Origin of the sequence: Streptomyces sp. NPDC007896 (assembly GCF_042959425.1) — a bacterium.
In the GTDB taxonomy this organism is placed as follows: Bacteria; Actinomycetota; Actinomycetes; order Streptomycetales; family Streptomycetaceae; genus Streptomyces.
In genome coordinates this window covers 57,672-112,002 of the sequence record NZ_JBIBKX010000002.1, presented here as the reverse complement: position 1 = coordinate 112,002, position 54,331 = coordinate 57,672, and the positions used below count along the sequence as shown (strand labels likewise).

Here is a 54,331-nt window from a genome sequence, read left to right as displayed (position 1 = left end):
GGGCGTGGCGGCCCGGGCGGCCCCCCCCCCCCCCCCCCCCCCACCCAGCAAAACCCCCCGCCCCACCCCAAACACCCGGGGGGGGGGGCCGCCCCCCCCCCCCCCCCCCCCCCCACGGCGATGTTTCACGTGGAACCGGCGGAACCGGCGGAACCGGCGGAACCGGCGGAACCGGCGGAACCGAACGACGGGACGTGGGCGCGCGGCGCGGAAACAAGCCGATTTACGCCTTCCGCCGCGATGACGTTTGCAACGACCGATGCTCACAACATCCGCACAGACCCTCTTCACCGTGCGCATTGCAATGATTACGCATATCTGCTTATAGCAGCTCACGCGAGGCTCCGGTGTCGGCTCGGACCGCCCCGAGCCACATCTGCCACCGGTGGGGCGACATCGACATCCACGCGCAAGCCGACCATTTGCGCAAACAACTGCAACGACTGCGAAGCCTGATACGTGACCCAGGTCACCGAAAAACAAGAACCGGCCAGCCGCCCCGAAGGGCGTCTGACCGGTCCGTGATGTGGAGCCTAGGGGAGTCGAACCCCTGACATCTGCCATGCAAAGACAGCGCTCTACCAACTGAGCTAAGGCCCCGGAAGACAGGCGTCCGGCCGGTGGAATCGGGTACCGGAGGGCGCCGCAGACCAGAGTACCGGGTCACCCCCGGGATCTCGCAAAAAGATTGGGGGTCCCCGTGGGCGACCACTCTCCGTAAGATGCTCGACGTGGTTCGCTACAGCGAACCGCGGTATTTGGGGAAGCGATGGGGAGACGCAATGGACGCCGCACAGCAGGAAGCAACCGCGAGAGCTCAAGAGCTGCAGCGGAACTGGTACGGAGAGCCGTTGGGGGCGCTCTTCCGTAGGCTCATCGAGGATCTGGGCCTCAACCAGGCGCGTCTTGCCGGGGTGCTGGGACTTTCCGCGCCCATGCTGTCGCAGCTGATGAGCGGTCAGCGTGCCAAGATCGGCAATCCCGCGGTGGTCCAGCGCGTGCAGCTGTTGCAGGACCTGGCGGGGCAGGTCGCGGACGGCAGCGTCAGCGCCGCCGAGGCGACCGAGCGCATGGACGAGATCAAGAAGTCGCAAGGGGGCTCGGTGCTCAGCAACACCACGCAGTCGACGAGCAGTTCAGGTGCGCCCACGGTCAAGCGGGTGGTCCGCGAGATCCAGTCGCTGCTGCGCTCCGTTGCGGCCGCGGGAGACATCATCGACGCGGCCGACACCCTCGCCCCGACCCACCCGGAACTGGCAGAGTTCCTCCGGGTGTACGGCGCCGGCCGCACCTCCGACGCGGTCGCGCACTACCAGTCGCACCAGAGCTGAGCCGGCGGCCCGGCCGCCGCACACCCGGCGCCGGGGGCTCAGGACGCCGTCCGGCTCCGTACCTCGGGCCGCCGGGCGTCTCAACGGGGGGCCTGCGCCGGACCGACCGCCGAAGGGGAGCAACGCACGACCATGGGTGAGGTCTTCGCCGGACGCTACGAACTGGTCGACCCGATCGGCCACGGGGGAGTCGGTGCGGTCTGGCGCGCCTGGGACCAGCGGCGGCGCCGTTATGTGGCCGCCAAGGTGCTCCAGCAGAGCGACGCGCACGCGCTGCTGCGCTTCGTGCGGGAGCAGGCGCTGCGGATCGATCACCCCCATGTCCTCGCGCCCGCCAGCTGGGCCGCCGACGACGACAAGGTGCTGTTCACCATGGACCTGGTGGCCGGGGGCTCCCTGGTCCACCTGGTCAACGACTACGGCCCGCTGCCGCCCGCGTTCGTCTGCACGCTGCTCGACCAGCTCCTCTCGGGAGTTGCCGCGGTGCACGCGGAGGGGGTCGTGCACCGTGACATCAAGCCCGCCAACATCCTGCTCGAAGCGACCGGTACGGCCCGGCCACGGCTGCGGCTGTCCGACTTCGGCATCGCGATGCGACTGGGCGAGCCGCGGCTGACCGAGACCAACTACGTGGTCGGAACGCCCGGTTACTTCGCTCCCGAGCAGATGATGGGCGCCGAGCCGGACTTCCCCGCCGATCTGTTCGCCGTCGGGCTGGTCGCCCTCTACCTGCTCGAAGGGGCCAGACCCGATGCCAAGGCCCTGATCGAGTACTTCGCGGAGAACGGCACACCGGCCGCGCCCCAGAGCATCCCCGAGCCGCTGTGGCAGGTCGTGGCCACGCTGCTGCAGCCGGACCCCCGGGCACGGTTCCGCACCGCGACCGGGGCACGCAAGGCGCTGGCCTCGGCCACCGAGCTGCTGCCCGAGCCCGGCCCCGACGACGAGTTGGTCGAGGTCTTCGACCAACTCGGTCCGCTTCCCCCGGGGTTCGGGCCGCAAGGGCCACTCAGGGCGACCACGCCACGCGCCGCGGGGAACCCGGCTTCATGGTCCGGTTCTGCCCTCGACACCGACTCCGGCACCGGCACCGAGTCCGCGACCGGCTCCGGCACCGCCTCCGGCACCGGTTCCGGCCCGCACGACTCGGGGCCGTGGCGGCACGATTCCGGGGCGCTGCCCCGGGAGCCCGTCTCCGGGGCCGCGTGGGCGGATCGTTCCTCCGGGGGCGTATGGCCTGCGTCCGACTCGGGTGGCGTACGACCAGAGCCTGCCCCCGGCGCCGTACGACACGAGCCCGCTGCCGGGGCCGTACCGCCGCACCTCGCGCCCGACGCCACACCCCCGCAGCCGTCCACGATGTCGGACACCGGCAGCTTCCACCTGCCGCCACCGCAGCCACGGCCCCAGTCCGTGTGGCAGCACGATCAGCCCCCCACTCCCCCCACCTCGGTCGTGCTGCCGGTGCCGACCCCCACGCCTGCCCTGCCGTTCGACCACACGCCCGTGCAGCCGCCCTCCCCCGTGCGGCCCGCGGATCCGAGCGCCGCGACGCGTCAGCACGCGCAGCGCCGCCCCGGACCGCCCGCGAAGGTGGCCGTCCCGGTGCTGCTCCTCGCGCTGGCCTGTCTCGCGGTGGGCTTCTGGGCGCTGACCCAGATCTGACCTCCGGTGCCCGTAAGCCCTGCCCCTCCTTGGTGGGTCTACCAGCCGCGCGGCGTCGCCCGCCGTCGTGCGGCCACCGTCCACACCCCGAGCGCCAGCACCAGGACGGTCCCGGTGCCGATACCGCCCACGGCGACCAGCTTCATCGTGGTGCCGTCGTCGCTCCCGCCGCTTGCGGCAGCCACCATCCCACCGGTGGACGGCACGGAGTCACCGGTCGCGGAGTCGAACACGCCACGTGGTACGGCCCGCCCCGCGTACGCCGGGCCGGCCTGCGCGGCGCCGTACACCCGTACGCGCAGGGTCAGTCCGAACGGCCCGTCGCCGAACTTGTCGGCGACCTGCGCCGCGAGATGTACGACGAGGTAGTACGAACCGGCGAACCGCATGCCGCCGGTCCGGTCGTTGAAGGCATAGCGGTTGTCGTACGCGACGGGCGGCAGCGGATCCAGAGCCGCTGACCGCTGGCTGCCGTCGTATCCAGCGCCCGCGTCGGTGACGAGTCCGCGCACGGGGTTGTAGAGGGACATGACGAGAGCCGTGCCCATGAATCCCTCACCGCCGCTCGAACTGCCGAGTTCGGCGGTGGCGGAGAACTGCTGTCCCCAGTCGACCGGCACCTTGTAGAAGAGCGTCTGCCCGGGGCTGATCCCGTCCTTCCAGACTCCCTGTGCGAGGGCGCCGGCCGTGGTGAACCCCGCGCCGCCCCGGCGTGGCCGTGCGTCCCCTTGGAGGGCCTCGGGCGAGGCGGAGTTCCAGGTCTCGGGGGCACTGGTCGAACCCGCCTTCTTCAAGCGGGGTTCGGACACATAGCTCAGTTCGAGGTCCCAGGCGTCGGGGGAGGAGGGCGGGGAGGCCGAGGAGGCGGGTGCCGCGGTGCGCTCGACGACCACGTAGTACGTTCCGGCCGTCTGGCAGGCGTACTTGCCGGGGCCGATCTCGCGCGACGCCCAGGCGGCGATGGGGTGGGGGCTCTGGGAGGGGCCGAAGTGGGCGGTCGTGGAGGAGGAGCAACTGCCGCTGTTGCCGTCCTGTACGGAGACCTTGACACCGTCGGAGTAGGCGACCGTGGCACCGGGCCTGGGGACGGCGGTGGCGGCGATGTACGCGTTGGAGGTGGCGTCGAGCTCCAGGCGGTAGTAGAGCTTGCCGTCCTTGCCGAGGGAACTGCGGTACGTCCGGCCGGGCTCCAGCCGTACGGCGTCCGTGGTGCCCGTGGCGCCCGGCACCGTCGTGGCGTCCTGGGCGAAGGCGTACGGCTTCGGTGTACCGGTCTCGGCTGCCGCGGCGGGCCACCCGGGCAGGGCCACCGTCGCGCACAGGACGGTCGCCAAGATCGCGAGCGGCCGACCGCCGTGCCACCATGCCGTGCGCCGCCCCATCACGCGCCACCCCTCGTCGTAGCCCCGGACCGTGGCCCATCCTGCCCCGCCGGTCACGGAGACACCCCCGCTATCCGCACAAGCGGCCGAAACCGCCTGCCCAGGGGCCGATATCTTCACTTACGCAATCAATTCATTTGCTGAAGCGAATCCAGGGCGGGTCGAGGCAATACAAAACCCCGACCGCGAGGGCGGCCGGGGTCTGATCTGAGACTGGTGTCGATTCTCACGAACCCGTGGGCACGGAGTCAGTCGCCTCCGTCCACAGATCCTGCTCGGCGCGATCCGCCTGGATCTGGCGGTACACGAGGAGCCCGCCGATGGCGGCCAGTGCGACCAGGAGAAGCTTCTTCACCGCGCGACCTCGTCTTTCGTTGACGTAGGGGACCTCTGGCGCCCGACTATACACACCGACCGATATCGATCGGTGACCTGCATCGACCCCCAACTGCCGCCCACCGGAGAGCAGTAGGAGCGGATCCGGCCGCTCCGGCCACGGTCGTATCGCAGGGTGATCACATCTCGCACACAGTGACTTTCGGCACCCTCTCGCACCTTTCAGGCACTTTTCCGACCTCTTGCGTCCATCCGAGTGGTGTTGATCTGAACATCGACGCGCCATGGGCGTCGGTCCACCACTTCGCGGCCCACATACACATCATGAGGAAAGTACGCAAATCGCCTGACCCGAAAGTGAGGGGCCATGACCCAGAACAAGGTCATGAAGCTGTGGACCGCCATCGTCACCGCCTTCGTCGCGCTGTGCACGGCGCTCGGTTTCATCACGACCACCGCGGCCGCGGCCGTACCGCAGGCCGAAGCGACGCGCAACAGCACGGTCGCCGCGACAGTGCCGACGATCTCTCCCTGGGCCAGTCCATACAGCCGGGCCCTGCCCCCCACGATGAAGCAACGCATCCGCGCGGAGGCCCACGGCTCCTCACCGAGCTGCCGGCACCGCCCGCCGACCGAGGCCAGCGAGGCCGACCTGGCCGACCTCGCGTCGCTCTGCGCCCCTGAGGCCCACACCGAGCCCGAGACCCGCCTCCAGCGCTGACCGGCGCGGCTCCGCCCCATCCCCCAGCCCCTCTCCCCTGACGTAGCGGCGAACTTGCGTACACCGCCACCCACAGATCCGAAGACCCGGCACTCGAAAGAGCTGCCGGGCCTTCGCCATGTCCGGCACCTTGCCATGTCCGGCACCTCGCCGTGTCCGGCACCTCGCCGTGTCCGGCACACCAGCGCCGCTCGACAATCGTCAGGAGAGCCTCCCGGTGGCCTCAGGTCTGGGCCCCTCCGGTAGCGTCCCGTGTCGTCCTCACGGGACCACCAGGTCAGGAGGCAGTGCATGGCGCCAGTGATCTCGAACCGCGGGCCGGCGCGGTCGGTGAACCCGGCCCAGCGGCTGGCGTTCTCCGTCCTGTTCGCGCTGATCGGGGCCGGGCTGACTACGTTCGGGCTCTACCAGGCAGGCCACGCCGTTGGCCTGCTGGGCGAGCCCGGCACGCTCACGGTCGCGTCCTGCGCACGGGTCGGTCAGCCGAAGCCCGAGATCCGGTGCACCGGCACCTTCCGGTCGGACGACGGCCGCTCCACAGACCCAGCGGCACGCTTCACCGTCAACCCGTCCTTGGCCTCGGGGCAGACCACCCGCCTGGACCGGGTCGACGCCGGCTCCTACGTACGGATCAGCCCGGCCCGCACCGAGAAGTACGCGGCATTGACGCTGTTCGGCATGGCGCTGTTCGTCTTTGCGGGGGCCGGATTCGCCTCCCGGGCGAACTCCACCGGCCGACCCGAACTCCGCGCGGGACTCGTCGGCCGCGTAGGGCTCCGACTCGGTCAGGCGGGGATCGTCCTGCTGCTGGGTGCGGCGCTCTGCGCAGTCATCGCTTTCCTGAGCCCACATTGATGTCGGCCACAGATACCAAAAACCCCCGGGTGTGATCACCCGGGGGTCCTTTGGTTGGTGGGGCTAACAGGATTTGAACCTGTGGCCTCATCCTTATCAGGGATGCGCTCTAACCAACTGAGCTATAGCCCCGCCGCGCTTTGCGGTGTGTGTCCCGCGCGCTGACCTCTGAAGATTAGCGCACGACGCGGCCAGTCCCAAAATCGGTATCCCAGGCCTCCTGGCCGGGCCCGACGAGCTGCTGTTACTCGTCCTCGGCGAGGGTCAGCTCGATACCGCCGACGAAGCCCGCGGAGAGGTTGTAGATGAACGAGCCGAGCGTCGCGAGCGCCGTGGCGAGCACGACGTCGATGACCGCGATGATCGACGTGAACATCAGGACGTGCGGCAGGGAGAGGAACGACTGCAGGTCGAAGCCGTTCGACTCGTTCGAACCCGTCGCCTCGGAAATCGTGCCGCCGACCGTCGAGAAGACGCCCATCGCGTCCAGGACCATCCACAGCACCGCCGCCGCCACGATCGTGCAGATGCCGAGCGCGATGGAGAGCAGGAAGCTGACCTTCATCACCGACCAGGGGTCGGTCTTGGCCACCCGCAGCCGCGCCTTGCGGGTGCGGGGCGCGGTGCGCGCTCCGGTCCGCGGCCGGCGTACGGCGCCGGACGGCGTCTGAGCCGGGTACGCCTGCGGCGGGTGGTACGGCTGCGCGGGCTGCTGCGGCTGCCGTTCCCCCGGCAACGCGGAGCCGGCCTCGGGAGCGGCCCCGGCAGGGGCCCCCGAGGCGGCTGAAGCGGCCGAAGGAGCCCCCGGTGGGGGCGTCGAAGCAGGCGCCGCACCGGGCGCCGGCTTGGTCTTCGCCGAACCGGCCGCCGCCGGGCCCGCTCCGGCCGCGTACTGCTGGGCCTGCGGGCCTCGGGTGTCCGTCACAGTTCCCCCCTGGGATCCATGAGAGTCATGGGAGTCAGCCGCCTCCGCGGCGGAGCCACGGCCGCCGTCCGTATCCGTACCGGTCGATCCGGCGCCCGTGGCTCCGCTCACGATGACTCACTCCTCGCGCTACTCGGGCGAGGACTGCTCGCCCTCGTCCGTACCGACGGCCTCGATGCCCTCGGCGGTCTCGTCCTCGGCGATCTCGCCGTCGACTTCCTCCGCCTCGCGACCGGCCTCGGCGTTACGAGCGATGCCGACCACGGCATCGCGCTTGCCCAGGTTGATCAGTTGGACGCCCATGGTGTCACGGCCCGTCTCCCTGACCTCGTTGACTCGCGTACGAATCACACCGCCGGACAGGGTGATGGCGAGGATCTCGTCCGTCTCCTCGACCACCAGCGCGCCGACGAGGGACCCGCGGTCCTCGACGATCTTGGCGGCCTTGATACCGAGGCCACCACGACCCTGAACGCGGTACTCGTCAACGGCGGTCCGCTTCGCGTACCCACCGTCCGTAGCAGTGAACACGAACGTACCGGGTCGAACAACATTCATCGAGAGCAGCTCGTCGCCCTCGCGGAAACTCATCCCCTTGACGCCCGAGGTCGCACGGCCCATCGGCCGCAGGGCGTCATCCGTCGCCGTGAACCTGATCGACTGCGCCTTCTTGCTGATCAGCAGCAGATCGTCCTCGGCCGAGACGAGCTCGGCTCCGATCAGTTCGTCGTCGGAACCGTCCTCCGTCTCGCGGAGGTTGATCGCGATGACACCGCCTGAGCGCGGGGAATCGTAATCCTTCAGAGGCGTCTTCTTCACGAGACCGCCCTTGGTGGCCAGCACCAGATAAGGCACCGCGTCGTAATCACGGATCGCGAGGATCTCGGCGATCGCCTCGTCCGGCTGGAAGGCCAGCAGGTTCGCGACGTGCTGTCCACGCGCGTCACGCCCGGCGTCAGGGAGCTCGTACGCCTTCGCGCGGTAGACGCGGCCCTTGTTGGTGAAGAACAGCAGCCAGTGGTGCGTCGTCGACACGAAGAAGTGGTCGACGATGTCGTCCTGCTTCAGCTTCGCGCCGCGTACGCCCTTGCCGCCCCGCTTCTGCGAGCGGTAGTCCTCGGTCTTGGTCCGCTTGATGTAGCCGCCACGCGTGATGGTGACGACGATGTCCTCTTCGGCGATCAGGTCCTCGATGGACATGTCACCGTCGAAGGGCACCAGCTTGGAGCGACGGTCCTCGCCGAACTTGTCGACGATCGCCGCGAGTTCCTCGCTGATGATGGAGCGCTGGCGCTCCGGCGAGGCGAGGATCGCGTTGTACTCGGTGATCTTCGCCTGGAGCTCGTCGTGCTCCTGGATGATCTTCTGACGCTCCAGGGCGGCCAGCCGGCGCAGCTGCATCTCGAGGATGGCGTTCGCCTGGATCTCGTCGATCTCCAGGAGGCCCATCAGGCCCTCGCGCGCGATCTCGACGGTGTCACTGCGCCGGATCAGCGCGATGACCTCGTCGATGGCGTCCAGGGCCTTCAGGAGGCCACGCAGGATGTGCGCGCGCTCCTCGGCCTTGCGCAGCCTGAAGCGCGTACGCCGGACGATGACCTCGATCTGGTGCGTCACCCAGTGGCGGATGAACGCGTCGAGCGACAGCGTGCGCGGGACGCCGTCCACCAGCGCCAGCATGTTGGCGCCGAAGTTCGACTGCAGATCGGTGTGCTTGTAGAGGTTGTTCAGGACGACCTTGGCGACCGCGTCGCGCTTCAGGACGATGACCAGCCGCTGGCCCGTACGGGACGAGGTCTCGTCGCGGACGTCGGCGATGCCCCCGACCTTGCCGTCCTTGACCAGGTCGGCGATCTTCTGCGCGAGGTTGTCGGGGTTGGTCTGGTAGGGGAGTTCGGTGACCACCAGGCACTGGCGGTTCTGGATCTCCTCGACCTCGACGACCGCGCGCATCGTGATGGAGCCACGGCCCGTGCGGTACGCCTCCTCGATGCCCTTTCGGCCCACTACCAGGGCGCCGGTCGGGAAATCGGGGCCCTTGATGCGCTCGATCAGGGCGTCGAGCAGCTCCTCATGGCTGGCCTCGGGGTTCTCGAGGTACCACTGGGCGCCGGCCGCGACCTCACGGAGGTTGTGCGGCGGGATGTTGGTGGCCATGCCGACCGCGATGCCCGCCGAACCGTTGATCAGCAGGTTCGGGAACCGGGCCGGCAGAACCGTCGGCTCCTGGTTGCGTCCGTCGTAGTTGTCCGTGAAGTCGACGGTCTCCTCGTCGATGTCACGGACCATCTCCATGGACAGCGGCGCCATCTTGCACTCGGTGTAGCGCATGGCGGCCGCGGGGTCGTTGCCCGGAGAGCCGAAGTTGCCGTTGGAGTCCACCAGCGGCATCCGCATCGACCACGGCTGCGCGAGGCGGACCAGCGCGTCGTAGATCGAGGAGTCGCCGTGCGGGTGGTAGGTGCCCATGACGTCGCCGACGACACGGGCGCACTTGTAGAAGCCCTTCTCGGGCCGGTAGCCGCCGTCGTACATGGCGTACAGGACGCGGCGGTGGACGGGCTTGAGGCCGTCCCGGACATCGGGCAGCGCACGCGACACGATGACGGACATCGCGTAGTCGAGATACGAGCGCTGCATCTCCGTCTCGAGCCCGACGGGCTCGACGCGCAGGGTGATCTCGCCGCCTTCTTCAGGCGTGCTCGGAGTGTTCTCGTCGGCCATTGCTGGTGAAGATCCTTTCTGCTGCGGTCAGCTGAGACCGACTCAGATGTCGAGGAAGCGGACGTCCTTGGCATTGCGCTGGATGAACGCGCGGCGAGCCTCGACGTCCTCGCCCATGAGGACCGAGAACAGGTCGTCGGCCTGGGCGGCGTCGTCGAGCGTGACCTGACCGAGGACCCGGTGCTCCTGGTCCATGGTCGTGATGCGCAGCTCCTCGGCGTTCATCTCGCCGAGGCCCTTGAAGCGCTGGACCGAGTCGTCGCGGATACGCTTGCCGGCCTGCTTGCCCAGCTCGATCAGCGCGTCGCGCTCACGGTCCGAGTACGCGTACTCGAAGTCGTCCCGGCCCCACTTGATCTTGTACAGCGGGGGGCGCGACAGGAACACGTGCCCGGCCTCGACCAGCGGCCGCATGAAGCGGAACAGGAAGGTCAGCAGCAGGGTGTTGATGTGCTGGCCGTCGACGTCGGCGTCCGCCATCAGGATGATCTTGTGATAGCGGAGCTTCTCGATGTCGAAGTCCTCGTGGACCCCGGTGCCGAAGGCCGAGATCAGCGCCTGGATCTCCTGGTTCTGCAGGATCTTGTCGATCCGCGCCTTCTCGACGTTGAGGATCTTGCCTCGGATCGGGAGGATCGCCTGGTACTGCGGGTTGCGGCCGGACTTGGCCGAGCCACCGGCGGAGTCACCCTCGACGATGAAGATCTCGCACTTGGTGGGGTCGTTCGACTGGCAATCGGACAGCTTGCCCGGCAGGGACGCCGTCTCCAGGAGGCCCTTGCGGCGGGTGAGGTCGCGGGCCTTGCGGGCCGCCACGCGCGCGGTGGCCGCCTGGATGGACTTGCGGACGATGTCCGCGGCCTCGTTCGGGTTGCGGTCCAGCCAGTCGTTGAGGTGCTCGTAGACGGCCTTCTGGACGAAGGTCTTCGCCTCCGTGTTGCCCAGCTTGGTCTTGGTCTGGCCCTCGAACTGGGGCTCGCTCAGCTTGACCGAGATGATCGCGGTCAGACCCTCTCGGATGTCGTCACCGGTGAGGTTGTCGTCCTTCTCACGCAGCAGCTTCTTGTCGCGCGCGTACTTGTTGATCAGCGAGGTCAGCGCCGCACGGAAGCCCTCCTCGTGCGTACCGCCCTCGTGGGTGTGGATGATGTTGGCGAAGGAGTACACGCCCTCGCTGTAGCCGCTGTTCCACTGCATCGCGACCTCGAGGGACAGGCTCTTGTCCTTGTCCTCGGCCTCGAGATCGATGACGGTGGGGTGCACCGCGTCTCCCTTGCGGGAGTTCAGGTACTTCACGAAGTCGACGATGCCGCCCTCGTAGTGGTACGTGACGGTCTTGACCTCGGCCTTCTCGTCCGCACCCGCCTCGTCCGCACCGGCAGTGGCCTTCGCCGACTCGCGCTCATCAGTGAGTTTGATCGTCAAACCCTTGTTGAGGAACGCCATCTCCTGGAAGCGCCGCGAGAGCGTCTCGAAGGAGTACTCGGTCGTCTCGAAGATGTCACTGTCGGCCCAGAAGGTGACCGAGGTGCCGGTCTCGTCCGTGGCCTCGTGCTCGACGAGAGGGGCGGTCGGGACGCCCATCTTGTAGTCCTGCGTCCAGCGGCGTCCGTCGGTCTTGACCTCGACGGAGACCTTGCTCGACAGGGCGTTCACGACGGAGACGCCGACGCCGTGCAGACCACCGGAGACCGCGTAGCCGCCGCCGCCGAACTTACCGCCCGCGTGCAGGACCGTCAGCACGACCTCGAGGGCCGGCTTCCCTTCGGAGGGAACGATGCCCACGGGGATGCCGCGGCCGTTGTCCACGACACGCACGCCGCCGTCGGCGAGGATCGTGATGTCGATCGTGTCCGCGTGGCCGGCCAGCGCCTCGTCGACGGAGTTGTCGACGACCTCGTACACGAGGTGGTGCAGTCCGCGCTCGCCGGTCGAGCCGATGTACATACCGGGTCGCTTGCGAACCGCGTCCAGACCCTCGAGGACGGTGATGGCGCTGGCGTCGTACGAGGCTGTGACCTCGCCGTTCGAGGTCGTGGCCTCGGCGTTGTCGCCGGCGTCGGTGGACGGGGTGTTCTCGTTGGGGTTGCCGGAATCGGCCACGAAGCGCCCTTTCTGGCACAGCACAAGCCAAGCTCGTCGGCGGGTTGCCGGAGCGGCTGCGGCACGTTGCGTTGGTAAGCCTTGATCAGCGTTGCTCAGCTTTTCCCGGACGGTCCCCGCAAGCGGGGCGGGATTAGCTTCCAGTCTACCGGTAGCGCCGACAGTGATGGGGGTTTGCCGGTACCTGAGTCCGCATGTGCCGCCCTGAACCGGTCTCTCCCGACTCCCCATATGTGGACCCGGGCTCAAAGAGGCTTACAGCGGCACTCAGCGCTTCCGGGTGTCAACCCTTGGCTACCGCGGAGTCAGGTCGGTGTTCGCAACCGCGTGCACTCCCGCGCAGCGGCCACTCGATGTGGCCTCTGTCACCCGTAGGTGTCGCCGGGACCCGTGCTTCCAGGGGCGCGCAGGGGGCCGAAGCGGCGCGCGGGACCGCCGGGGCCCTGCACCTTGATCAGCCGCACCGTGCCGTGCCCGAGGTCCTGGTTCAACCGCGCGACCACCTGCGGAGCGAGCAGCCGCAACTGGGTGGCCCAGGCGGTCGAGTCGCACTGCACGGTCAGCACCCGCTCGTCCTCGTCGTACTTCTGCGGGACGCAGTGCTTGGCCAGATCCTCGCCGACGATCTGCGGCCAGCGGCCCATCACACCGCCCACCGCGGCCGGGGTCTCCCAGCCGCGCTCGGTGAGCAGCCGGTTGATCGCGGCGCCGAGCGCCATCGGATCACGCCCGTCGGCGCGCGCGCCGGAGCGCAGACCGCCGCGCCGCGCCTGCTTCTTCTGCTGTGCCGCGTCCCCCCGCGCGCGTGCCTGCTCCTTCGCGGCGCGCAACGCCACGCGCGCGAGGTCGACGCCGGAGTGCTCGGGGGTCTTCTTGGAGGCCGTCTCCGGGCCCTTCTCCGGGGCTCCCTCGGAGGCGGCCGATTCACCGGATGTGTTCTCCGTCATACCCGCTCCACCGTGCCCTCGGAGACGGCGTACCGCGTCCCCGTCAGTACGTCCGGTACGTCGTCGTCGACCGCGGCCGTCACGAGGACCTGCTCGCCGGGAGCGACGAGTTCCGCGAGGCGCTCTCTTCTGCGGCTGTCCAGTTCGGCGAAGACGTCGTCGAGGACCAGCACCGGTTCATTGCCCTCGGCCCTCAGGAGGTCGTACGAGGCCAGGCGCAGCGCCAGCGCGTACGACCAGGACTCGCCGTGGGAGGCGTATCCCTTGGCGGGCAGCTGACCGAGTTTGAGGACCACGTCGTCCCGATGGGGTCCTACGAGGGTCACGCCCCGCTCGATCTCCTGCTTGCGGACCTCGGCGAGCGCCGCCATCACCTGCTCGTACAGGTCCTCGCGGGTGTGCGCCTCGCCGGGCGCGGACGGCTTGTACTCCAGGGCGACGGGTCCGCCGCCGGGGGCCAACTGCTCGTACGCCTTGTCGGCCAACGGCTGGATCGCGGCGACCAGGTCGAGCCGCTGGGCGAGCAGTTCGGCGCCCACGCGCGCGAGGTGCTGGTCCCACACGTCGAGCGTGGAGAGGTCCATGGTGCGGCCGCCGTGACGGCGGGCCAGCGCGGCCGACTTCAGGAGAGTGTTGCGCTGCTTGAGGACCCGCTCGTAGTCGGAGCGGACGCCCGCCATCCGCGGGGAGCGGGCGGTGATCAGTTCGTCGAGGAAGCGGCGCCGCTCACCGGGGTCGCCCTTGATCAGCGCGAGATCCTCGGGCGCGAACAGCACGGTCCGCACGATGCCGAGCACATCACGGGGTCTGACCTGCGAGGACCTGTTGATGCGGGCACGGTTGGCCTTGCCGGGGTTCAGCTCCAGCTCGACGAGCTGCTGGCGCTCGCCCTGGCGGACATTGGCCCGGATGATCGCCCGGTCGGCGCCCATGCGCACCAGCGGCGCGTCGGAGGAGACGCGGTGGCTGCCGAGGGTCGCGAGATAGCCGACCGCCTCGACCAGATTCGTCTTGCCCTGTCCGTTGGGGCCCACGAACGCGGTGACGCCCGGGTCGAGCGGGACCTCGACCCGGGCGTACGAGCGGAAGTCGGCCAGCGACAGATGCGTGACGTGCATGGTCGTTCGCCGACCTCCCCCAGGGTTGTGGATCCACCGCCGCACGGCCTGTGGATCTGTGGATTACTTCGTCTCGACCGCGTGGCCGCCGAACTGGTTGCGCAGCGCCGCGACCATCTTCATCTGCGGCGAGTCCTCCTGCCGCGAGGCGAACCGCGCGAACAGCGACGCGGTGATCGCGGGCAGCGGCACCGCGTGGTCGATGGCGGCTTCCACGGTCCAGCGGCCCTCGCCGGAGTCCTGTGCGTAACCGCGCAGCTTCTCCAGGTGCTCGTCCTCGTCCAGGGCGTTCACCGCCAGGTCCAGCAGCCAGGAACGGATGACCGTACCTTCCTGCCAGGAGCGGAAGACCTCACGCACGTCGGTGACGGAGTGGACCTTCTCCAGGAGCTCCCAGCCCTCGGCGTAGGCCTGCATCATGGCGTACTCGATGCCGTTGTGGACCATCTTGGAGAAGTGGCCCGCGCCGACCTTGCCGGCGTGCACCGCTCCGAAGTCGCCCTCCGGCTTGAGTGCCTCGAAGATCGGCTGCACCTTGGCGATGTTCTCGGCGTCGCCGCCGTACATCAGCGCATAGCCGTTCTCCAGGCCCCAGACGCCGCCGGAGACGCCGCAGTCGACGAAACCGATGCCCTTGGCGGCCAGTTCCTCCGCGTGCTTCTCGTCGTCCGTCCAGCGGGAGTTGCCGCCGTCCACGACGACGTCACCGGGTTCCAGGAGCTCGCCGAGCTGGTCGACGGTGGACTGCGTGGCGGCACCGGCCGGGACCATCACCCACACCACGCGCGGACCCTTGAGCTTGCCCACAAGCTCTTCCAGGCTGTGGACATCGGCGAGGTCCGGGTTGCGGTCGTATCCGATGACGGTGTGGCCTGCGCGGCGGATCCGCTCGCGCATGTTGCCGCCCATCTTGCCGAGGCCGACGAGACCGAGCTCCATCAGGTTGTTCCTTAGGTTTGCGACGTGGCGTGAGGGCACTTTCGTACCTGTGTCTGAGCCTAAACCCGGACGCTCACGCACACCTGTGGGCATAGCCGCTCAGGCGTACACCCCACCTGTGGATGCGCCCGCCGGACGACCGGGCCGATCAGACCGACCGTCCGGCGGGCCCGGTGGGCTCACATCGCTCAGCCGCTCAGACGCACCGGCATGATCAGGTACTTGTAGGCCTCGTCCGCCTCGGCGTCCAGGGCGGGCCTGCCGCTCAGCAGCGCGGGCTTCGTGGACGTCGTGAAGGAGAGCTGCGCCACCGGCGAGTCGATGGCGCTCAGGCCGTCGAGCAGGAACGTCGGGTTGAAGGCGATCGAGACGTCGTCGCCCTCCAGCTGCGCGTCGACCCTTTCCACAGCCTGTGCGTCGTCGCTGGAGCCCGCCTCCAGGATCAGCACGCCCTGCTCGAAGCTCAGACGCACCGGGGTGTTGCGCTCGGCGACCAGGGCCACACGCTTGACGGCCTCCACGAAGGGGGCGGTCTCGATCACGGCGATGGAGTTGAACTCCGTCGGGAACAGCGAGCGGTACTTCGGCAGGTCGCCCTCCAGCAGGCGGGTGGTCGTACGCCGACCCGCGCCCTCGAAGCCGATCAGGCCCTCGCCGGCGCCCGAGCCGGACAGCGCCAGGATCACGCTGTCGCCGCTCGTGAGGGCCTTGGCGGTGTCCAGGAGCGTCTTGGCGGGCACCAGGGCCACCGCGGACGCCTCGGGGTTCTCCGGCTTCCACAGGAACTCACGGACCGCGAAGCGGTAGCGGTCGGTGGAGGCCAGGGTGACCGTGTCGCCCTCGATCTCGATGCGCACACCGGTGAGCACGGGCAGCGTGTCGTCACGGCCCGCCGCGATGGCCACCTGGGCGGCCGCCGAGGCGAAGACCTCACCAGGGACGGTGCCGGTCGCCGACGGCATCTGCGGCAGTGCCGGGTACTCCTCCACAGGCAGGGTGTGGAGTGTGAATCGCGAGGAGCCACAGACCACGGTCGCCCGTACACCGTCTGTGGAAATCTCCACCGGCCTGTTGGGGAGGGCGCGGCAGATGTCCGCGAGCAGGCGGCCGGAGACGAGGACCGTGCCTTCCTCGTCGACCTCCGCGTCCACGGAGACGCGTGCCGAGACCTCGTAGTCGAAGCTGGAGAGGCTCAGGGAGCCCTCCTCGGCCTTCAGAAGGAGGCCGGCGAGCACAGGCGCCGGCGGACGGGCCGGGAGGCTGCGTGCCGCCCAGGCCACTGCCTCCGCGAGTACGTCGCGTTCCACCCGGATCTTCACCGTTGCCGCCTCCGTCTGTTGCCGGCGCTCTCGCCCTGCTGGCCTTCGTCGTCTGACTCGGTGTCGTTCAGCCCTGTGGCGGGAAGGACACCGGGGACCAGTCTGACGCACCGCACTGACAGTCGGTGCCCCTCGGGGTCAAGTCGTGCCGAGCGGCACCTGAGCCTCCGAGAGCGAGTTGTGCACAGCCCCGTCTTCGAAACGATTCCCAGCCTCTATCTAGTTGGTCTTAGTAGTAGGGCCTGTGGAAACCGTGGATAACCGCGTTGTCGCAGGTCAGCCGGGATTTTTTGTCCACTGACCCTGTGGGCGGAGGCGGTGGACAACCGGGGGTATCTGTGGACGACGAAAAGTTCTGCACACTCGATGCACAGCCTCGGGCCACTTCTCCCCAGATCCGTCCCCAGCTTTACCCACGTTCCCCACAGGCCAATCCGGCACCTTGGTGTGACGCCTTTCACTCGACACGGTGATCGGGCGCGTCACGTTGCCGAACAGTGGACAGGGGTGTGGAGAAGCTGGGGACGGCTGGGGACAACCGGCTCCAGCCTGTGGGTCGTCGGTGGACAACTTCGTGCACACCCTGTGGATCTTTTCTTCGTCCACAGTCTGTGGAGAGTCTTCGTCCACGAATCCACAGGGGGCTGACCTGGTCTGATGGTCTTTCAACAGCGGCCCCTGTGGACACGATCGGGAAAACTTCGCGGTCCCCAGGGTGTGGACGCCAGAAAGTCACCGAATCTGTGGAGAGTGGCCGTAACCCGGCCCGTATTCGAACAGCTGATGTCGTTCCGGTAGCGGTGAAACGAGAGCCGACGGCCTCGGAACGGGCCTCAGAAGCTCTCGGAGCCCCCTTGGGACGGGTCTCAGAAGCTCGCTGACGCCCCTCGGAGCGAGGTCCAGAACCTTCCGGGGCCCTCTCGGAGCGGGTGCCGGGGGCTCTGGGACGGCGTCCGGAATCCCTCTCGGCGCGTATGCGGGTTCCGTGGGCCAGCTCGGCGCGCATGAGGGCTCCGCGGGCCAGAACTGCGAAAGGCGCCCTCGGGAACGTGTCCCGGGGCGCCCTCGGCGGCGTACCGCCGCGCCTGTCAGCCGTTCTTGATGCGGTTGGTGAGCTCGGTGACCTGGTTGTAGATGGAGCGGCGCTCGGCCATCAGCGCGCGGATCTTGCGGTCGGCGTGCATGACGGTCGTGTGGTCGCGGCCGCCGAACTGCGCGCCGATCTTCGGCAGCGAGAGATCGGTGAGCTCGCGGCACAGGTACATGGCGATCTGCCGCGCGGTCACCAGGACGCGACTGCGTGAGGACCCGCACAGGTCGTCCACCGTGAGGCCGAAGTAGTCCGCGGTGGCCGCCATGATCGCGGTCGCGGTGATCTCCGGCGCGGAGTCCTCGCCGCCCGGGATCAGGTCTTTCAGGACGATCTCCGTCAGCCCGAGATCCACCGGCTGCCGGTTGAGCGACGCGAACGCCGTCACCCGGATCAGCGCGCCCTCCAGCTCACGGATGTTGCGCGAGATCCGGGACGCGATGAACTCGAGCACCTCCGGCGGAGCGTTGAGCTGCTCCTGCACCGCCTTCTTACGAAGGATCGCGATACGCGTCTCCAGCTCGGGCGGCTGGACGTCCGTGATCAGACCCCACTCGAAACGGTTCCGCAGACGGTCCTCCAGGGTCACCAGTTGCTTGGGCGGCCGGTCGCTGGAGAGCACGATCTGTTTGTTCGCGTTGTGGAGCGTGTTGAAGGTGTGGAAGAACTCCTCCTGCGTCGACTCCTTGTCCGCCAGGAACTGGATGTCGTCGACCAGCAGGATGTCCATCTCGCGGTACCGCTTGCGGAAGCTGTCGCCCTTGCCGTCGCGGATGGAGTTGATGAACTCGTTGGTGAACTCCTCGGAGCTCACGTACCGCACACGCGTGCCCGGGTAGAGGCTGCGCGCGTAGTGCCCGATCGCGTGCAGCAAGTGCGTCTTGCCGAGACCCGACTCCCCATAGATGAAGAGGGGGTTGTACGCCTTCGCCGGCGCCTCGGCGACAGCGACCGCGGCGGCGTGCGCGAAGCGGTTCGAGGCGCCGATGACGAAGGTGTCGAAGAGGTACTTCGGGTTGAGGCGCGCGGTGGGCTCGCCCGGACCGGACGCAGGCGCGGGCTTCGCGCCCAGTGGGCCGGGTGCGCCGCTGGAGGACGGCAGCGAGGAGCTGCCGCGATGCAACGGCGCACCGCCCGAGGACGGCTCCTGGAGGTCGCGGCGGTCGGGGCGCTCGTATTCGGAGCGCGGCTGCTCGTAGTCCTGACGCTGCTGCTCGTAGGGCGGCCGCTCCATCGACTGCGGCCGGTAGTCCTGCGAGGGCGAGGCATACGGGTCGCGGTCGGGGAAGCCGAGGCGCTGCTGCTGCCAGCCGTAGTCGTCCTGGGCGTGCCGCGGCCAGGCGCCGGGCTCGGGGCGCTGGTAGTCCGGGTAGGCGGGGCGGGCGGTCGGCAGGTGGTCCGCGCGGGACGAGGGCAGCTGGTCGGAGCGGCCGGACGGCAGCTGGTCCCCGGGGGCGCCCGGGAGCTGGTCGGAGCGACCGCCTCGGTGATCACCCCGGTGGTCTTCGGCGCGGTGGCGGCCGTACCCCTCGTATCCGTCGCGGCGCTGTGCGTCATAGGGGTTGCGCTCGTCACGGCCCGGGGAGTCGTAGCCGCCCCGGTCTTCGCGGCTCTGGGAGTCGTAACCGTGGCGCTCGTCACGGCTCTGGCCGCCGTAGCTGTTGCGCTCCTCACCGCCCTGGCCGCCGCCGTAGGGGCTCCGGTCCTCGCCGCCCTGGCCGCCGTAGGGGTTTCGCTCGTCGCCGCCGACCTGACCGTCGTACGCGTCACGGCCCTGGCCCGAGCCGGAGGGGAGCTCGGGCTCCTCGTACCGGGGCTGGGGGGCGGGCGGCGTCGGAGGCTGGGGTTCCCCTGCCGAGTCGTCGACGGTGATCGCGATGCGGATCGGGCGGCCGCACTCGCGGCTCAGCGTGTCACTGACGATCGGTGCGAGACGTCCTTCGAGGACGCCCTTCGCGAATTCGTTCGGAACCGCGAGCAGCGCGGTGTCCGCGACCAGCGCCAGCGGCTGGCAGCGCTTGATCCAGTGCTCGTCCTTCGCCTCCACACCCTGACCGCGGCCCTCGCCGAGGAGCTGTTCCAGTACTCGTGGCCACACTGCGGCAAGATCGGCAGGTACGTCAGCCACAGGGCACGCTCTCTCACGGGTCCCACGAACGTGTGGTTCTGGGAACAGGTTGGGAAGTCAGTCGGGTGGGGCGGTGGGAACAAATCCGCTGGGGCGGGGGGAAGGGAACGAATCGGAGTTCAGCCACGGTAGTCAGGGCGACCGCTGCGGTTCAAGTTGTTGTCCCCAGCCTGTGGATAGTGTCTCCTGCCAGGAGCCGGTTTGACCGGATGGCGTAGCCGCGCGTACCGTGACCAGGTCGAGTTGTCGATGGCTGCTGCCGCCTGCCTCCGATGGGCACAGGTCACGTCGAGTGATCGGGAAGCGGTGCACTCGGGCGTAATTACGAGCTACCTCGTGGGCGCACGGTGACAGCCAAGGCGGCACCCCGCCACCACCGATTCTTTCTGGAGCCCCCGAGTGAGCAAGCGCACCTTCCAGCCGAACAACCGTCGTCGCGCCAAGACCCACGGCTTCCGCCTGCGGATGCGCACCCGTGCCGGCCGCGCGATTCTCGCGAACCGCCGTGGCAAGGGTCGCGCCAGCCTGTCCGCCTGATAACAACAGGTCATGATGTCGTGCTGCCTACCGAGCATCGGCTGAGGCGGCGCGAGGACTTCGCGACCGCGGTACGTCGAGGACGCCGGGCCGGACGCCCGCTCCTCGTCGTCCATCTACGTAGCGGTGCAACGGACCCGCACGCGCCTGGGGAGAGCGCTCCCCCGACGCGTGCGGGTTTCGTCGTGAGCAAGGCCGTGGGTGGAGCGGTGGTCCGCAACAAGGTGAAGCGCAGACTTCGCCATCTGATGCGTGACCGAGTCGCCCAGTTGCCCCCCGGTAGCCTGGTAGTCGTACGAGCGCTGCCCGGTGCGGGCGACGCCGACCATGAACAGCTGGCCCGAGACCTGGATGCCGCCCTTCAGCGGCTGCTGGGAGGGGGCGCGCGATGAAGTACCCGCTGCTGGCTCTTATCAAGCTGTACCAGTGGACGATCAGCCCGCTGCTCGGGCCGGTGTGCAAGTACTACCCGTCGTGCTCCCACTACGGCTACCAAGCCATCGACCGGCACGGTGCGATCAAGGGAACGGCACTCACCGCCTGGCGCATCCTCCGGTGCAATCCGTGGTCGCTGGGCGGCGTGGACCATGTGCCGCCGCGCAAGCATCCGCGGTGGCACGAAATGCTGCGTAACGCCTGGCGCGCACGCAAGGGCGGGAACTCCGCCGCCGAACCGGCCATTGAGGGTCATGGAATGTCCGACCATCCCTCGAGCCCGGCCGCCGAGACCCCGTCCCATGCTCAAGGAGCCTGATTAGTGGACACGATTGCCAGTCTTTTCAGCTTCATCACGACACCCGTTTCCTGGGTCATCGTCCAGTTCCACTCTGTGTACGGGAAGATCTTCGGTCCCGATACGGGCTGGGCCTGGGGCCTGTCCATCGTGTCCCTGGTGATCCTGATCCGTATCTGCCTGATCCCGCTCTTCGTGAAGCAGATCAAGGCCACTCGGGCCATGCAGACGCTGCAGCCCGAGATGAAGAAGATCCAGGAGCGCTACAAGAACGACAAGCAGCGCCAGTCCGAAGAGATGATGAAGCTGTACAAGGAGTCGGGTACCAACCCGCTCTCCTCGTGCCTTCCCATCCTGGCGCAGTCGCCGTTCTTCTTTGCTCTGTACCACGTGCTCAACGGCATCGCGACCGGCTCGACGATCGGCGTCATCAACGAATCGCTGCTGGCCAGCGCTCGTAAGGCGCACATCTTCGGCGCCCCGTTGGCCGCGAAGTTCACGGACGGACAGGCCAAGGTCGAGGCCCTCGGTGCCTCGCTGACCGATGTCCGGGTCGTCACCGCGATCATGATCGTGATGATGTCGGCGTCGCAGTTCTACACGCAGCGCCAGCTGATGACGAAGAACGTCGACACCACGGTGAAGACGCCCTTCATGCAGCAGCAGAAGATGCTGATGTACGTCTTCCCGGTCATGTTCGCCGTCTTCGGCATCAACTTCCCGGTCGGTGTCCTCGTCTACTGGTTGACCACCAACGTGTGGACCATGGGCCAGCAGATGTACGTCATCCGCAACAACCCGACCCCGGGTTCCAAGGCTCAGGCCGCGTACCTCGAGCGCCTGCAGAAGCACGTCACGCACCACGAGAAGACGCGCAGCCGTGGCGAGAAGGCCATCGTCAAGGCGATCGTCTCCAAGGGCCGTGACCGCAACGAGTTCGAGCGCAAGTTCATCAACAGCCTGACCAAGGTGGGCCTGGTGGCCCAGGCCGACGGCACCGTGGTGAAGGGGCAGGCCGAGGCGGCTGTCGAGGCCGAGGACGGCACCACGACCACCACCGGCGGCGCTCCCAAGCGTCAGCAGCCGAAGCGCCAGTCCAAGTCCCAGCGCCAGTCGGGCACGGCGGCCGGAGGGGCGAAGGCGGCAGGTGAGCCCGAGCCGAAGACCTCGCTGACCAAGTCCGACGAGCCGCAGGACGCCAAGCCCGCCCCCAAACCGGCAGGCGGCGGCAACAAGCCCGGCACCGGTACCCGCAGCAAAGCCCAGTCCGGACAGCGCAAGGGTCCGCAGCGGCCCAAGTCCCCGTCCAAGAAGTAAGAAGGAGTCCATCCCGTGACGGAAGGCACCACCTCCGCCGCCGCTGAGGGCGACACCCTGACCCGCCTTGAGCAGGAAGGCGAGATCGCGGCGGACTACCTCGAGGGTCTGCTGGACATCGCCGATCTCGACGGCGACATCGACATGGACGTCGAGGCCGACCGCGCCGCTGTCTCGATCATCAGCGACGCCGGCAGCCGTGACCTGCAGAAGCTGGTCGGTCGCGACGGCGAGGTGCTCGAGGCCCTCCAGGAGCTCACGCGCCTGGCCGTTCACCGGGAGACCGGGGACCGCAGCCGGCTGATGCTGGACATCGCGGGCTACCGGGCCAAGAAGCGCGAGGAGCTCTCCGAGCTGGGCGCCAAGGCCGCGGCCGAGGTGAAGAGCTCCGGCGAGCCGGTGAAGATGAAGCCGATGACGCCCTTCGAGCGCAAGGTCGTCCACGACGCGGTCAAGGCCGCGGGTCTGCGCAGTGAGTCCGAGGGCGAGGAGCCGCAGCGCTTCGTCGTCGTGCTTCCCGCCTGATCAGTACGAAGGTTCCTTCGGCCCCGTCTGTTGAGCAGGCGGGGCCGAACTTTGTCAGCCTGATAGTCCCTCGTAGTCCCTCGTAGTTCCTGGTAATCCCTGATAGCCCTGGTGGTCAGCGCTCAGCGCGCTTATGCGGTACGGAAGGACGGTCCCCGTGACGGAGGCAGCGGAGCTTCCCCCTGCGCCCGAGCAGGCACGCGAGGTATTCGGCGATCGCTTCGCAGACGCGGTCCGGTACGCGGAGCTGTTGGCCGAGGCGGGGGTGCAGCGAGGGCTGATCGGTCCCCGCGAGGTGCCCCGACTGTGGGAGCGGCACCTGCTGAACTGCGCGGTGCTCTCCGAGGTCGTGCCCGAGGGCGTGACCGTGTGCGACGTCGGCTCCGGCGCGGGGCTGCCCGGCATCCCGCTGGCCCTGGTCCGGGAAGACATCAAGATCACTCTGCTGGAACCGCTGCTGCGGCGGACCACCTTTCTCACCGAGGTCGTCGAGCTCCTCGGCCTCCACCATGTGACCGTCGTGCGTGGCCGCGCCGAAGAGGTCATGGGCAAGCTGCCGGCTGTCCACGTGGTGACGGCCCGGGCTGTCGCTCCACTGGACCGGCTGGCGACGTGGGGCATCCCCCTTCTCCGCCCGTACGGCGAGATGCTGGCTCTCAAGGGCGACACTGCTGAGGAGGAGCTGAAGAGCGCCGCGACGGCCCTCAGCAAGCTTGGCGCCGTGGAGACGTCCATCCTGCACGTCGGCGAGGGCATTGTGGACCCGCTGTCGACCGTGGTGCGGGTGGAGGTCGGCGAGAGCCCAGGCGGCGTGCGCTTCGCCGCGAAGAGGGCGAAGGCGGCCCGGACGGGGCGGACGCGCCGACGGCGCTGATCATGAGCGCGAAATGGATCGTGGACTCCCGGTTCCGCAGGGCGGAGCCGGGAGTTCTTTGTCACTCTGACTGATCCGTCCTGACGACGAGCCGTACTCCACACAAGCTGCCAAACCTACGCATCTCGGAGTGTCGCGCCGTGATGGCCCTGCCCGCTAGGCATCGTGTTTCACGTGAAACGTCGCTCACTGCTGCACGGCATCATCAGTCGCGGCCGGGCCGCGGCCGAACCCCGCGACCGGAAGCCTCTCGGTTCACTCGCGAAGGGTGCGGAGTTGTCCACAGAGGTGGATTTCTCCACAGAAGAACGGGCCTCGCTGGTTCACGACCCCGAAGGCATGGGAGGCTCTGTTCATTGCGAGCCTGAAGTCGAGGAGAGTGAATCCTTGCGGTCCGACGCCAACATCGCGGGACCGATGACCGATCCGGTCCCCGGTCCCCGTACCGAGTCGATGGGGGAGGATGTTTCACGTGAAACACCGCCCCCAATGGACGACACCCCTATTGGTCGTGCTGCCCAACTGGCGGTGGAGGCGCTGGGGCGCGCCGGTGAGGGCCTGCCACGGCCAGAACAGACCCGCGTCATGGTGGTCGCCAACCAGAAGGGTGGGGTGGGCAAGACCACGACCACGGTCAACCTTGCCGCCTCGCTTGCCCTGCATGGCGGCCGTGTCCTGGTGATCGACCTCGACCCTCAGGGCAACGCCTCCACCGCGCTGGGTATCGACCATCACGCCGAAGTGCCTTCCATCTACGACGTGCTGATCGACAGTAAACCGCTCTCCGAAGTCGTCCAGCCGGTCCCCGATGTCGAGGGCCTCTTCTGTGCGCCTGCCACGATCGATCTCGCCGGTGCGGAGATCGAGCTGGTGTCCCTGGTGGCACGGGAGAGCCGGCTGGAGCGGGCGATTCAGGCGTACGAGCAGCCGCTGGATTACATCCTCATCGACTGCCCACCGTCGCTCGGCCTCCTCACGGTCAACGCGCTGGTCGCCGGTGCGGAGGTCCTCATTCCTATCCAGTGCGAGTACTACGCGCTGGAAGGCCTGGGCCAGCTCCTGCGTAACGTCGACCTGGTGCGGGGGCATCTCAACCCCAACCTCCATGTCTCGACGATCCTGCTCACCATGTATGACGGCCGGACGCGCCTCGCGTCCCAGGTCGCGGACGAGGTGCGCAGCCACTTCGGTGACGAGGTGCTGCGGACGAGCATTCCTCGCTCGGTCCGTATCTCCGAGGCCCCGAGCTACGGCCAGACGGTGCTGACCTACGATCCAGGGTCTAGCGGCGCTCTCTCGTATCTTGAGGCTGCACGAGAAATCGCCCTCCGCGGAGTCGGAGTGGCGTACGACGCGCAGAACGCCCATGTGGGCGTACAGAACAGTCAGAACATGGTGGAGGGGATCCAGTGAGTGAGCGACGACGAGGGCTGGGGCGGGGCCTCGGCGCACTGATCCCCGCGGCTCCGACAGAGAAGACGGTTCCCTCGCCGGCAGGCGGATCCTCCGCCTCGTCGGCTGCTGTACCCGTGCTCACGGCGGAGCGCGGCGTGGCTGCGGCGAAGGTGACCACACTGCCGCCTGTTTCACATGAAACAGAGGAGTCGTCGGCGATCGGAACCCCGGAGGTGCCCTCCGCGCCTGTCGGTGCTCACTTCGCGGAACTGCCCCTCGACTACATCACCCCCAACCCGCGTCAGCCCCGTGAGGTGTTCGACGAGGACGCTCTTGCCGAGCTGGTTACCTCCATCAAGGAGGTCGGGCTTCTCCAGCCGGTCGTCGTGCGGCAGGTGGGTCCGGCACGCTACGAGCTCATCATGGGTGAACGGCGCTTCCGTGCCTGCCGTGAGGCGGGGCTTGAGGCCATTCCTGCGATCGTGCGGGCCACGGAGGACGAGAAGCTTCTCCTGGACGCGCTGCTGGAGAACCTGCATCGGGCCCAGCTGAACCCGCTGGAAGAGGCGGCCGCCTACGACCAGCTGCTCCAGGACTTCAACTGCACGCACGACCAGCTGGCGGACCGTATCGGCCGCTCGCGTCCGCAGGTCTCCAACACCCTGCGGCTGCTGAAGCTCTCGCCGTCGGTTCAGCGTCGTGTCGCAGCCGGAGTGCTCTCCGCGGGCCATGCCCGCGCCCTGCTCTCCGTCGCGGACTCGGAGGAGCAGGACCGGCTGGCTCACCGCATCGTGGCCGAGGGACTGTCGGTGCGGGCCGTCGAGGAGATCGTCACCCTCATGGGATCGCGCCCCCAGACCGCTGCGCGCTCCAAGGGACCGCGGGCCGGCACCCGGCTCTCCCCGGCGCTGAGCGACCTCGCCACCCGCCTTTCGGACCGCTTCGAGACCCGAGTGAAGGTCGACCTGGGGCAGAAGAAGGGAAAGATCACGGTCGAGTTCGCCTCGATGGACGACCTCGAGCGGATCCTCAGCTCTCTCGCCCCGGGTGAGGGAGGAGTTCTCCAGAGGAGCCTCCTGGACGACGACTCCGAGGACACAGAGGCCTGAGCCGCCCGGCGACGGGGCGGTCCCCGTCGGCCGACCACAAGAGCGGGCCGTGTCCGGTGTGTACCGGAACACGGCCTGCTCTTTGCTTTAAGGCAGTATCGATGCAATCGCATCGTGGATACGATGCGATCGGGTATGGCGCATCCACCTGGCGGCACCTTCATTGGGGAGGCGGGGGCCATGCAAACCGTGAGTCGTACCGGACTGGTGACCGCGGGCCTGGGACTGGGGGCGGTCGGTGGCTTCATCGGCAGCCTGCTCAGGGAGCGAAGCGCTCTGACAGCCGCTCGCGACGCTGCGGGCGCAGGAAGCGAGGAACATCCTTCATGGGGCGCCGGCTCGTACCGCTCACGCTGGACAACCTTCCGGACCTTCCCAAGCGCTGTCGCGCGTGTGTCTTCTGGGAACTGGATCCCGTCAGTGGGGAAGCCGCGGTAAAGGCGGGAAGGCCCGAACTCGAGAAGGAGGCGTGGATCTCCGCCGTCCTGCTGGAGTGGGGATCCTGTGGCCGCGTCGTCTACGTGGACGACGTACCAGTGGGCTTCGTGCTGTACGCACCCCCCGCCTATGTACCCCGCTCCACGGCGTTCCCCACGAGCCCGGTCTCACCGGACGCCGTCCAGCTGATGACCGCCTTCATCATGCCGGGCTATCAGGGACAGGGACTCGGCCGGGTGATGGTCCAGACGGTCGCCAAGGATCTGCTGCGGCGAGGCTTCAAGGCGATCGAAGCCTTCGGGGACGCACGGTGGAAGGAACCGGCCTGTGTGCTCCCCGCCGACCATCTTCTCGCGGTCGGCTTCAAGACGGTACGCCCCCACCCCAGGTACCCCCGCCTGAGGCTGGAGCTGCGGACGACGCTCTCCTGGAAGGAAGATGTGGAGTTGGCTCTGGACCGCCTCCTGGGAGCGGTACAGAAGGAACCGGCGCTTCGTCCTCTGTAGCCGTGGTGCTGCCTGCCGACGCAACCCCTCTGTCACGCGAATGGGCCAGCCCTTCCGGGCTGGCCCATTCGTGTTTCACGTGAAACATCGCCGCCGTTGTCGGAGGCGCTTCCGGTCAGACGGTCTTCTCGGCGCCCTCGGTGATGAAGTCCTCCAGGTCGCGGACGATCGCGGCCTTCGGCTTCGCACCCACGATGGTCTTGGCGACCTCGCCACCCTGGTAGACGTTCAGGGTCGGGATGGACATCACGCCGTACTTGGCAGCAGTACCCGGGTTCTCATCGATGTTGAGCTTGACGACCTCGATCTGGTCGCCGTACTCCGCGGCGATCGCTTCGAGGGACGGCGCGATCTGGCGGCACGGACCGCACCAGGCGGCCCAGAAGTCCACCAGGACGGGCTTGTCGCTCTTGAGGACGTCCTGCTCGAAAGAGTCGTCGGTCACATTCTTCAGGGTGCCGGCCACGGCGGGCTCCTTAACTGGTTGGTGCGGTGGGGCGGACGGGGGTCAGGCGGTGGCAGCCGCGGCGGTCTCGCTGTCCGCGAGGGCAGCGAGGTAGCGCTCGGCGTCGAGGGCGGCGGAGCAGCCGGTGCCGGCCGCGGTGATCGCCTGGCGGTACGTGTGGTCGACGACATCACCGGCGCCGAAGACACCGGTCAGGTTCGTCCGGGTCGAAGGCGCCTCGACCGTGAGGTAGCCCTCCTCATCCAGGTCGAGCTGGCCCTTGAAGAGCTCGGTGCGCGGGTCGTGGCCGATCGCGATGAACAGGCCGGTCACCGCCAGGTCGGAGATCTCACCGGTCTTGAGGTTGCGCAGCTTCAGGCCGGCAAGCTTGGGGTTGCCCTCGATCGAGGCGATCTCACTGTCCCAGACGAAGCTGATCTTCGGGTCGGCGAAGGCACGCTCCTGCATCGCCTTGGAGGCGCGCAGGCTGTCACGGCGGTGCACGATCGTCACGGACTTGGCGAAGCGGGAGAGGAAGGTGGCTTCCTCCATCGCGGTGTCGCCACCGCCGATCACGGCGATGTCCTGGTCCTTGAAGAAGAAGCCGTCACAGGTCGCGCACCACGAGACGCCGCGTCCGGAGAGAGCGTCCTCGTTGGGCAGACCGAGCTTGCGGTGCTGCGAGCCCGTCGTGACGATGACGGCCTTGGCGCGGTGCACGGTGCCCGCGGTGTCCGTGACGGTCTTGATCTCGCCCGTCAGGTCTACGGCGACGACGTCGTCCGGGATCAGCTCGGCACCGAAGCGCTCGGCCTGGGCGCGCATGTTGTCCATGAGCTCGGGGCCCATGATGCCGTCCTGGAAACCGGGGAAGTTCTCCACCTCGGTGGTGTTCATCAGCGCACCACCGGCGGTGACGGCGCCTTCGAAGACCAGCGGCTTCAGCGACGCGCGCGCGGTGTAGAGCGCTGCCGTGTAGCCGGCAGGCCCTGATCCGATGATGATCACGTTACGGACGTCGCTCACGGCTTGATTCCTCGTCTCTGGAGACTGCTGCGTACTACCGGTGGGAGCCTCTCTCAGAACTCTCACCCCACCCAACGGATACTAAGGGGCTTGCATTCCCTGTGTGTCCGGGCACACGGAGACGAGAACCGCACAGAGATGCCAGGGGTTACTGGGGAGGCGGCCGGTCGACGCGGAGGTGCTCAGGAGCGGGCGTACGAGTGCGTCAGCAGGAGCTTGCCAGGGGACGCCGAAGCCTGCTTCACGCACGCGGCTTCGACGATGTACGCCGTGACCTTCGTGCTGTCGGAGGCGTCGGGCACTACCACGAGATACACCGTCGTCCCCTTGTACGTGCCCTGCTGCGCCGCGAGGATCGCTGCGCTGCTTCCGGTCCCTTTCTGAATGCAGTCGGGGACCTGCACGGTCGGTGTGATCAAGGTGTCGACCCCGGCGGACCCGTTGCCCGCGTCGTTGGACTGGACTCCCCAGGGGCGCTTCGGGCTGGCGGAGGGGGTGCTCGCGCTCCTGTTCTTCGCGAGGAGATCCGCCACCTGAGTCTTCAGCTCCCCCTCGGAAAAAGTGTCCTTCGCCCCCTGCTGTGTCACCGTCTGGGGGCTCTTGCCGGAGCCGTCGCCCAGCGACTGCACGAGGATGGCGCCCAGCCCGAGAGCGGCGGCCGTGAACACCGTGCCGAGAACGACCACCCTGCGGCGCCCACGGCGGCCCCGACGCGAGCGGCCGGGACCGGTGGCAGCGTGGGGACGTCCCGAGGGGCGGTCCGTGAGGGAAGCAGGGTTCGGTTCGCCTGGCGTGTGTGAAACAGCGGCGACCGATGTTTCACGTGAAACACTCGCGCGGTCGTCCTCGGCCGCTTCGCGGTCGGGCGCCGTGGCACTCAGCAGAGCCTCCGCGGCAAGGGCGGCATCGATACGGCCGGCCACATCATCGGGCATGCGCGTGGGTCCCGGCAGAGTGCCGAGCAGCCCCCGGATCTCCTCCAGGGAGTCGTACACGTCGGCGCAGAGCACGCACTCGTCGAGGTGTCGCCGTAGGTCCGCGGTGCGGGAAGGCGGGAGCAGCCCCTCGGAGAGGTCGGAGATCTCCGCGACATCCGGGTGCCCGGCCGTATCCGTCGTGGATGTCACGCTCGCCCACCTCCGCCCTTCACAGCAGCTGAATCGCTTGGTCCTGCATCGCGTGGGCCTGCATCGTGCGGTCCCGCTGCCGGTGGGACGGATGCCCCCTGCGTCCGGTTCCTTCCGCCGCCCGACTTGTTGCCGCCCCCGCCGCTTCCGTTGTCCGCACGGAGATGGGCGAGCAGCGGGAACAGTCTGGCTCTGCCCCTTGCGCAACGGCTCTTCACCGTGCCGACGGGTACATCGAGGACACGGGCCGCCTCCGCCACGGGGTAGCCCTGCATGTCCACCAGGACGAGAGCGGCGCGCTGGTCTGCCGGGAGCGTACTCAGTGCCGTCAGCAGCTCGCGGTGCAGATCGTTGCGCTCGGCCGGGGCGGAGGCGGACTCGTGCGGTTCGAGGAGCTGTTCCAGGCGTTCGGTGTCATCGACGGGAGACGTCTTCCTGGATGCGGCTTTGCGGGCGCGGTCCAGACAGGCGTTCACCGTGATGCGGTGCAGCCAGGTCGTGACGGCCGACTGGCCGCGGAAGGTGTGAGCGGCCCGGTAGGCGGAGACCAGCGCGTCCTGGACGGCGTCAGCGGCCTCCTCGCGGTCTCCCAGCGTCCGCAGGGCGACCGCCCAGAGCCGGTCGCGATGGCGCCGCACGATCTCGCCGAAGGCCTCGGGGTCGCCCTCTACGTGACGGGCGAGGAGGTCCTGATCGCTTGCGTCGCCGTATTCGGTTTCATCGGCCATCGGACCCCCTCCCCTTCGTCGACGAACGTCAGCCGGTGAACTTCACGTCCGTGATGGCTTGCTTGTAGCCGGCGCCGCTGTACTGATCACCGGACGCGTAGGGCATTGCCGTGATCCAGAGCAGCACGTACTGGGTCTTCGCCTTCTTGCTGACCGTGATCTTCGCGCTGGTGCCGCTCGTCGTGATGGTCCCGATCTTCGTCATCGAATCCACCGACGTCGAGGGACTCATCGAGTCCGTCCCATAGAGGGTGATCGTCGTGTGATCACCGGGGTACCGGAGCCCTATCGAAGCCGCCGTGACGGTCTGCTGCGAACCGAGGTCGTAGACGATGCCGACGCCGGGCTTGAAGGCCGGCTTCATCTCCGGACCGTCCACGAAGCTCTTGCTCCGCCAATACGTCGAGCTGTCGCCGTCGTACGTCTTGTCCACGTCCCCGGGCGCCTGGGCGTCACCCTTCGCGACGTACTCCCGCGCGCCCTTGATGACAATCGGCTTGACCGGCTTGGTCTTGTCGGTGTCCTTGCCGTTGCCGTCCGGCGTCTTGGTCTGCTGTGTGTCGTCGGACTTGCTGCGTTCCATCAGGGCGTCCGCGAGCTGCCAGCTGCCGAGGCCCAGGGCGGCGATCAGGAGGGCCGACACGGCCCACTTGAGGGCCTTGCCGGTGCGGCTCTGCAGCGGGGGCGGCGGGGCCGGTACGGGCTGCGTGGCGCCCATGTGGGGCGCGGGGCGGCCGTAGCCCTGCTGGTACGAGGTGCGCTGGTACTCCGGCGGGGCCGTGAACGCGGGCTCCGGCGGGCGGATGCGGGGCATCTCGGCGATCGCCTTCACCAGTTCCTCCGGCGTGGTGCACGGAGTCTCGTGGCGGGAGGCGGTCGCGCCGTCGTTGGCGAGCGCGCGCATGGCGAGCTCCGACAGGCCGCGGTGGACGCCGGCGCGTACCTGGTCGGGGGCGATCAGGCCGACCCCCTTGGGCAGCCCGGACAGACCGTAGGCGTCGTTGTCGTAGGGCCAGCGCTGGGTGAGCGCGGCGTACAGGAGCGCCCCGATCGCCTCTGTGTCGGTGCGCTGTGGGATGTCCGAGCTGATGCCGCGCAGCGCGGCGTTCACGGCGAGCCCACGGATGCGCCACTGGCCGGTCGAGGTGCGCAGCACGGCGCTGGGCGTCAGCCGCAGATGCGCGAGGCCCTCTCGGTGCGCGGCGGCCATGGCCTGGGAGACCTGGCTGACCATCTGGTAGGCCTCGTGCACCTCCAGCGGGCCCGAGGCCAGCAGCGCGGTCAGCTCCGTGGCGTCCGGCAGCCACTCGTGCACCACATAGACGAGGTCGTTCTCCTCGACCGCGTCCAGGACCTGGACGAACCGGGGATCGCCCAGCAGGGCCGAGGAACGGGCGGCCGCCAGTACAGAGCGGGCCCGTGGATGGTCGGCGGGCAGGAGATGCACACCGACGGCGCGGCGGAGTTTCTCGTCCACCGCACGCCAACTGCTGAAACCGTCCAGACGGGTGACACACTCCTCGAGGCGGTAACGCCCGGCGAGTTTGTGACCACTGTGCAGTTCGGGCGGTGAGGCCTTTCCGGGACTCTCGGTCCCGCCGCTCCCCTGTGCCTCTTCGCTGTCCGTCTCCCGCTCCCGGTTCTGGGCCACCCCGTCGGACGTGGACTGGTCCGCCTTGGCGGTCAGCGGCTCGTCGCCGCTGTTGTCTGCCACGTCGACGGCAGCCGTGCTCCGTTCCGCCACCGTCGTTCCCGCCTCCCCATTCGTTGCGCGCTGTCCGACGCAGAAACCAATTGTGCCCACAGTCCGGCGCTATGCACGACACACGGCGACGGACGATGGTTGTGCGCGTACCCCCGCCTTAGCGCCCCAGGCGCCCGCGGACCATTCCGACCATTGAGTTGAGTTCTTCGATGCGCATCTTCCGCGCGGCGACGTAGAAGACGCCGAGCAGGGCGATGCCGCCCGCGAGGAGGGCTGCCAGGGAGCCCCCGACGCCCTGTCCGAGGGTGTGGCCGATGCCGTAGCAGGCCGCGCCGCTCAGCAGGGCCGCGGGCACCGAGGCGATGCCGAGACGGGCGTACGTCCGCAGGACGCGATTGCCGTCCAGGTCCCCGCCGAGCCGCTTGCGCAGTCGGCTCCAGGCGACACCGACGCCGATCGCGTAGGCGAGACCGTAGGAGGCGGCCATGCCGACCACGGCCCAGCGGGCCGGAAGCACGAAGTAGCACGCGGCGGAGGCCACGGCGTTGACGGCGGCGACGATGACCGTGTTGTAGAAGGGGGTGCGCGTGTCCTCGTACGCGTAGAAGGCGCGCAGGACGACGTACTGCACGGAGTACGGGATCAGGCCGAGGCCGAAGGCCATGAGCATGAAGCCCATGTTGGTGGCTTCGCTGGTGCCCGAAGAACCAAAGATCAGGGTGCACATCGGGATGCCGAGGGCGACGAAGCCGAAGGCGATCGGCACGATGGCCACGGCAGTCGTGCGCAGTCCCTGAGAGATGTCGTCACGGACGGCTCCGCTGTCTCCCTCATGGGCCGAACGGGCGATACGCGGAAGCAGCGCCGCCATCAACGAGACCGTGATGATGGCCTGCGGCAGGCCCCACACGAGCTGGGCGTTGGCGTAGGCGGAGAAGCCGACACCCTTGACCTTGCTGTCGTTGGTGGCGGCGGTGGCCAGCTGGGTGACGACTAGGGCGCCCGCCTGGTTGGCGAAGACGAAGAGCACGGTCCACTTGGCGAGCATCGCGGCCTTGCCGAGGCCGTGGCCCTTCCAGTCGAAGCGCAGCCGCATCCGGAATCCGGTCTCGCGCAGATACGGGATCATCGCGAGGGCCTGCACGACGAGGCCGAGGAGGACGCCGACGCCGAGGAGCCGCTGCCCGTCCGGCGGGATGTTCGTGACCTCCATGCCGGAGTTCGCCGCGGTGCCGTACACCCAGATGAACATGCCGAGCGTCACGATGATGACGATGTTGTTCAGGACCGGGGTCCACATCATCGCGCCGAACTTCCCGCGGGCGTTGAGGATCTGGCCCATCACCACGTGGATGCCCATGAAGAAGATCGTGGGCAGGAAGTAGCGGGTGAAGGTGACGGCGACGTCGTTGGCTGCCGGGTTGTCCGCGATCTTCACCGACAGCAGACGCACCAGCAGGGGCGCGGCGAAGACCGCGGCTGCGGTGAGTGCGCCGAGCGCCACCATGACGAGGGTCAGCAGCCGGTTGGCGAAGGCCTCGCCGCCGTCCTCGTCGTCCTTCATGGCGCGTACCAGCTGCGGCACGAAGACCGAGTTGAGGCCGCCGCCCACGGTGAGGATGTAGATCATCGTCGGCAGCTGGTACGCGACCTGGAAGGAGTCGCCGAGGAAGCCGATGCCCAGGGCCGAGACGATCAGCGCGGAGCGGATGAAGCCGGTGAGCCGGGACACCAGCGTGCCCGCCGCCATCACCGCGCTCGACTTCAGCAGGCCCGACGCGCGTCCGCCGGACTTCTTCGCGGCGGGCGCCGGTTCGGGTGTGGGGGCCTGCGGGGCGGCCGGAGACGGTTCCTGGGCCGGCGACGGTACGCCGGGCGGGGCGACGGATGTACGGGTGCCTGCCTGGCCCTGGTCGCGGAAGAGGTGAGCGAAGGCGTCGGGCTCGTGCTGCTGCTCGCCGGCCTGGGTCACGAGGTCGTCCACGCCGACGAACTGCGTCGTGCGGGCGTCCTCGCCGAAGGGCAGGTGCCGCGTAGGGCCCGCGGGCTCCGGCGGGGGCGTCTGGGCCCACACACGGGGGTCGGGGGTGTACTGCGAGGTGGGCGGCTGGGCGTAGAGCGGCTGCTGCGGGTAGTAGGAGCCCGGGGGCGGCGGGGGGTGCGCCGCCCGGTCGTAGAGCGCCTCGGTCACCGGATCCTGGGCGGCGAGGTCCTGCGCCCGGTACGGGTCCTGGGTGTAGGCGTCCTGGAAGTACATGTCCTGGTACTGCCCCTGCCCCTGCCCCTGCCCCTGCGGCTGCTGGGCGGGGTCGGCCGGTGGCCCCTCCGGATACCCCTCGGGGTAACCGGCGTCGGCCATGCCCTGGTCCGGGTAGCCCGTGCCGCCCGCGGCCTGGTCCGGGTAGCCCTCGGGGTAGCCCGAGTTGCCCGCGCCCTGGCCGCGGTCACCGTCGTACGGCGCGTTCATGGTTACCCCACCTCATCGTCCCCGGGCCCACCGGCCACGACATCGCTCAACGGTCCACTCTCTCACCCGTGCCGGACGGGTCGGTGCTTTCCGGTGCGGTGTCCGGTGTCGGGTCACTCGGGTGCTCCGGGTCGTCTGCCCCGGACTCCGTCGTGGACTCCCCGTCGGGACCGTCCTTGGAGCGCTCGGTGTCCTCAGTAGTGTCTACGGTGCCCTCGGCGTCCTTGTTCACGCCGTTCAGGGCCTCGGTGCCGCCCTCGGCCCCGCCCTCGGTGTCGGGGGTGTCCTCCTGCTCCTCCTCGGCCTGGCGGGCTGCCGCGCGCTTGCGCTGGGTGTACATCCGGAATCCGGCGAGCACGAGCAGCAGGACGCCACCGCCGATGACCAGCATCACCGTAGGTGTGATCTCGGTGACCTTCACTTCGAACTTGACGGGGGGACCGTACGCCTGGCCGTCGTCCGTGAACAACTGCGCGACGACCGTCACGGGACCGTTGGCCTTGGCGGAGGTGGTGAACTTCACCGACTGGCTGTGCTCGCCCGCGACCTGGATCGGCCGCTCGTCGAAGGCGTCGTCGCCGATCTTGAGCCGGGTCGGCTGCTGTGAGGTGAGACGCAGCACCAGGTGGTGGACGCCCTGCACGAGGTTGTTCTGCACCGTCACGGGGATCGTGGCGCTGCGGCCCGACAGCTTCGCGTCGGACTTGTCGATCAGCCTGACGAGACCGGTGAGGTCGTCGAGGTAGGACTCGACGCCCTCGCGGAAGGTCGCCGCCTGGTCGGCACGGCCGCGCCAGGACGTCGACATCCCCCGGTCTATGGCCCGACCGAAGGGAGTGACCACGCGGGACTTGTCGGTGAGGACGACCTTGAAGTTGTCGAGCATGCCCTGTGTGCGCTGGATCTGCTCGAAGGCCGACCGCGGCAGCTCCTGCTTGCGCAGCGAGGAGGGGTACGAGGACGCCGAGGGCACCTTCGTCGTGGCGCTCGGGTCCGGCTTGGCCTTGGCCGCCGCGGAGAGGTTCTGGGAGTCGGACCAGTTCCCGTCCTGGAGGGCCCTCACCGCCGTCGCCATGGTCTGGGCCTGGCTCACGGAAGGCGTGCGCTGCGGGGCGACGACGATGCTCCGCTGATTGCTCGGCTCCTGCAGATCGACCATCAGGCTCTGGGCCAGGAATTCCTGCACGGCGAGCGTCGAGTTGTCGGCCTTTGCCATGTCGCCCTCGAACGCGGTCGACAGCCTGGAGTCCGCGACCACCGCCGTCGTGCCGCCCCCGATGGGGCGGGCGGCGCTGGGCGTGTAGGTCAGCCCGCCGGTCTCACGCAGGCTGTCGCTGCGGGCGATCACCTTGTCGGCACCGGCGGAGGTGGCGACCTTGACGATCGACGGATCGACGGCGCCCTCGGCGGGCCAGGCGAAGTCCGTGTTCGGCTTCACATGGAGGATCGTCTGCACCGTGCTGGAGGCCACGTCCGTGGCGTCCTTGAGGTGGCTCAGAGAGCCTGTGACGTCCTTGCCGTTGTGCGCCAGCGACGCGAGGTCGGGGTCGGCGAAGGGGAGAGCGACGACTTCCTTTTCCTTGTCCGCGACGGTCTTCTCGAGCTTGTCGAGCCACGCCTTGGCGACGGCCTGGTTCTTGCCAGCCGTCGTGGTGTCGCCGTTCTTGATCTGGTAGCTGCGCGTCATGGCGTCGACGGAGGCCAGCAGGTCCGGGTCGAGGACCCAGGTGACGTCGAGGTCGCTGCCCAGGGACAGGAGCTGGTCCAGGCGCCCGCCGGGGGAGATCTCCTTGGCCAGGTCGTCGTTCTGGAAGACAGGCGTCTGCTGCGCGTCCGAGCCGGTCTCCGCCCGCAGGTGGACCGTCGAGATCAGCGGCCAGAGATACGTCGTCTTCGTCTTCGTGTCGGCACCGGCGGGCTGCCAGGGCAGGAACGTCCGCTCGATGCCGAGCACCTGGTCCCACGGCTGCGCGGCGGTCTGGCCGGTGAGGGAGACGCCGAGCTGGTACACGCCGTCGGAGTCGAGGTTCAGGTCCTTGACGGGCACCGAGATGCTGAAGTGCTGCGAGACGCCCGCGGCGAGCTTGGAGAAATTCTCGACGTATTTGCCGCCGACCTCCAGGGGGTCCGGGCCCAGCTGGAACCCGGTGCGCTTCTCCGCGTCGTCGATGGCGACCCGGCCCTGGAGGGTCGGGCCCACGCGCAGGCCCACGTGTGCGCCCGTGACCGTCTGCTTGCCCTTGTTGGTGACCGAACCGGAGACGGTGATCGTGTCGCCGTCCGTGGGCGCGCTGGGGGTCAGCGAGTCGAGGGAGATGTCCACCGTGCCGGACCCGGTGGCGTCGGCCACAGCGGCCGTCTGAGCGGCGTGTGCGGCCGGGGAAGCGGGCAGCTGGAGCACGCCGGCCAGCAGGGGCGCACCGGCCAGCAGTGTGCCGGTGCGCCGCAGCCACCGGCGGGCAGGTGAGGGACTCATCCCCTGGAAGTCTGCCGCCTCGGCCACGCGCTCGCCCGTCCCTCGTCATTGTCAGTGGTCGTCGGAATGTGCGTCCACGCATGGTAACGATGCGCGCTGAGGGTAAGTGCCGCGGACCGCTCCACAAGATCAGGAGACAGGGTCGAGTGTCCTGTATGCGTAAGTATTGATCCCCCCCCCATGAGAAGGGGATGGCTGTGCACGTTTTATGGAGGCGCCCGCGAGTGCCTCGGCCACGTACCCTTTTCTGTTGTGCCGAACGCCAACGAAGACAACCCCAGTGCCCTGAGTCAGGTGCAGCGCCGCGCGGTGAGTGAACTGCTGCGGGTGTCCCCTGTCGCCGACGACCTCGCCCGCCGTTTCCAGGAGGCGGGGTTCTCACTCGCCCTGGTCGGTGGCTCGGTCCGGGACGCGCTCCTTGGCCGGCTCGGCAATGATCTGGACTTCACGACCGACGCCCGCCCGGATGACGTACTGAAGATCGTGCGGCCCTGGGCGGACGCCGTCTGGGAGGTCGGGATCGCCTTCGGCACCGTCGGCGCGCAGAAGGACGCCCGCGTGGACGACGTACAGCAGTCCTTCCAGATCGAGATCACGACGTACCGCTCCGAGGCGTACGACCGGACCTCGCGCAAGCCCGAGGTGTCCTACGGCGACTCGATCGAGGAAGACCTCGTGCGCCGTGACTTCACCGTGAACGCGATGGCCGTGGCGCTGCCGGAGAAGGCGTTCATCGATCCGTACGGCGGTCTGGACGACCTGTCCGCGCGGGCGCTGCGCACACCGGGTACGCCCGAGGAGTCCTTCTCCGACGATCCGCTGCGGATGATGCGGGCCGCGCGGTTCGCCGCGCAGCTCGACTTCGAGGTGGCCCCCGACGTCGTCGCCGCGATGACGGACATGGCCGTGCGCATCGAGATCGTCTCGGCGGAGCGGGTGCGGGACGAGCTGAACAAGCTGATCCTCTCCGCCCACCCGCGCAAGGGTCTGTCGCTGCTCGTGGACACCGGTCTCGCCGACCATGTGCTGCCGGAGCTTCCCGCGCTGCGGCTGGAGCGTGATGAGCACCACCGGCACAAGGACGTCTACGACCACACGCTGATCGTCCTGGAACAGGCCATGGCGCTCGAAGAGAATGGTCCGGACCTGACGCTCCGGCTCGCCGCGCTGCTGCACGACATCGGCAAGCCGAGGACGCGGCGCTTCGAGAAGGACGGGCGGGTCTCCTTCCACCACCACGAGATGGTGGGCGCGAAGATGACCAAGAAGCGGATGACGGCGCTCAAGTACTCCAACGACCTTGTGAAGGACGTCTCGCGTCTGGTCGAGCTTCATCTGCGTTTTCACGGATACGGCACCGGCGAGTGGACGGACTCCGCGGTCCGTCGCTATGTACGTGACGCGGGGCCGCTCCTCGACCGCCTCCACAAGCTGACCCGCTCCGACTGCACTACGCGCAACAAGCGCAAGGCGACGGCGCTCTCTCAGGCGTATGACGGCCTGGAGGAGCGCATCGCCGAGCTCCAGGAGCAGGAGGAGCTGGACGCGATCCGTCCCGACCTCGACGGCAACCAGATCATGGAGATCCTGGGCATCGGCCCCGGCCCGGCGATCGGCCAGGCGTACAAGTTCCTGCTGGAGCTGAGGCTGGAGAACGGGCCGATGGATCACGACGCGGCGGTGACGGCACTCAAGGAGTGGTGGGCCGAGCAGGGCTGAGGCTCACAGAACGGGCCGTGTGGGGTCATGTTTCACGTGAAACATGACCCCCGGGTCTGTACCGGAGAACGTCGAGGGGCGGTGTTTCACGTGAAACACCGCCCCTTCGAAGTGGGCGAGACCCTTACTTGGCGGAGTACTCCGACAGGCAGAGGGTCAAGTCGCTCTTACCGGTCTGGGTGTACTCGGCGTACTTGGTACGGTCGCAGCCGGAGTTGTCGCTCTTCTTTTCTGCGACCTTGTACTTGGCCTTGGAGCTGGTGCAGTCCACGACCTTGAGGCCAGGGTGGGTGGTGTTGTTCGGGTCGCTGATACTCATGCAGTCGCCGACCTTGGCGGTGTCGGGGTCGTGGCGGCTCGATATGTAGCCGACGCCGGCAGCTATGAGCGCACAGACCACGACGGCGATGCGCAGGTACCACTTGACGCCGCGCTTCGGGCGCTGCGGCGGGACCGGAGCGTAGGGAACCGTCCCCTGCTGCGGGAAGCCGGGCTGGCCGGGCTGCTGCGGGTAACCCGGCTGCTGCGGGTAACCCTGCGGCGGCGGTCCGTACGGAGCCTGGCCCTGGGGCGGCTGTCCGTAGGGCTGCTGGCCCTGGGCGAACGGGTTCTGGCCCTGGGGCGGCGGAGTGGTCACTTAGGGGTCCCCCTGGAACGTAAGCGCGTGGCGTGAATAAGACGCACGTAAGTTATCGGGACCGACTGACAACGCAGTAGCCCAGAGAGGCTCTGTGGCCCTGATGTGACACTTACTGCATCTCAAAGCGGGCCATAGCAACAGCAATTGCTGCGTAGACCGCGGCCAGCGTGACGACGAGGAGAGCTGAGCGCCCGTCAGGAGGCAGCATCAGGGCGGCTACTGCGGCCGCGCCGACGAAGGCGACGTTGAACAGGACGTCGTAGACGGAGAAGATCCGGCCGCGGTAGCCGTCGTCGACCGAGGACTGCACGATCGTGTCGGTGGCGATCTTCGCGCCCTGTGTGGTCAGGCCGAGAACGAAGGCGGCGGCCAGCATGGGCGCCGCCTCGAAAGGGAGGCCGAGCGCGGGTTCCAGGACCGCCGCCGTGGCCGCGCACGCGGCGATCCAGCCGCCGGGGCCCAGTCGTCCCACCGCCCAGGGCGTCACCACGGCCGCGACGAAGAAGCCCGCCCCGGAGAGGCCCACCGCCAGGCCCAGCAGGGCGAGCCCGCCGTCGGAGCCGGACGACCAGGCGTACCTGCACAGCATCAGCACCATGACGGTCAGGGCGCCATAGCAGAAGCGCATCAGGGTCATCGACAGGAGCGCCCAGGCCGCCTCCCGCCGCGCGGGCTCGGCGAGATGGCGCACACCGGCCACGAGACCGCGCGCGGTGCCGGTGAGGGACGTACGCAGGCTCGGCTGCACCAACTCCGGGTCGGGGCCGAGCAGTTCCGGTGCCATGCGCAGTGAGGCGAGTGCCGCGCACAGGTAGAGGGCCGCACCGAGAAGGACGACCGCCGCGTCCGAGTCCGAGGCGACCAGTCGTACGACGAACGCGAGACCGCCGCCCGCGGTCGCGGCGAGTGTTCCGGCGGTGGGCGACAGGGCGTTGGCCATGACCAGTCGGTGGGAGTCGACGACGCGGGGCAGGGCGGCCGAGAGGCCCGCGAGGACGAACCGGTTGACCGCGGTGACGCACAGCGCGGAGGCGTAGAAGAGCCAGTCGGGGACATGGCTCAGCATCAGCACGGCCGTCACACAGGCCAGCGCGGTCCGTAGCAGATTGCCGTGCAGGAGGACCTGGCGCCGCCGCCAGCGGTCCAGCAGGACTCCGGCGAAAGGGCCGACCAGGGAGTACGGCAGGAGCAGTACCGCCATCGCGGAGGCGATCGAGGCCGCTGAGGTCTGCTTCTCCGGTGAGAAGACGACGTACGTGGCGAGCGCGACCTGGTAGACGCCGTCGGCGCCCTGGGACAGCAACCGGACACCGAGCAGGCGTCTGAAGCCTTGGAAGCGCAGGAGGACGCGCAGGTCACGCACGACGGCCATGGGGCACAGCCTCACATACGAGGAGGGTCCCCGGGTCAAAGACCCAGGGACCCTCGACGGGCAGGAGCGAAAAGCCCCTCGGCACTCCGCGCCGTGTCTCGACGGCCCTCGGAGGCCTGTCTTGCTAGCGCTCGACCTCGCCCTTGATGAACTTCTCGACGTTGGCGAAGGCCTCGTCGTCGAAGTACTGGACCGGCGGGGACTTCATGAAGTACGAGGACGCCGACAGGATCGGGCCACCGATGCCGCGGTCCTTGGCGATCTTCGCGGCGCGCAGGGCGTCGATGATGACACCGGCGGAGTTCGGGGAGTCCCAGACCTCCAGCTTGTACTCCAGGTTCAGCGGGACGTCACCGAAGGCGCGGCCCTCGAGACGGACGTACGCCCACTTGCGGTCGTCGAGCCAGGCCACGTAGTCCGAGGGACCGATGTGGACGTTCTTCTCGCCCATGTCGCGGTCGGGGATCTGCGAGGTGACGGCCTGCGTCTTCGAGATCTTCTTCGACTCGAGGCGGTCACGCTCCAGCATGTTCTTGAAGTCCATGTTGCCGCCCACGTTGAGCTGCATGGTGCGCTCAAGACGGACACCGCGGTCCTCGAACAGCTTCGCCATCACACGGTGCGTGATGGTGGCGCCGACCTGCGACTTGATGTCGTCGCCGACGATCGGGACACCGGCCTCGGTGAACTTGTCCGCCCACTCCTTGGTGCCGGCGATGAAGACCGGGAGGGCGTTGACGAAGGCGACCTTGGCGTCGATGGCGCACTGGGCGTAGAACTTCGCCGCGTCCTCGGAACCGACGGGCAGGTAGCAGACGAGGACGTCGACCTGCTTGTCCTTGAGGATCTGGACGACGTCGACCGGCGTCTCGGCGGACTCCTCGATGGTCATGCGGTAGTACTTGCCGAGACCGTCGAGGGTGTGGCCGCGCTGGACCGTGACGCCCTTGTTCGGGACGTCGCAGATCTTGATGGTGTTGTTCTCGCTGGCACCGATGGCGTCGGAGAGGTCGAGGCCGACCTTCTTCGCGTCGACGTCGAAGGCGGCGACGAACTCGACGTCACCGACGTGGTAGTCGCCGAACTGGACGTGCATCAGACCCGGGACCTTGGCCGCCGGGTCGGCGTCCTTGTAGTACTCGACGCCCTGCACCAGCGAGGCGGCGCAGTTGCCCACGCCGACGATGGCTACGCGAACCGAACCCATTCCGGTTGCTCCCTGTGTGTACGAGGTGAAGCCCCGACTGGACCTCACGTGGTGGTGTCGTCGGACGGATCCGGCCGGGACTGGTCCCGGTGCCGGGGCAGGCCGCCCGTCTCTCCAGATGTGCTGTTCTGCTGAGCGGAGCCTTCGAAGGCGCCCGGTGAGCTGCCCTCGGAGACACCTTGGGAGGTGCCTTCGGAGGCGGAATCCTTGACGTCCCGTCCCGCTCGCTCGCTCTCGATGAGCTCGTTCAGCCAGCGCACTTCGCGCTCCACGGACTCCATTCCGTGGCGCTGGAGCTCAAGGGTGTAGTCGTCGAGGCGCTCCCTGGTGCGTGCCAAAGAGGCACGCATCTTCTCCAGGCGCTCCTCGAGCCGACTGCGGCGGCCCTCCAGTACGCGCATGCGCACGTCGCGTGACGTCTGCCCGAAGAACGCGAAACGAGCCGCGAAGTGCTCGTCCTCGTACGCGTCGGGCCCCGTCTGCGAGAGCAGCTCCTCGAAGTGCTCTTTACCTTCTGCCGTCAACCGATAGACGATCTTGGCGCGGCGCCCCGCGAGCGGAGCGGCGAGGGCGTCCTCGGTGGTGCTCCCCGATTCCTCGATCAACCAGCCGCTCGCGACCAGCGTCTTGAGGCAGGGATAGAGCGTCCCGTAGCTGAACGCACGGAACACACCCAGTGACGTATTGAGTCGTTTGCGCAGCTCATAGCCGTGCATCGGGGACTCGCGAAGCAGGCCGAGGACGGCGAACTCGAGGATCCCGGAACGCCGGCTCATATCGCCTCCTCGCTGTCGCGGTCTCCTCGGCACGTTCTTTATGCCGAGCTGATGTATCGACTCGATACATCAGCACGATAGATCGGCCGTCCGTCTGCGACAAGGGGGACCATGGTGAACGGCGTCACATCACCGATTCATACGAAGCGAGTTGCCTGATTTGGGGTGAAATTCAAGATTAGGGGGGTTTTGACGGTGCGTAGTCTGTGCGCCATGCAAAACCACCGGGAACCGAGTGACGCCTGAGGGCGTCCTTGTCCCTGGTGCAGTACGGGTGAATGCGCAAACGACCGCATCCGTACTTCGGGGGGACCGGAAACCAGCTGCCGTTTCCAGGCGCGCACGGGTGCGCCTGCCCGAGGAGTAATCGTCCGATGAGCGAGCACCGTCGCAAACCGTCGCAGCCACAGGGCGGCGGACGTGCCGCGGCCCGACGCGGCCAGACCGGCCCGTCCTCCGGCCGCCGTGCGGCACCGCGAGGCGCCACCGGGTCCCCTTCCGACTCCTATGAGTCGGGAGGTGAGGAGGAGCGCCCGTACACCGGCCGCGCCGAGGCCCGGCGTGCGGCCCAGAGAAGCAGCGGTGGCGGCCGGCGCAGAGGCGCCGACGCCACAGGGCCCGGCGGCCGTCGTGGCGGTCCTGACGGACCCGGGCGCGCGCGGGCCTCCGGGCCTGTAAAGAAGCGTTTCATCGACTACCCGCGCGCGGGCAAGTCGGGAGCCGGGCGCTGGATGCCCTCCTGGAAGCTGGTGACGGGCACGTTCCTCACCTTCATAGGAGGGCTGCTGGTCGCGGCAGGCATCGGGTACGCCATGGTGGGCGTCCCGAACCCGAACGACACGGCCCTGGCCCAGAACAACGTCTTCTACTGGTCCGACGGGACCCAGATGGCAGCCACCGGCGGTCAGACGAACCGGCAGATCGTGGGGCCGGAGGAGATCCCGAAGGCCATCAAGAACGCGGTGGTCTCCGCCGAGAACGCGACCTTCTACAAGGACTCGGGCGTCGACCCGATGGGCATCGCGCGCGCCTTCGTCAACATGGCCAAGGGCGGCCAGACGCAGGGTGGTTCGACCATCACTCAGCAGTATGTGAAGAACACGTACCTGAGCCAGGACCAGACCATCACGCGCAAGTTCAAAGAGCTCTTCATCTCCATCAAGGTGAACTCGAAGCTGAGCAAGGACGAGATCCTCGCCGGCTACCTCAACACCGCGTACTACGGGCGCAACGCCTACGGGATCCAGGCGGCGGCTCAGGCCTACTTCGGCGTGGATGCCAAGGACCTCAGCACCGAGCAGTGCGTCTTCCTCGCGTCCGTCCTCAAGGGCCCGAACCTGTACAACCCCGACGGGGGTGTCGGGGCGCTGGCCTCGCCCGAGGCCAACACCAAGCGCGTCCAGGACCGATGGACATGGATCCTGGACCGTGAGGTCAAGGTCGGGAACATGACCCAGGCCGATCGGGACAAGATCACCAAGTTCCCCATGCCGAAGAAGCAGACCTCGTCCCTGTCCGGCCAGACCGGTTACCTCGTCGACATCGCCAAGGAGTATGTGGCGAAGCAGGCCGGCATCACGCCGGAGCAGTTGGAGCAGGGCGGCTACCGGATCACCACGACCTTCGACAAGAAGAAGGTCAGCGAGCTGGAGAAGGCCGTCAAGGCGACGAAGAAGAGCTTCCTCGACACCAAGGCGCGACCCACGACCGACAAGGACGTGCAGTTCGGCGCGGCGTCGGTCGATCCGAAGACCGGCAAGATCGTGGCGCTCTACGGGGGCGACGGCTTCGACAAGGGCCACTACTCCAACAACGCCAATACGACAGGCGTGCCGGTCGGATCGACCTGGAAGCCGTTTGTGCTGGCCACCGCGATGCAGTACGGAACGTACAAGACCACTCCACAGGTCCTCTCGCCGATGGCCCGCTACAACGGCGACGACCTCCTTGTGATCAAGGACCAGAACGGCCAGCCGATCATGGGTAACGACGGGAAGCCGTTCCGGCAGAAGAACGAGGGCACCAAGGCCTGGGGGATGGTGACACTCAAGAAGGCCATGGAGCAGTCCATCAACTCCCCGTTCGCGCAGCTGGGCGTCGACGTCGGCCTTTCCAAGACCCGGAAGGTCGCGGAGTCCATGGGCATCCTGCCGGACTCCTTCGACCAGGGAAACCTCAACAACGTCTCCTTCTCCCTCGGTACGTCGACCCCGAGCGCCATTCGCATGGCCGACGCGTACGGCACCTTCGCCGCGTCGGGCTCGCACTACGAGCCGTACTCGGTCACCCAGGTGCTCAAGGACGGCAAGCCGCTCGACCGGTTCAAGCCGCCCGCCGAGCACACCGCGATGCCCGAGAAGGTGGCGAACAACGTCACCGACGTCCTGCAGAACGTGGTCCAGAACGGAACCGGCAAGAAGGTCGCCGACATGGGCTTCCCCGTGGCCGGCAAGACGGGTACGACCGACAAGAACAAGTCGGCGTGGTTCGTCGGCTACACCAGGGAGCTGTCCACGGCCGTCACCCTGTTCAGGTCCGACCCGAAGACGAGCAAGCTGGAATCGATGAACGGCACCGGCGGTGTGGCGTCCGTTCACGGTGGTGACATCCCGGCCCAGGTCTGGAAGGACTACATGGCCGTGGCCCTGAAGGACTCCAAGCACGAGCCCTTCCCGCCGGCCGAGCCGCTCGGCGAGATCCTGAACGCCAGCCCCAGCCCGAGCCCGACCCCGTCGACCACACCGTCGCCGTCGGCGAGCCCGACGCCGAGTACCTCGCCGAGCCCGTCCCTCAGCAGCTCTCCCACGGCCTCGCCGACCGACACCTGCGGCAACTTCGGCTGGAACTGTGGGAACAATGGCGGGACGGACGCGGGGAGCACCGGCGGTGCTACCGGAACCACCTCACCCACGCCGACAACGACCATTACCAACGGGAACACCAGAGGTAATGGCAACGGCGGCATCTTCGCCGGACAGAATGGCGGATAGATAGCGGATAGATAGACGCGAAGCCCGAAGAACAGGGGCCGTCAGCTGTGGCTGGCGGCCCCTGTTCTGTGCGTGCGGGTCGAACGTTCTGTGCGTGCGGGGCGAAATGCGCGTCCGCGCCTCGCTCACCCGGCGGCATCGTGGGCGCCGGACGGTAAGAGCTTCACTGCCCCTGCGGCCATTCTCAGACGCGTACGGCAGGATGTGCGCCATGCCCAGTGCAGAGACGACGCGAACGAGCGTGCGCGAGCCGGAGCCGGTGCGGCCGACCAAGGACGACGAGGTCGCCGCGGCCGGAAGTGAGCTGATCGGCGGCCCCATCGGACGGAGAGCGCTGCTGGGGGCGTCCTGGTGGACCCCGGTACGGGTGATCGCGCTCGTCGCGATCGGCATGTTCGCCCTCGGTATGGTGCAGAAACTGCCCTGCTACGACAGCGGCTGGTTCTTCGGGGCCAGCACGCAGTACACGCACGCGTGCTACTCGGACATCCCGCACCTCTACCAGGGACGCGGTTTCGCCGACGGGCTCGTGCCGTACTTCGACAAGCTCCCCGGCGACATGGACTACCTCGAGTATCCGGTCCTGACCGGTCTGTTCATGGAGGTCGCGGCCTGGCTCACGCCGGGCGGCGGCAGCATCCAGCACCAGGAGCAGATCTACTGGATGGTCAACGCCGGGATGCTCATGGTGTGCGCGGCGGTCATCGCCGTATGCACCGCGCGCACCCACCGCCTGCGCCCCTGGGACGCCCTCCTGGTCGCCCTCGCGCCCGCCTTCGCGCTCACGGCCACCATCAACTGGGACCTCCTCGCGGTGGCCCTGCTGGCCGCCGCGATGCTCATGTGGTCGCGTGGCCGCTCCCTCGCCTTCGGCATCCTGCTCGGGCTCGCCACGGCCGCCAAGTTCTACCCGTTCCTGCTCATGGGACCGCTGCTCGTGCTGTGCTGGCGGGCGGGCAAGTGGCGGGAGTTCGGGAACGCGCTCATGGGTGCGGTCGGGGCCTGGCTCGTGGTGAACCTTCCCGTGATGTACCTCGCGCCGGAAGGCTGGGCGAAGTTCTACAGCTTCAGCCAGACCAGGGGGATCGACTTCGGTTCGGTCTTCCTGTTCATCTCCACCTGGTGGAAGATCCCGATCAGCTACCAGACGGCGAACGCGTGGGCGCTGGTCATGATGCTGCTCGTCTGCGTGGCCATGGCCGCGCTCGCGCTCACCGCCCCGCGCCGCCCCCGCTTCGCCCAGCTGGCCTTCCTGATCGTCGCGGCCTTCATCCTCACCAACAAGGTCTACTCGCCCCAGTACGTGCTGTGGCTGATCCCCCTGGCCGCGCTGGCCCGGCCGAAGTGGCGGGACTTCCTGATCTGGCAGGCGTGCGAGGTCGCTTACTTCCTGGGGATCTGGATGTACCTCGCGTACACGACCAGCGGGGAGGCCCACAAGGGCCTCTCCTCCCACGGGTACCAGTTCGCGATCGCCGCCCACCTCGTGGGCACGCTGTACCTGTGCGCCGTGGTCGTGCGCGACATCCTCATGCCGGAGCGGGACGTCGTGCGCAGGGCGGGCGAGGACGATCCCTCGGGAGGCGTCCTGGACGGCGCGGAGGACGTCTTCGTGCTCGGCGCGGCGGCCCATCCACCGCGGCACGCGGCTCACTTCGAGGGGCCTCAGGTGGAATGGGGCGGCAACGGCGGGGGGCCGGCCCCGGAGGACAGTTCGCTCTGAGCGAACAGGGCTCGGCCCGGCTCCGACGGGCAACGCGAAAGGCCGTACACGGTGTGTGTGTACGGCCTTTCGCGTTGTGTCCCGAGCGGCAGGAGCACGGGCAGGTGCTCGTGTCCCGGGATCAGCGCTCCACGATGCGGTCGAACTGCGTGGTGGTGTGCCGCAGATGGGCCACCAGCTCGTCACCGACCTGCGGCTCCGTGGCGTCCGACGGTACGAAGAGGATCGACACCTGCATGTGCGGCGGCTCGGCGAACCAGCGCTGCTTGCCGGCCCAGACGAACGGAGAAAGGTTCCGGTTGACCGTCGCCAGGCCGGCCCGGGCGACGCCCTTGGCGCGCGGCATGACGCCGTGCAGGGCCTTCGGGGCCTCCAGGCCCACCCCGTGCGACGTACCGCCCGCCACGACGACCAGCCAGCCGTCGGAGGCCGTCTTCTGCTGCCGGTAGCCGAAGCGGTCGCCCTTGGAGACACGGGTGACGTCCAGGACGGCTCCGCGGTACTCGGTCGCCTCGTGGTCCCCCAGCCACAGGCGGGTGCCGATACGGGCGCGGAAGCGGGTCTGCGGGAACTGCTGCTGCAGCCGCGCGAGCTCATCGGCCTTGAGGTGGCTGACGAACATCGTGTGCAGCGGCAGACGGGCCGCGCGCAGACGGTCCATCCAGCCGATGACCTCCTCGACGGCGTCCGAGCCGTCGGTGCGGTCCAACGGCAGGTGGATGGCGAAGCCTTCCAGCCGGACGTTCTCTATGGCGGAGTGCAGATGCGGCAGATCCTGCTCGCTGACACCGTGCCGCTTCATCGAGGACATCACCTCGATGACGACACGGGCGCCCACGAGGCCGTACACGCCGTCGATGGACGACACCGAGCGGATGACACGGTCGGGCAGCGGTACGGGCTCCTCGCCCCGCCTGAACGGCGTCAGGACCAGCAGATCGCCGCCGAACCAGTCCTTGATCCGGGCGGCCTCGTACGTGGTGCCGACGGCCAGGATGTCCGAGCCGAGGCGGGTGGCCTCGTCGGCGAGCCGCTCGTGGCCGAAGCCGTAGCCGTTGCCCTTGCAGACGGGGACGAGCCCCGGAAACTGCTCGGACACCTGCTTGTGGTGTGCCCGCCAGCGCGCGGTGTCGACGTAGAGCGTGAGCGCCATGGCCGGTCCCGGAACCTTTCTCGTGGCTGCGGTGAATCAGTGGTAGGGAAATTGTGGCGGATCCGCCGGACCGGCGGGGCGACGCCGGGCCGGATGGGGGCTCGGCATGCGCTGCGGACTGGCTCAGCGGCGCGACGTGTACAGGCTCAGTGTCGCGGCATGTACTGGCTCAGCGCCGCGACATGTAGATGTCGAGTGCCTTGTGGAGCAGCTTGTTGAGCGGGAAGTCCCACTCGCCGAGGTACTCGGCGGCCTGCCCGCCCGTGCCCACCTTGAACTGGATCAGACCGAAGAGGTGGTCCGTCTCGTCCAGCGAGTCGGAGATGCCGCGCAGGTCGTAGACGGTCGCACCCAGGGCGTACGAGTCGCGCAGCATCCGCCACTGCATCGCGTTGGAGGGCCGGAACTCACGCCCGATGTTGTCCGACGCGCCGTACGAGTACCAGACGTGCCCGCCGACGACCAGCATCGTGGCCGCGGACAGGTTCACGCCGCCGCGCCGGGCGAAGTAGAGCCGCATCCGGTTGGGGTCCTCGGTGTTGAGGGCCGACCACATGCGCTGGAAGTACGACAGCGGGCGCGGCCGGAAGTGGTCGCGGATCGCCGTGATCTCGTACAGCCGCTGCCACTCCTCGAGGTCGTGGTAGCCGCCCTGGACGACCTCGACGCCCTCCTTCTCGGCCTTCTTGATGTTGCGTCGCCACAGCTGGTTGAAGTTCTTGTGGACCTCTTCCAGGGAGCGGTTGGCCAGCGGCACCTGGAAGACGTAGCGGGGCTGTACGTCGCCGAAGCCGGCGCCTCCGTCCTCACCCTGCTGCCAGCCCATGCGGCGCAGCTTGTCGGCGACCTCGAAGGCGCGCGGTTCGATGAAGTCCGCCTCGATGTCACGCAGGCGCTTCACGTCCGGGTTCTGGATGCCGCCCTTGATGGACGTGGCCTCCCAGCGCCGGATGATCACCGGCGGGCCCATCTTCACGGAGAAGGCGCCCTGCTGCTTGAGGTGCGCGAGCATCGGCTGCAGCCACTCGTCGAGGTTCGGCGCGTACCAGTTGATGACCGGGCCCTCGGGGAGGTAGGCGAGGTAGCGCTTGATCTTGGGCAGCTGGCGGTACAGCACCAGCCCGGCGCCCACCATCCCGCCGGTCCGCTCGTCGAACCAGCCGAGGCTCTCGGAGCGCCACTCCGCCTTGACATCGGCCCATGCCGGAACCTGCATGTGGCTCGCCGCGGGCAGGCTCTGGATGTAGGCCAGATGCTGCTCTCGGCTGATGGTCCTCAGGGTCAGGCTCATTCGGGGCGCTCCTCGGGCTGGTGTGTCCCCATGGGTACAGGGGCTCCGGCTCTCGCGCCGAAGCCTACTGCGCCCTGGGAGCGCCCCGACTGGCCGCACTGAACCTGCGTCCCGACCAATGCGTGGTCAGGACGTTCTGGGGTGATGTGTCCGGCTGTTTCGGCAGGAGGTGGTGTCTCCGGCCGCCCGGACGAGGTGGTGTCCGGCTGCCCGGCCCGCGGAACGGGTCCGGGTGCCTCAGCCGATGATGCCGCCGAAGAGGCCGCCGTGCGCCATGCCGAGGAAGAAGCCGACGGCCGAGGCACCGAGACCCAGGATGAGGCCGAAGCGCTCCCGGGTCGTCTCCGAGATGAACTGCCCGGAGGCGCCGGTGATGATCCCGATCAGGCCTGCCCACGAGCTGATGAGATGCAGGCTGTTGAAGGCTGCCGTGATGAGAGCGGTGACTCCGAGCACCAGAGTCACCGCGAGCAGCGTGTCTTGGAGGGGGTGGGGCTTGTGGTCCGTCGCGAACAGCGAGCCGGCAACGGTGGGTCGCGTCTGTGCCATAGGGCACCTCCTGCGGAAGGCGGCGCATCGTAGCGCCATACACACCCGATGTGTACAGATTGACGGTGACCCCGGCCGGATTTCAACCGGAAGCGGGTGTGCAGGTACTCTGTACCCTCTGCACCGGTGTCTGCCCAGACCATGGCCAGGTCACGACAAGGATTCCCCGTCGGTTCACCGATCACTCGGTACATCGACGGACTCTTCTTGTCAGTGGCGTTGTCAGTGGCGGCGGATACCGTTGCGAACGCATCACAACCCTCCTGCCACGGAACCGCCGTGGCCGTTGAGTCCAAAGGAGGTGGGTTCCACATGCGTCACTACGAGGTGATGGTCATCCTCGACCCCGATCTCGAGGAGCGCGCTGTCTCCCCGCTGATCGAGAACTTCCTCTCCGTCGTCCGTGAGGGCAACGGAAAGGTCGAGAAGGTCGACACCTGGGGCCGTCGTCGTCTCGCGTACGAGATCAAGAAGAAGCCCGAGGGCATCTACTCGGTCATCGACCTGCAGGCCGAGCCTGCGGTCGTCAAGGAGCTCGACCGCCAGATGAACCTGAACGAGTCGGTCCTCCGGACCAAGGTCCTCCGTCCCGAGACCCACTGAGCTCTGCAGCTCAGCTGATCTCGGGCATCGAGTAGCAGCACTAGCAGCCAGCAGCAAACCCGCCGAGAGGTTCCCCCATGGCAGGCGAGACCGTCATCACGGTCGTCGGCAATCTTGTCGACGACCCCGAGCTGCGCTTCACCCCTTCCGGTGCGGCGGTCGCGAAGTTCCGTGTCGCGTCCACCCCCCGCACCTTCGACCGTCAGACCAATGAGTGGAAGGACGGCGAGAGCCTGTTCCTGACCTGCTCGGTCTGGCGTCAGGCGGCGGAGAACGTCGCCGAGTCGCTCCAGCGAGGCATGCGCGTCATCGTGCAGGGCCGACTGAAGCAGCGGTCCTACGAGGACCGTGAGGGCGTCAAGCGCACGGTCTACGAGCTGGACGTCGAGGAAGTCGGCGCCAGCCTGAAGAGCGCCACGGCCAAGGTCACCAAGACCACCGGTCGAGGTGGCCAGGGCGGTTACGGCGGAGGCTCCGGCGGCGGCCAGCAGGGCGGCGGCTGGGGCGGAGGCTCCGGCGGCGGCCAGCAGGGCGGCGGCGGAGCTCCCGCCGAAGACCCCTGGGCGACCAGCACTCCTGCCGGTGGCAATCAGGGTGGCGGCGGTGGCGGCTGGGGTGGAAACTCCGGCGGCTCCGGCGGCTCTGGCGGCGGCTACTCGGACGAGCCCCCCTTCTAGGCCCCCGGGCCGAGGGTGGGCCGTACCCCCACTTCTTGATCACACAGGAGATACACCATGGCGAAGCCGCCTGTGCGCAAGCCGAAGAAGAAGGTCTGCGCATTCTGCAAGGACAAGGTCCAGTACGTGGACTACAAGGACACGAACATGCTGCGGAAGTTCATTTCCGACCGCGGCAAGATCCGTGCCCGCCGGGTGACCGGCAACTGCACTCAGCACCAGCGTGACGTCGCCACGGCCGTGAAGAACAGCCGTGAGATGGCGCTGCTGCCCTACACCTCCACCGCGCGATAAGGGAAGGGTGACCGACTAATGAAGATCATCCTCACCCACGAGGTCTCCGGCCTCGGTGCCGCGGGCGACGTCGTCGACGTCAAGGACGGTTACGCTCGCAACTACCTGATCCCGCGGAACTTTGCGATCCGCTGGACCAAGGGTGGCGAGAAGGACGTCGAGCAGATCCGTCGTGCTCGCAAGATCCACGAGATCGCGACCATCGAGCAGGCCAACGAGATCAAGGCCCGCCTCGAAGGCGTGAAGGTCCGTCTGGCCGTCCGCTCCGGCGACGCCGGTCGTCTCTTCGGTTCCGTCACCCCGGCCGACATCGCTTCGGCGATCAAGGCTTCCGGTGGCCCCGAGGTCGACAAGCGCCGCATCGAGCTGGGCTCGCCGATCAAGACCCTGGGCGCCCACGAGACGTCCGTGCGTCTGCACCCCGAGGTTGCCGCCAAGGTCAACATCGAGGTCGTCGCGGCCTGACCGCTGCGCTCGGCATAGCTGAGAGAAGGGCCGTACCCGCTGGGGTACGGCCCTTCTTCGTTCTGCAGGGGGCGAGCTGTCCTGTGTTTCACGTGAAACGGGGGGTTTCACGTGAAACAGGTCTGAAGGCTAGGGGTAGGCGAGGGCAGGAACGGGGGCGTGGGGCGACGGCCAGAGCGAGGGGCAGGGGCGGGGGCAGGGCCAGGTCGGGTTGGCTGGCCGTTTCGGCCGTTTCACGTGAAACGGCCGGTGTGCTGGTTTGAAACGGCCGGTGTGCTGGTTCAGCGCGTCGCGCCCGTGACGATCCAGCGTCCCGAGCGGGAGCGCAGCCACAGGGTCAGCATCCGCACCGTCATCATCAGCGTCATCGCTCCCCAGAGCGCGGTGAGCCCGCCCCCGAGCGTGGGCACCAGCAGTGCCACGGGAGTGAAGAGCGCCAGGGTGAGCAGCATGGCCCACGCCAGGTAGGGTCCGTCTCCCGCGCCCATCAGGACTCCGTCCAGGACGAAGACGACCCCGCTGATCGGTTGTGAGACGGCCACCAGAACCAGGGCGGGAAGCGCCGTGCTCTGGACGGCCGAGTCGCTGGTGAACAGGGGAAGGAAGATCGGGCGGGCGGCGATCACCAGCAGGCCGAGGACGACGCCGGAGGCGATGCCCCACTGGACCATGCGGCGGCAGGCCTCGCGAGCACCCTGAGCGTCGTTCGCACCGAGATAGCGTCCGATGATGGCCTGTCCGGCGATGGCGATCGCGTCGAGCGCGAAGGCGAGCAGACTCCACAGGGACAGGATGATCTGGTGTGCGGCCATGTCGGCGTCCCCGAGTCGTGCGGCGACAGCCGTGGCGATCATGAGGATCGTCCTCAGCGACAGCGTGCGCACGAGCAGGGGCGCACCGGCCTGAGCGCAGGCCCGTATCCCGGCGGCGGCCGGGCGTAGCGAGGCCCCGTGCTTTCGGGCTCCGCGGACGACGACGAAGAGATACACCGCGGCCATACCGAACTGGGCGATGACGGTGCCCCAGGCGGAGCCGGCGATACCCAGTCCGGCGCCGTAGACGAGGCCCGCGTTGAGCGCGGCGTTGGCGACGAAGCCCCCGACGGCGACATAGAGAGGGGTCTTCGTGTCCTGCAGCCCGCGCAGGACCCCGGTGGACGCGAGCACGATGAGCATCGCGGGGATGCCGAGCGAGGAGATGCGCAGATAGGTCGTCGCGTACGGGGCCGCGGTGTGCGAGGCGCCGAAGAGTTCCACAAGGGCGGGTGCCGTGGGCAGGACGGTGGCTATCACGACCGCGCCGAGCAGCAGTGCGAGCCAGATGCCGTCCATGCCCTGGCGTATCGCAGCCCGCAGATCACCGGCGCCGACCCGTCGGGCGACGGCGGCGGTGGTGGCGTACGCGAGGAAGACGAAGACGCTGACGGCGGTCGTGAGAAGGGCGGAAGCGACACCGAGGCCGGCCAGTTGCGCGGTGCCGAGGTGTCCGACGATGGCGCTGTCGGCCATCACGAAAAGAGGCTCGGCGACGAGTGCGCCGAAGGCCGGAACGGCCAGCGCGACGATCTCTCGGTCGTGCCGACGTCGGGCGGCCTCGGGTGCCGGGGGAGCCTGTGTCATGGGCACCAATCTAATCTTCCACAGGTAAGAGATGCAACGTGATAGTGACCATTACCCGCGCTCGTGTCGGGCGTGTCGCCGTGTACCGTTTGCAGCGATCTTGGTCCGACCGGGAAAGTTTTTCTTCTGCACAGCCGGTGGATGGTAAACAGGCAGGTCAGGGCGGTTTCCTTCGAGTGGTTGAGGGCTTGTTCACAGGCCTGTCCACCGGGTCGTGCACAGGTTTTGTGGAGTTCTCCACAGCATCCGGGCCGTCGTCCAC

The 54,331-nt window shown here is 68.2% G+C and carries 45 protein-coding genes and 2 tRNA genes; 20 read left to right on the top strand and 27 right to left on the bottom strand.

Features of this window, described 5'->3' with window-relative positions; all coding sequences use genetic code 11:
- Positions 1–527: 527 nt before the first annotated feature.
- Positions 528–600, bottom strand: a tRNA-Ala gene (locus tag ACFZDJ_RS08120).
- A gap of 182 nt (positions 601–782) precedes the next feature.
- Between ACFZDJ_RS08120 and ACFZDJ_RS08115 the strand changes: the two genes are divergently transcribed.
- Positions 783–1,331, top strand: coding sequence for a DNA-binding protein (locus ACFZDJ_RS08115; RefSeq protein ID WP_067376635.1), 549 nt, complete (start codon positions 783–785; stop codon positions 1,329–1,331).
- 132 nt (positions 1,332–1,463) lie between these two features.
- Positions 1,464–2,996, top strand: a complete 1,533-nt coding sequence (locus tag ACFZDJ_RS08110) for a protein kinase (RefSeq protein ID WP_391057025.1) — start codon at positions 1,464–1,466, stop codon at positions 2,994–2,996.
- Between the two features lie 38 nt (positions 2,997–3,034).
- Here the strand turns inward: ACFZDJ_RS08110 and ACFZDJ_RS08105 are convergent, their stop codons facing one another.
- Together ACFZDJ_RS08105 and ACFZDJ_RS08100 are read right to left on the bottom strand one after the other, a co-directional pair.
- Positions 3,035–4,435, bottom strand: a complete 1,401-nt coding sequence (locus ACFZDJ_RS08105; RefSeq protein WP_391057022.1) for a hypothetical protein — start codon at positions 4,433–4,435, stop codon at positions 3,035–3,037.
- A gap of 169 nt (positions 4,436–4,604) precedes the next feature.
- Entirely contained in the window at positions 4,605–4,733 is a 129-nt protein-coding gene (locus ACFZDJ_RS08100) for a DLW-39 family protein (RefSeq protein ID WP_003999697.1), read from the bottom strand.
- Between the two features lie 348 nt (positions 4,734–5,081).
- Here ACFZDJ_RS08100 and ACFZDJ_RS08095 point away from each other — a divergent pair, with 348 nt between their 5' ends.
- Both ACFZDJ_RS08095 and ACFZDJ_RS08090 read left to right on the top strand, forming a co-directional pair.
- On the top strand, positions 5,082–5,435 hold the full coding sequence (locus ACFZDJ_RS08095) for a DUF6344 domain-containing protein (protein WP_390932695.1): 354 nt from the start codon (positions 5,082–5,084) through the stop codon (positions 5,433–5,435).
- 291 nt (positions 5,436–5,726) lie between these two features.
- Positions 5,727–6,290, top strand: coding sequence for a hypothetical protein (locus ACFZDJ_RS08090; protein WP_391057019.1), 564 nt, complete (start codon positions 5,727–5,729; stop codon positions 6,288–6,290).
- Positions 6,291–6,345: 55 nt separating this feature from the next.
- On the opposite strand, the gene ACFZDJ_RS08085 is transcribed toward ACFZDJ_RS08090, so the two are convergent.
- The 9 genes from ACFZDJ_RS08085 to dnaA form a co-directional block, all read right to left on the bottom strand.
- Positions 6,346–6,422, bottom strand: a tRNA-Ile gene (locus ACFZDJ_RS08085).
- A gap of 112 nt (positions 6,423–6,534) precedes the next feature.
- On the bottom strand, positions 6,535–7,326 hold the full coding sequence (locus ACFZDJ_RS08080; protein WP_391057016.1) for a DUF3566 domain-containing protein: 792 nt from the start codon (positions 7,324–7,326) through the stop codon (positions 6,535–6,537).
- Between the two features lie 18 nt (positions 7,327–7,344).
- Positions 7,345–9,939 carry a DNA gyrase subunit A gene (gene gyrA, locus ACFZDJ_RS08075; protein WP_390932683.1) on the bottom strand — a complete coding sequence of 865 codons (2,595 nt, stop codon included), beginning with the start codon at positions 9,937–9,939 and terminating at the stop codon, positions 7,345–7,347.
- A 42-nt stretch (positions 9,940–9,981) separates the two neighbouring features.
- A complete protein-coding gene (gyrB, locus tag ACFZDJ_RS08070; protein WP_248296821.1) occupies positions 9,982–12,042 on the bottom strand; it encodes a DNA topoisomerase (ATP-hydrolyzing) subunit B in 2,061 nt (686 codons plus the stop codon).
- Positions 12,043–12,407: 365 nt separating this feature from the next.
- Positions 12,408–12,989, bottom strand: coding sequence for a DUF721 domain-containing protein (locus ACFZDJ_RS08065; RefSeq protein WP_168493570.1), 582 nt, complete (start codon positions 12,987–12,989; stop codon positions 12,408–12,410).
- Positions 12,986–14,107, bottom strand: a complete 1,122-nt coding sequence (gene recF, locus ACFZDJ_RS08060; protein ID WP_101399098.1) for a DNA replication/repair protein RecF — start codon at positions 14,105–14,107, stop codon at positions 12,986–12,988. Before recF ends, ACFZDJ_RS08065 begins: the two co-directional genes overlap by 4 nt.
- 63 nt (positions 14,108–14,170) lie before the next feature.
- The gene (gene gnd, locus ACFZDJ_RS08055) at positions 14,171–15,046 is read right to left on the bottom strand and encodes a phosphogluconate dehydrogenase (NAD(+)-dependent, decarboxylating) (RefSeq protein WP_067376663.1); all 876 of its coding nucleotides are present in this window, start codon (positions 15,044–15,046) and stop codon (positions 14,171–14,173) included.
- 188 nt (positions 15,047–15,234) lie between these two features.
- Positions 15,235–16,365, bottom strand: a complete 1,131-nt coding sequence (gene dnaN, locus ACFZDJ_RS08050) for a DNA polymerase III subunit beta (protein WP_384913786.1) — start codon at positions 16,363–16,365, stop codon at positions 15,235–15,237.
- Positions 16,366–17,453: 1,088 nt separating this feature from the next.
- Positions 17,454–19,583 (bottom strand): chromosomal replication initiator protein DnaA, encoded by a 2,130-nt coding sequence (gene dnaA / locus ACFZDJ_RS08045; RefSeq protein WP_391057012.1) that lies wholly within the window; start codon positions 19,581–19,583, stop codon positions 17,454–17,456.
- Between the two features lie 399 nt (positions 19,584–19,982).
- On the opposite strand from dnaA, the gene rpmH reads away from it, so the two are divergent.
- The 9 genes from rpmH to ACFZDJ_RS08000 all read left to right on the top strand — a co-directional run bounded on the left by rpmH (position 19,983) and on the right by ACFZDJ_RS08000 (position 27,017).
- A complete protein-coding gene (gene rpmH / locus ACFZDJ_RS08040; RefSeq protein ID WP_006381191.1) occupies positions 19,983–20,120 on the top strand; it encodes a 50S ribosomal protein L34 in 138 nt (45 codons plus the stop codon).
- A 20-nt stretch (positions 20,121–20,140) separates the two neighbouring features.
- Positions 20,141–20,512, top strand: coding sequence for a ribonuclease P protein component (gene rnpA / locus ACFZDJ_RS08035; RefSeq protein WP_075031495.1), 372 nt, complete (start codon positions 20,141–20,143; stop codon positions 20,510–20,512).
- Positions 20,509–20,874, top strand: a complete 366-nt coding sequence (gene yidD, locus ACFZDJ_RS08030; RefSeq protein WP_390932673.1) for a membrane protein insertion efficiency factor YidD — start codon at positions 20,509–20,511, stop codon at positions 20,872–20,874. The genes rnpA and yidD overlap by 4 nt, the downstream gene beginning before the upstream one ends.
- Positions 20,875–20,877: 3 nt before the next feature.
- Complete coding sequence (gene yidC / locus ACFZDJ_RS08025) at positions 20,878–22,170, top strand: membrane protein insertase YidC (RefSeq protein WP_391057009.1); 1,293 nt, start codon at positions 20,878–20,880, stop codon at positions 22,168–22,170.
- 15 nt (positions 22,171–22,185) lie between these two features.
- Positions 22,186–22,695 (top strand): R3H domain-containing nucleic acid-binding protein, encoded by a 510-nt coding sequence (locus ACFZDJ_RS08020; protein WP_067376675.1) that lies wholly within the window; start codon positions 22,186–22,188, stop codon positions 22,693–22,695.
- 157 nt (positions 22,696–22,852) lie between these two features.
- Positions 22,853–23,569 carry a 16S rRNA (guanine(527)-N(7))-methyltransferase RsmG gene (gene rsmG, locus ACFZDJ_RS08015; RefSeq protein ID WP_390932668.1) on the top strand — a complete coding sequence of 239 codons (717 nt, stop codon included), beginning with the start codon at positions 22,853–22,855 and terminating at the stop codon, positions 23,567–23,569.
- Positions 23,570–23,908: 339 nt separating this feature from the next.
- Positions 23,909–24,982 (top strand): ParA family protein, encoded by a 1,074-nt coding sequence (locus ACFZDJ_RS08010; RefSeq protein WP_075031515.1) that lies wholly within the window; start codon positions 23,909–23,911, stop codon positions 24,980–24,982.
- Positions 24,979–26,073 carry a ParB/RepB/Spo0J family partition protein gene (locus ACFZDJ_RS08005; RefSeq protein WP_385381063.1) on the top strand — a complete coding sequence of 365 codons (1,095 nt, stop codon included), beginning with the start codon at positions 24,979–24,981 and terminating at the stop codon, positions 26,071–26,073. Before ACFZDJ_RS08010 ends, ACFZDJ_RS08005 begins: the two co-directional genes overlap by 4 nt.
- A gap of 326 nt (positions 26,074–26,399) precedes the next feature.
- On the top strand, positions 26,400–27,017 hold the full coding sequence (locus tag ACFZDJ_RS08000) for a GNAT family N-acetyltransferase (RefSeq protein WP_054236435.1): 618 nt from the start codon (positions 26,400–26,402) through the stop codon (positions 27,015–27,017).
- Between the two features lie 115 nt (positions 27,018–27,132).
- Here ACFZDJ_RS08000 and trxA read toward each other — a convergent pair whose 3' ends face one another.
- The 7 genes from trxA to ACFZDJ_RS07965 all read right to left on the bottom strand — a co-directional run bounded on the left by trxA (position 27,133) and on the right by ACFZDJ_RS07965 (position 37,018).
- The gene (trxA, locus tag ACFZDJ_RS07995) at positions 27,133–27,483 is read right to left on the bottom strand and encodes a thioredoxin (protein WP_054236436.1); all 351 of its coding nucleotides are present in this window, start codon (positions 27,481–27,483) and stop codon (positions 27,133–27,135) included.
- A gap of 42 nt (positions 27,484–27,525) precedes the next feature.
- Positions 27,526–28,488 carry a thioredoxin-disulfide reductase gene (gene trxB, locus ACFZDJ_RS07990; protein ID WP_391057006.1) on the bottom strand — a complete coding sequence of 321 codons (963 nt, stop codon included), beginning with the start codon at positions 28,486–28,488 and terminating at the stop codon, positions 27,526–27,528.
- Between the two features lie 182 nt (positions 28,489–28,670).
- Positions 28,671–29,615 (bottom strand): hypothetical protein, encoded by a 945-nt coding sequence (locus tag ACFZDJ_RS07985; RefSeq protein WP_168509647.1) that lies wholly within the window; start codon positions 29,613–29,615, stop codon positions 28,671–28,673.
- Entirely contained in the window at positions 29,612–30,343 is a 732-nt protein-coding gene (sigM, locus tag ACFZDJ_RS07980; RefSeq protein ID WP_391057003.1) for an RNA polymerase sigma factor SigM, read from the bottom strand. The genes ACFZDJ_RS07985 and sigM overlap by 4 nt, the downstream gene beginning before the upstream one ends.
- Positions 30,344–30,371: 28 nt before the next feature.
- On the bottom strand, positions 30,372–32,087 hold the full coding sequence (locus tag ACFZDJ_RS07975; protein WP_390932662.1) for a protein kinase family protein: 1,716 nt from the start codon (positions 32,085–32,087) through the stop codon (positions 30,372–30,374).
- A gap of 118 nt (positions 32,088–32,205) precedes the next feature.
- Positions 32,206–34,515 (bottom strand): murein biosynthesis integral membrane protein MurJ, encoded by a 2,310-nt coding sequence (gene murJ / locus ACFZDJ_RS07970; protein WP_391057001.1) that lies wholly within the window; start codon positions 34,513–34,515, stop codon positions 32,206–32,208.
- A gap of 46 nt (positions 34,516–34,561) precedes the next feature.
- A complete protein-coding gene (locus ACFZDJ_RS07965) occupies positions 34,562–37,018 on the bottom strand; it encodes a DUF6049 family protein (RefSeq protein WP_168509643.1) in 2,457 nt (818 codons plus the stop codon).
- A 225-nt stretch (positions 37,019–37,243) separates the two neighbouring features.
- Between ACFZDJ_RS07965 and ACFZDJ_RS07960 the strand changes: the two genes are divergently transcribed.
- Positions 37,244–38,710, top strand: a complete 1,467-nt coding sequence (locus ACFZDJ_RS07960; protein WP_390932657.1) for a CCA tRNA nucleotidyltransferase — start codon at positions 37,244–37,246, stop codon at positions 38,708–38,710.
- A 124-nt stretch (positions 38,711–38,834) separates the two neighbouring features.
- On the opposite strand, the gene ACFZDJ_RS07955 is transcribed toward ACFZDJ_RS07960, so the two are convergent.
- From ACFZDJ_RS07955 to ACFZDJ_RS07940, 4 genes are all read right to left on the bottom strand, one after another.
- Complete coding sequence (locus ACFZDJ_RS07955; protein WP_390932655.1) at positions 38,835–39,347, bottom strand: hypothetical protein; 513 nt, start codon at positions 39,345–39,347, stop codon at positions 38,835–38,837.
- Positions 39,348–39,459: 112 nt separating this feature from the next.
- Entirely contained in the window at positions 39,460–40,722 is a 1,263-nt protein-coding gene (locus ACFZDJ_RS07950; RefSeq protein WP_390932653.1) for an MFS transporter, read from the bottom strand.
- A 124-nt stretch (positions 40,723–40,846) separates the two neighbouring features.
- The gene (locus ACFZDJ_RS07945; protein WP_384913745.1) at positions 40,847–41,929 is read right to left on the bottom strand and encodes an inositol-3-phosphate synthase; all 1,083 of its coding nucleotides are present in this window, start codon (positions 41,927–41,929) and stop codon (positions 40,847–40,849) included.
- Between the two features lie 44 nt (positions 41,930–41,973).
- Positions 41,974–42,705, bottom strand: a complete 732-nt coding sequence (locus ACFZDJ_RS07940; protein ID WP_168493535.1) for a PadR family transcriptional regulator — start codon at positions 42,703–42,705, stop codon at positions 41,974–41,976.
- Between the two features lie 374 nt (positions 42,706–43,079).
- Between ACFZDJ_RS07940 and ACFZDJ_RS07935 the strand changes: the two genes are divergently transcribed.
- Both ACFZDJ_RS07935 and ACFZDJ_RS07930 read left to right on the top strand, forming a co-directional pair.
- A complete protein-coding gene (locus ACFZDJ_RS07935) occupies positions 43,080–45,695 on the top strand; it encodes a transglycosylase domain-containing protein (protein WP_391056999.1) in 2,616 nt (871 codons plus the stop codon).
- A gap of 211 nt (positions 45,696–45,906) precedes the next feature.
- Positions 45,907–47,418, top strand: coding sequence for a glycosyltransferase family 87 protein (locus tag ACFZDJ_RS07930; RefSeq protein ID WP_384913738.1), 1,512 nt, complete (start codon positions 45,907–45,909; stop codon positions 47,416–47,418).
- Between the two features lie 121 nt (positions 47,419–47,539).
- Here the strand turns inward: ACFZDJ_RS07930 and ACFZDJ_RS07925 are convergent, their stop codons facing one another.
- The 3 genes from ACFZDJ_RS07925 to ACFZDJ_RS07915 form a co-directional block, all read right to left on the bottom strand.
- A complete protein-coding gene (locus ACFZDJ_RS07925) occupies positions 47,540–48,571 on the bottom strand; it encodes an alanine racemase (RefSeq protein ID WP_075031480.1) in 1,032 nt (343 codons plus the stop codon).
- 169 nt (positions 48,572–48,740) lie between these two features.
- Positions 48,741–49,862: a peptidoglycan bridge formation glycyltransferase FemX gene (femX, locus tag ACFZDJ_RS07920; protein WP_054236451.1), complete on the bottom strand. Its 1,122-nt coding sequence runs from the start codon at positions 49,860–49,862 to the stop codon at positions 48,741–48,743.
- Positions 49,863–50,099: 237 nt separating this feature from the next.
- Entirely contained in the window at positions 50,100–50,411 is a 312-nt protein-coding gene (locus ACFZDJ_RS07915; protein ID WP_054236452.1) for a hypothetical protein, read from the bottom strand.
- 312 nt (positions 50,412–50,723) lie between these two features.
- Here ACFZDJ_RS07915 and rpsF point away from each other — a divergent pair, with 312 nt between their 5' ends.
- From rpsF to rplI, 4 genes are all read left to right on the top strand, one after another.
- Positions 50,724–51,014, top strand: a complete 291-nt coding sequence (gene rpsF / locus ACFZDJ_RS07910) for a 30S ribosomal protein S6 (RefSeq protein ID WP_004950685.1) — start codon at positions 50,724–50,726, stop codon at positions 51,012–51,014.
- A 77-nt stretch (positions 51,015–51,091) separates the two neighbouring features.
- On the top strand, positions 51,092–51,691 hold the full coding sequence (locus ACFZDJ_RS07905) for a single-stranded DNA-binding protein (RefSeq protein ID WP_390932645.1): 600 nt from the start codon (positions 51,092–51,094) through the stop codon (positions 51,689–51,691).
- Positions 51,692–51,748: 57 nt separating this feature from the next.
- On the top strand, positions 51,749–51,985 hold the full coding sequence (gene rpsR, locus ACFZDJ_RS07900) for a 30S ribosomal protein S18 (protein WP_006381652.1): 237 nt from the start codon (positions 51,749–51,751) through the stop codon (positions 51,983–51,985).
- A gap of 18 nt (positions 51,986–52,003) precedes the next feature.
- Positions 52,004–52,450, top strand: a complete 447-nt coding sequence (gene rplI / locus ACFZDJ_RS07895) for a 50S ribosomal protein L9 (protein ID WP_054236454.1) — start codon at positions 52,004–52,006, stop codon at positions 52,448–52,450.
- Between the two features lie 281 nt (positions 52,451–52,731).
- Here rplI and ACFZDJ_RS07890 read toward each other — a convergent pair whose 3' ends face one another.
- A complete protein-coding gene (locus tag ACFZDJ_RS07890; RefSeq protein ID WP_391056996.1) occupies positions 52,732–54,069 on the bottom strand; it encodes an MATE family efflux transporter in 1,338 nt (445 codons plus the stop codon).
- Positions 54,070–54,331 lie beyond the last annotated feature (262 nt).

Bases quoted from the DNA above. Each gene is read 5' to 3' on its own strand.
- ACFZDJ_RS08115 (WP_067376635.1), top strand. From the start codon at position 783: ATGGACGCCGCACAGCAGGAAGCAACCGCGAGAGCTCAAGAGCTGCAG.
- ACFZDJ_RS08110 (WP_391057025.1), top strand. From the start codon at position 1,464: ATGGGTGAGGTCTTCGCCGGACGCTACGAACTGGTCGACCCGATCGGC.
- ACFZDJ_RS08095 (WP_390932695.1), top strand. From the start codon at position 5,082: ATGACCCAGAACAAGGTCATGAAGCTGTGGACCGCCATCGTCACCGCC.
- ACFZDJ_RS08090 (WP_391057019.1), top strand. From the start codon at position 5,727: ATGGCGCCAGTGATCTCGAACCGCGGGCCGGCGCGGTCGGTGAACCCG.
- gyrA (WP_390932683.1), bottom strand. From the start codon at position 9,939: ATGGCCGACGAGAACACTCCGAGCACGCCTGAAGAAGGCGGCGAGATC.
- ACFZDJ_RS08065 (WP_168493570.1), bottom strand. From the start codon at position 12,989: ATGACGGAGAACACATCCGGTGAATCGGCCGCCTCCGAGGGAGCCCCG.
- recF (WP_101399098.1), bottom strand. From the start codon at position 14,107: ATGCACGTCACGCATCTGTCGCTGGCCGACTTCCGCTCGTACGCCCGG.
- gnd (WP_067376663.1), bottom strand. From the start codon at position 15,046: ATGGAGCTCGGTCTCGTCGGCCTCGGCAAGATGGGCGGCAACATGCGC.
- yidD (WP_390932673.1), top strand. From the start codon at position 20,509: ATGAAGTACCCGCTGCTGGCTCTTATCAAGCTGTACCAGTGGACGATC.
- ACFZDJ_RS08010 (WP_075031515.1), top strand. From the start codon at position 23,909: ATGGGAGGCTCTGTTCATTGCGAGCCTGAAGTCGAGGAGAGTGAATCC.
- ACFZDJ_RS08000 (WP_054236435.1), top strand. From the start codon at position 26,400: ATGGGGCGCCGGCTCGTACCGCTCACGCTGGACAACCTTCCGGACCTT.
- sigM (WP_391057003.1), bottom strand. From the start codon at position 30,343: ATGGCCGATGAAACCGAATACGGCGACGCAAGCGATCAGGACCTCCTC.
- murJ (WP_391057001.1), bottom strand. From the start codon at position 34,515: ATGAACGCGCCGTACGACGGTGACCGCGGCCAGGGCGCGGGCAACTCG.
- ACFZDJ_RS07950 (WP_390932653.1), bottom strand. From the start codon at position 40,722: ATGGCCGTCGTGCGTGACCTGCGCGTCCTCCTGCGCTTCCAAGGCTTC.
- ACFZDJ_RS07945 (WP_384913745.1), bottom strand. From the start codon at position 41,929: ATGGGTTCGGTTCGCGTAGCCATCGTCGGCGTGGGCAACTGCGCCGCC.
- ACFZDJ_RS07940 (WP_168493535.1), bottom strand. From the start codon at position 42,705: ATGAGCCGGCGTTCCGGGATCCTCGAGTTCGCCGTCCTCGGCCTGCTT.
- ACFZDJ_RS07935 (WP_391056999.1), top strand. From the start codon at position 43,080: ATGAGCGAGCACCGTCGCAAACCGTCGCAGCCACAGGGCGGCGGACGT.
- ACFZDJ_RS07930 (WP_384913738.1), top strand. From the start codon at position 45,907: ATGCCCAGTGCAGAGACGACGCGAACGAGCGTGCGCGAGCCGGAGCCG.
- ACFZDJ_RS07925 (WP_075031480.1), bottom strand. From the start codon at position 48,571: ATGGCGCTCACGCTCTACGTCGACACCGCGCGCTGGCGGGCACACCAC.
- femX (WP_054236451.1), bottom strand. From the start codon at position 49,862: ATGAGCCTGACCCTGAGGACCATCAGCCGAGAGCAGCATCTGGCCTAC.
- ACFZDJ_RS07915 (WP_054236452.1), bottom strand. From the start codon at position 50,411: ATGGCACAGACGCGACCCACCGTTGCCGGCTCGCTGTTCGCGACGGAC.
- rpsF (WP_004950685.1), top strand. From the start codon at position 50,724: ATGCGTCACTACGAGGTGATGGTCATCCTCGACCCCGATCTCGAGGAG.
- ACFZDJ_RS07905 (WP_390932645.1), top strand. From the start codon at position 51,092: ATGGCAGGCGAGACCGTCATCACGGTCGTCGGCAATCTTGTCGACGAC.
- rpsR (WP_006381652.1), top strand. From the start codon at position 51,749: ATGGCGAAGCCGCCTGTGCGCAAGCCGAAGAAGAAGGTCTGCGCATTC.
- rplI (WP_054236454.1), top strand. From the start codon at position 52,004: ATGAAGATCATCCTCACCCACGAGGTCTCCGGCCTCGGTGCCGCGGGC.
- ACFZDJ_RS07890 (WP_391056996.1), bottom strand. From the start codon at position 54,069: ATGACACAGGCTCCCCCGGCACCCGAGGCCGCCCGACGTCGGCACGAC.